Genomic DNA, 57,671 nt, shown 5'->3' on the forward strand with positions numbered 1-57,671 from the left:
CGTCAAGAGATTGCCAGACTCACAGGCTTAGCCCCTCTTCACTTTGAAAGCGGGAATTACAAGGGAGTGAGAAAAATATACGGTGGACGCGCTCGGCCACGAACAGCTCTCTACATGGCTGCGGTAGTAGCTTTGAGACATAACCCTGAACTAAAAAGCTTTGGAGCTAGACTTCGTGACGCGGGAAAAGCAGGTCGAGCCATCGTGATTGCTGTTGCTCGGAAACTTCTTATCCATCTCAATTCTTTGGTTAAAAAAGAAATTTACGGAATATAGTTGCTGGTATGTTGATCGCCCTTGGCGCTTGTTTGATTGTACAAAAAAGCCGATCACGTAGTTACGTGATCGGCTTTGAATTTTTTTTGAGCACCCTAGGTTTTCATTGTGCTGGAATTGAATATTTCCAACTGCCAACTGAATACTTGGGAGCGTAGCGGTGATTACATCATTCCGCCCATTCCGCCCATGCCGTGGTCGTGGCCGCCTGCAGCAGCTGCTTCTGGCTCTGGGATGTCGGTGATGAGTGCTTCTGTGGTGAGAAGGAGACCGGAGATAGAACACGCGTGCTGGAGAGCGGAGCGAGTTACTTTTGTTGGGTCAACAACACCAGCTTCGATGAGGTCTACGTATTCGCCTGTTGCTACGTTGTAGCCGATGTTGCCCTCAGCTTCGCGTACTTTATCGACGATGAGTGCGCCTTCGAGGCCTGCGTTTGCGGCGAGCTGACGAAGTGGTGACTCGATAGCACGAGCGACGATGCCCATGCCTGTCTTTTCATCTGCATTGGATGCAGCGTCACAGCAGTTGTCTTCGCAGCACTTAGCAAGTGCACGGATGAGAGCTGTGCCACCACCGGGAACGATGCCTTCTTCAACTGCAGCGCGAGTGGCGTGAAGGGCGTCGTCTACACGATCTTTCTTTTCCTTCATTTCAGTTTCGGTAGCAGCACCTACGTTGATGACTGCCACACCGCCTGCTAGCTTGGCAAGGCGCTCTTGGAGCTTCTCGCGGTCGTAGTCGGATGTGGTGTCAGCGATTTGCTTACGGATCTGAGCCACGCGACCGGAGATGTCTTCGGATGCGCCTTCACCTTCAACGATGGTGGTGCTGTCTTTGCCGATGGAGATGCGCTTAGCGGAGCCGAGGTCTTCGAGTTCTACAGCGTCGAGTTTGATGCCGAGTTCTTCAGTGATGACTTTACCACCGGTGAGGATGGCGATGTCTTCGAGCATTGCTTTGCGGCGGTCGCCGAAGCCTGGAGCTTTCACAGCAGCGATGTTGAGTGTGCCGCGGAGCTTGTTGACTACGAGAGTGGCGAGAGCTTCACCTTCTACGTCTTCAGCAATGATGAGAAGTGGGCGGCCAGTTTTGGCTGCTTTTTCTAGAAGTGGAAGCATGTCCTTGAGGTTGGAGATCTTCTTCTCGTGGATAAGGATGAGTGCGTTGTCGATGTTGCACTCCATGCTCTCCGGGTTGTTGACGAAGTATGGGGAAAGGTAGCCTTTGTCGAATTGCATACCTTCAACCACGTCGAGAGTGGTTTCGATACCTTTTGCTTCTTCTACGGTGATGGTGCCGTCTTTACCGACTTTGTCCATTGCTTCGGCGATGATGTTGCCGATTTCGGTGTCCCAGTTTGCTGAAACTGTAGCGACCTGAGCAATTTCTTTGGATTCGGACACTTGCTTTGAGATCTCAGCAAGCTTGGTGACGATGGCGTCAGATGCTTTGAGAATGCCGCGCTGTAGGCTGATTGGGTTGGCGCCAGCAGTAACGTTGCGGAGACCTTCTTTGTAGATTGATTCTGCAAGTACAGTTGCTGTGGTAGTGCCGTCACCAGCCACATCGTTTGTCTTGGAAGAAACTTCACGGATGAGCTGAGCACCCATGTTTTCGTATGGATCTTCGAGCTCGATTTCCTTAGCGACAGTGACACCGTCTTTGGTGATTGTTGGGGAACCGAACTTCTTGTCGAGGATCACGTTGCGACCTGCAGGCCCGAGTGTTGCTTTGACTGTCTTAGCAAGTTGTTCCACACCGCGGAGGAGGGATTGGCGCGCTTTTTCGTCGAATTGTAATTGTTTAGCCATGATGGATTAAATTTGTGATTTGTGATTTAAAATTTGTGATTGGAACTAGCCAATGATGCCAAGGATGTCGGCTTCGTTCATGATGAGGTAGTCATCACCTTCTGACTTCACTTCTGTGCCGCCATACTTGGAGATGAGGACTTTGTCGTTCACTGAAACTGCGAACTCAAAGGCTGAGCCATCTTCGTTTCTGCCGCCGGTACCAAGGGTGACAACGAGTGCTTCCTGTGGTTTTTCCTGAGCGGAGTCTACGAGTACGATACCGCCTGCAGATACTGTTTCGGTTTCTACACGCTTCAAAAGAACGCGCTGACCGAGTGGTTGGATGTTTGCCATAGTATTAGTTATATTGGTTTTGTTTTGTTGAAATGTGTTTCGGGCGAGTGGTGTATTAGAGCTTTCTCTTTAACGTTGTGTAACGTCTCTGATCTATCATGATACTGCACTCACATTGTCGAATTGAAGAAAGCCATTGATCAGAGTCCTGTTGCTTCTGACCAATGGCTGGTGATTGGTTTGTGGTCTTAGTCTACTACTTCAGCGTCGACGACTTTACCTTTTGCTGCTTTTGGTTCTTTTTTTTCTTCTGGCTCGGGAGCTGCTCCGCCCATGTCTGGCATTGGGCCACCTGCGCCACCTGCGCCACCTGCGCCACCTGCAGCTTGAGCTGCTTGAGCGAGTTGTTGGAGCATGGCTTCGAGGTCAGATTTGGCAGACTGGATTTTCTCGAGGTCGTCTTCTTTGAGGGCTTCTTTGAGAGCGTCTACTTTGCCTTGGATTTCGGTCTTGAGCTCAGCTGGCGCTTGGTCGCCCATTTCTTCGATCTGCTTCTCTACCTGGTGCACCATGGAGTCTGCTTCGTTTTTGGTCTGAATTGCTTCAGCGCGCTTGGCGTCTTCCTCTGCGTGCTCTTCAGCTTCGCGCTTGGCTTTTTCGATTTCTTCGTCGGAGAGACCACTGGAGCCTTCGATGGAGATCTTGTTTTCTTTGCCGGTCTTCTTGTCCTTAGCTGACACGTGCAGGATTCCGTTGGCGTCGATGTCGAAGGTCACTTCGATTTGTGGTACGCCACGTGGTGCTGGCTCGATATCGCCGAGGTGGAAGTTGCCGAGGATCTTGTTGTCGATGAACATCTTGCGCTCACCTTGACAGATGCGGATGTCAACACCTGGTTGGTTGTCAGCGGCTGTTGAGAATACCTGTGACTTCTTCGCTGGGATCGTGGTGTTACGCTCGATCATTGGAGTAGCGATCTGGCCTGCGGTCTCGATGGAGAGTGTGAGTGGCGCTACGTCGAGAAGGAGAACGTCCTGCACGTCGCCTTGAAGCACACCGCCTTGGATACCTGCACCAATCGCCACAACCTCATCTGGATTCACGCCTTGGTTTGGCTTCTTGCCTGCGAGTTCTTCAGCAGTTTCCACTACCTTTGGCATGCGAGTCATACCACCCACGAGAACGAGTTCGTCGACTTCGCTAGCGGAAACGCCAGCTTCCTTGAGACAGTCGAGTACTGGCTTTTTGGTGCGAGCGAAGAGGCTGTCTGTGAGCTGCTCAAGCTTAGCGCGAGTGAGGGTCTGCTGGATGTGTTTAGGGCCAGTTTCGTTCATGGTGATGAACGGAAGGCTGATGTCGTAGGTCTGTGCGGATGAGAGCGCGATTTTTGCTTTTTCCGCCTCTTCTTTGATGCGTTGGAGTGCATCAGCTTGTTTGCCAAGGTCGATGCCTTCTGCTGCTTTAAATTCGTCTACGATCCACTGGATGAGTGTGTTGTCCCAGTCGTCACCGCCAAGCTGTGTGTCGCCGTCGGTAGCGAGTACTTCGAAGACGCCGTCATCGATGTCGAGTACGGAGATATCGAAGGTGCCACCACCAAGGTCGTACACTGCGACTTTTTCTTCGCTCTTCTTGTCGATACCGTATGCGAGTGCCGCAGCGGTTGGTTCGTTGATGATACGACGTACTTTAAGCCCAGCAATTTCGCCAGCTGCTTTCGTGGCGGAGCGCTGAGAGTCGTTGAAGTATGCTGGTACCGTGATCACTGCTTCAGTGATTGTCTCTCCAAGCTTTGTCTCAGCATCGGACTTGAGCTTGCCAAGTACCATGGCAGCGATTTCCTGTGGTGAGTAGACTTTAGCTTCGCCTTCGATTTCTACCTGGATGTGGGCATCACCGTTGTCAGCTTTGACAACTTCGTAAGGCATTGCCTTGTCTGCGTCAGTGAGTTCCTCGTACTTACGTCCGATGAAACGTTTTGCTGAGAAGATGGTGTTTTTTGGGTTGGTTACCGCTTGGCGTTTTGCTGCCTGACCAACGAGGCGCTCACCACTTTTGGTGAATGCTACGATGGAAGGAGTGGTGCGTGCGCCTTCTGAGTTTTCGAGGACAGTAGCTTCGCCGCCGTCCATTACCGCCATGCATGAGTTGGTGGTTCCTAAGTCGATTCCTAGTATTTTAGCCATAATGTGAATTGTGTTTGAGTTGAATGAAATATGCCGTCGCGTCGACGGCTGTTTTGCTGTCATTGCCTATTGCAGTCTGGGTGCCAATTCCCGTTTACTAGGTTCTGTCCATTGATTTACAAAGGTTTGCATGTTTGGGTGGGTGTTTTGGGTGGGTGGATGTGTGACATGGTGTCTCTGCGCGGGTGTGTCAAATTGGCTCTAAGTGGCTGTGTTGTCGCACTACGAAGTGGGAGAACCGCGTCGATTCAAGAGACGAGATACCTTCTGATAGATATTTCGGATAAATGATCTTTTACCTTGCCAGCCCCCGTGCTTTGGCTAAATTGCCCCATAAGATTTGTCTGCAGGCAAATCCTACCTACCTACTTAGGATCTAGCGACCACATGGGAGTGCAATCGGTGCGACAACGTGTGAGCTAAGTCCCAAAACTCAATCATCCTACTAATGAAACTTAAGCACAAAAAACATGTCCGTAAGGGGTTCTCGCTCGTGGAACTTCTCGTGGTAATCGCAATTATTGCCAGTCTAGCGGCAATTTCTTTCGGCCCGATTACGGCTCGAATCAGAGAAGGTTATAAAATCCAAGCTGTTGGTAAGGGAAAGAACTTGCTGGTAGCGCTTCAATCTTTTGCGAAGGACAACGATGGGCTGTTTCCAAGTGAAAATACCGCACGTAAAGGTCAATCTGGCGACTCTGCAGAAGCATGTTTCACCCAGCTATTAGCGGGTTCTTATGTGGAAGAAGAGGCGATTTTCTGGAACAAGGAGAACGCTGAAGTTCTTGCTGAAACTGTTGAAGGTCCGGATGAGGACGGTGAGCTTACTGAAGGTGAGAACGTTTGGGGTTACGTGGCTGGCATGAGCACTTCATCACGCACCACGAGCCCAGTCATCTTCGACTCAGCAGTTGGACCAGGCCTCTTTAGTACTGGTGTTTGGAATGGTCGTGCAATCATTGCCAAGCTTGATTCATCAGTGAAAGATTACGAGATTACCGTTTCTAACTATGAAGAAGGTCTGCAAAATGACGATGGTTCCTACAAAGTGGGCAAAGTCATGGCTAAGAAGGGTAAAAAAGAGTATGACATCTTTGGCAAAGGAGCCCTTCCGCGCAGTGCTAAAGTCTTTGGTCCTGCAGGTCATAGTGCAGAACTGCCAAGCGAGTAAGCTAAACTTCTAGCTGAAAAATTTTAAAAGCTGACAGGCGATTGCGTCTGTCAGCTTTTTTTGTTGTGATGAATTTCTGACTAGAAATTGGATGATGTGAGAGTATGTTGCGCGCATGTCTTGGACCGTTGATGATGCACGTGACTTGTACGGCGTGAAGCGCTGGGGTAATGAGTACTTTGATATTAACGCCGATGGTGACGCTGTGGTGTTGCTGGAGGAAGATGGGGCTGTGCATGAGGTGTCACTTCAGAAAATTGTGGAGGGATTGAGGGAGCGTGGCTCTGAAATGCCTGTAATTTTACGTTTCAAGAGTTTGCTAGATGGTCAAATTAGGCGTCTCAATGAGGCATTTAATCAGGCAATTGAAGAGGCAAATTATGCGGGGAATTACCGAGGGGTCTACCCGATTAAGGTGAATCAGCAGCAGCAAATCATCGAAGAAATTACCAGTTTTGGTGAGCAATACCATTACGGACTGGAGGCTGGGTCGAAGCCTGAGCTTATCGCCGCACTGGCTTATATGCACGACAAGGAAGCGTATTTGGTCTGCAATGGGTACAAAGACGATGAGTTTGTTGACTTGGCGTTGATGGCAAATCAGATGGGGATGCGCGTGATTTTGGTGTTGGAGATGCCGGGTGAGCTGCCGGCGATTATAGCGCGCTCTAAGGCGCTGGGAATTCGTCCTGAATTGGGGATTCGTTTCCGCTTGTCAACCAAATCGGAAGGGCATTGGGCTGAGTCTGGTGGGGATCGATCTGTCTTTGGTTTAAATTCTCCACAGCTGATTGATGCCGTGGAGATTTTAAAGGAAGCCGACATGCTCGATTGCCTCAAACTCTTTCACTACCACCAAGGCTCGCAACTGCCAAATATTCGATCGATCCGGGAGTCGGCTACCGAGGCGGTGCGTGTCTTTGTGAGTCTCGCTCAGGAAGGTGCTCCGATGGAGATTCTGGACATGGGAGGCGGGTTGGCGATTGATTATGATGGTTCGCATACGAATGCCTCTTCGTCATGCAATTACAGCTTGAGTGAGTACACGACGAACTTGATCGAGGTGGTGAAAATGCATTGTGACGAGGCCGGGGTATCACATCCCACGCTGGTGACCGAGTCTGGCCGTGCCGTGAGTGCCTATTACTCTGTGTTGGTCTTTAATATTCTGGATACGACCCGATTTGCCTGCCCTGAGGAACCTGAGGCGCCGTCGGCTGATGCACATGACATGGTGCAGAATTTATGGCAAACGCGCCTGAATATCAACGAACGTGATCTTCAGGGGTGTTTTAATGATGCGATGTTTTACCGCGATCAAGTACGGGAGCTCTTTCGTCATGGTCTTGTGACCTTGCGTGAGAGAGCGAGTGCCGAAACCATCTATTGGCATATATGCACGCGGATTGCAGCTCACGCTGATCAGATGGATGAAGTGCCTGAGGACGTGCAGTCACTGCAGGCCAATCTAATCGATTTTTATTATGCGAATTTCTCAGTGTTTCAGTCTTTGCCTGACGCTTGGGCGATCGATCAACTTTTCCCGATTATGCCGATTCATAAGCTCGGGCAAAAGCCGACCAACCGTGCAATTTTAGCCGACATTACGTGTGATTGTGACGGAAAGATAGATCGTTTCATCGATGGTGAGGGAACGTCTCCTTATCTGAATGTGCACGATCGCCAACCAGGAGAGGAATACAATATAGGCGTCTTCCTCGTAGGTGCGTATCAGGAGACTTTGGGAGACCTTCATAACTTGTTGGGCGACCCTCATGTGGCATCTATTGGGATCAAGAATGGGAAGGTGACATACAATCATGAGCTGGAGGGGGACACTGTGGCGGATGTTTTGTCATATGTAGAATATGATCCTAAGGACTTGGAGAAGCGCTTCCGCCACTTTGCTGAGGAGGCCGTGACTGAGGGCTTGATTTCTGCGAAGCAACGTAAAGAGATTCTCAATGCCTATCGCGTAGGGCTCTCTGGGTACACGTACTACGAGGGTTGATTTTGTTGGGGATGAGCAGAGCTAACAGAAAATCTAAAAGGTAGTTTAAGTATTATCATTGTAGGGAACTAGTATCGAGTTAGTTTGTTATCTAACTCAAATGTTCCCCGTTAGATTATCTAGATTGAGTATTTCCCTCAAGCGTCCTGTATCTCGATCACCATGGATGGTGGTCTTGTTCACAGGCTCGCTGATGCTGGTGGCTTGCACGCCCACTGCACCCGAATCTCAGATGAGTCATGTGGGCGATTTAACTCCGCAGGGATGGTCTGCTACGAAGAGTGGCAAGGCTGGCCTAGATCGTGATTGGGTCTCGAGCTTTAAAGACAAGGAGCTGAAGCGCTTAGTGCATGAGGCTGTGGCCCTCAACCCCGATATGCGGGTGGCGGCTGAGCGAGTCTATCAGGCGCAGCGGCGTGCTTATGTGGCGGGTGCTGATGGTCGACCTTCTGTGGTAGCTGAGGTGCAAGGTGACCGTAGCAAGCGGCAGTTTGTTGGTTTACCATTTGGTGGGGCCACGACTCAGAACGGTCATTATGCGGATTTACGAGTGCAGTGGGAGTTGGATTTGTGGGGACGTATTCGTATGGGGCAATCGGCTGCACTTGCTGAGGCTGAATCATCAGGGTTTGATCAACAAGCATCAGAAGTGGCTTTAGCAGGTCAGGTGTGTAAAGCATGGTTTGCTCTCTGTGAGGGTAACGAGCAGTTAGCCATGGCGAGAGAGGTGGTTCGTATTCGGAAGTCATCCGTGGAGGCGATTGAAGATCGCTTTGCTAGTAATTTAGGTGGTGATGGAGCCACGGCTAGCCAGTTGCGACTGGCTCAAACAGATCTAGCAAGTGCTGGGGCCTCAGTGGCGCAGCGTGAGAGCGAAGTGAAGCTGGCGCAGAGCCGCCTAGAGGTGCTTTGTGGCAGATACCCTAGTGCCAACATTCAAGGGAAAGCAAAGTTGGCAAAAGTGCCTGCACCTCCGCCAAGTGGGATTCCATCGGATGTGTTGATGCGTCGGCCTGACTTGCTATCGGCTGAGCGGCGCTTTGCCGCAGCGATGGCTAGAGAGGAGGAGGCGCAGCGGGCGATGTTCCCGATGATTACGCTGACAGGTAGCACTGGAACGGCTAGTGACGCACTGGAGCAGCTTGTGAATAATAGCTTTAGTACGTGGTCGCTGGGGGCTGCAGTGACACAGAATATTTTTCAAGGTGGGCGCATTCGTGGTGAGCGAGACATTCGGAGTTCCAAGTATCGAGAGTCCATGGCTGAGCTAGAGAGCTCAGTGCTCAAGGCCTTTCAGGAGGTGGAAAACTCATTAATGTTAGATTATTGGTTGATGCGTCGCATGGTCAGCTTAGACAAGGCGTCTCGTCTGGCTGTGGAAGCAGCAAAAGCTGCGGATGAAGAGTATATTGATGGCACAGGCGATTTGCTGACCTTGTTGGCAGCACAGAGCAGAGCGGTTGAATTGACTTCACAGGTTGTGAGTTTAAAGCGCATTCAGCTCGATAACCGGGTGGATTTGCACTTGGCTCTGGGAGGAGAATTTAAGGTGAAACCATGAAGATAGAGAGAGTAGAGATTCGATGAAACGATTTTTAATCATGCTGGCAGTCTTTGCTGCGGGGCTATTTGTTTGGAAGCTTCTGGTGTCAAACCCTGTGCGAGTGGCTGCAGTGGAGAAGGTGGCAGTCTATCCGGCGGTTACTGTGCATCCTGCGGAACTTGGTGTGACGCAACTCAAGGTATTAGCTCATGGCCAGATTGAGCCTGTGACGCAGACGATGTTGGTCAGTGAGGTCGGAGGGGCTCTCATCGAGGTTTCTGAGAATCTCAAGGTGGGAGGTGTGTTCCGTAAGGGGGAGAGTATGTTAAGGATTGAGCCCATTCGCTATGAGCAGGCGCTAGAGCAGGCTGAGCTTAATGTGGCTGAGGCGGAGCTTCGCGTGATTCAAGAAATAACCAAGTCTGCGCAGGCAAAGCGTGATTGGGGTAAGCTTGGCCGAAAGGGAGAACCTAGCGAGCTCAGTATGCGTGTGCCTCAGGTGAAGGCGGCCGAAGCATTTTTAGAGGCTAGTGAGGTGGCGCTGAAGCAGGCTCAGTATGACCTGACGACTGCTGAGCTGAAGGCGCCCTATGACTGTATGGTGGTCGAATCTTCGGTGGATGACGGCGGTTATGTGACCAGGGGCAGCCAAGTGGCGAAGATCTATAGTATAGAGAACCGCCAGGTACGTTTGCCTGTGAAGTTGGAGTATTTTTCATTCCTCTCTGAGGCATTGATTGGCAATGAGGTGGAACTTGTGGCTGATGTGAGCGGGGGGGAGCATCGCTGGCTTGGAAAGGTTGCGCGCTATGAGCAGCTTGTGGATCGGAGCACGCATTCGATGATGTTGGTGGTGGAGTTAGAGAAAGAACCCAATGCTGATTTACCTCCTTTCGGGTTGTACGTGGATACGATGTTGGATTTGGGGTCCCTCGAGGATGTGGTCGAACTGCCAGCGACAGGGTTGCGAGCCAATGATAGTGTCTTCGTCGTGGGTGAGGGCAATAGACTTGAAGTTCTAGAGGTGGAGCTGGCTCATAGACAAGATGGCAAAGTGTATGTTCGTGCCGAGGGGCTAGATGGAGCTCAAGTGATAGTAAGTCCGATGGAATATGCGGTGGCGGGCATGCAGGTGGAAGTGACTCAAGCCAATGGAAAGGTGACTGAGTGATGGAGGGGGCCATTCGCTGGTTTAGCCGCAATCATGTGGCTGCAAACTTTCTCATGCTGATCATCGTCTTGGCCGGTGTGATGACTTGGTTTGGCTTGAAGAAGGAGGTTTTTCCGGAGACGAGCCTTGATGCGGTGACTGTGACTGTAGTTTACCCGAATGCCACTGCTGAGGAGGTGGAAGATGGGGTGATTTTGCCTATCGAAGATGCTGTAGCCGATGTGGACGGGATCAAGAGATACTCTGCCAGTGCTAGCGAGGGGATGGGGCAGGTTTTCGTGGAGGTGGAAACTGGCTATGACGTTCGGGATGTGATGAGCGATGTGAAGGGCAGAGTGGACGGAATAAGTATTTTTCCAGAGCAGATTGAACGGCCTGTGGTCGAAGAACTCATTTTAGCGACACAGGTGATGAGTGTCGCGGTGAGTGCCAACACTGATGAAAAATCGCTGAAGCAAATGGCGGCCCAGGTGCGTGATGGACTGTTGCGATATCAAGAGCCTGATGCGGATGGTGGTAGCCGTAAGTTAAGGCAAATGTTGCAAGGGAAAGCGGAGATTACAAAGGCCTCGCTTTCGAATGTGCGGCCTTATGAGTTGTCAATCGAGGTGCCGGAGCGTGCTCTACGTCGCTATGGGCTCGAGCTCGCAGACATTGCCAATGCTCTACGGGCTCAATCGGTGGATATTCCGATGGGTAGTATCAAGGAACGTGCAGGAGACTTGGTGCTGAGAGTTCAGGGCAAGCTTCGAGACGTGGAGGCGGTTCGTAGAGTGGAAGTGGTTAGCTCACGTAGTGGTGAGAAATTGACGCTTGGACAGATTGCGACGGTCGTGGATGGGTTTGGGGATGTGGACCTTTCGACACGCTTTGACGGGAGGACGGCGGTGATGGTGAATGTGTATCGCTCAGGTGATCAAGACACGACATTGCTCGCCTATGGTGTGAGAGATTATATCGAGCGCGTGGCGCCGACTGAGCTCCCTGAGGGGGTGTCTCTTGAAATTTGGAATGATCAGAGCGAAATGCTAGCGGGTCGTTTATCGTTGCTAGGTCGCAACGGGGCTTGGGGGCTGGGCTTGGTGTTTGTCGTGTTGGCATTATTTTTGCGCCCATCGCTTGCGGCCTTGGTTGCCTTGGGGATTCCAGTATCCTTTGCTGGAGGTGTCTGGATGATGCCCCAGCTGGGAGTCAGCGTGAATATGATCTCCTTGTTTGCCTTTATTTTGGTTTTGGGGATTGTGGTGGATGATGCGATTGTGGTGGGGGAGAATGTGTATCGACGCATTCGCGATGGTGAGGACCCGAAACTAGCCTCGTGGAAAGGAACGCACGAGGTAGGGGTTGTGGTCACCTTTGGAGTGCTGACAACCATGGCTGCTTTTACTCCGATGCTCGGGCTGAGTGGTGTGAGTGGTAAGATTTGGCCGAATATCCCATACGTGGTGATTCCGGTGCTCTTTTTCTCTTTGATTCAGTCTAAGCTGGTTTTGCCTGCGCACTTGGCCATGTTGAAAAAACGTCGCGCAAGCTCTGAGTATGGTTTGCTGAGCAAAGTGCAACATCGCGTGGCAGATGGCTTGGAGTGGGTGATTCAGCACGGCTACAAGCCTTTGTTGGAAAAAGTGCTACATGGCCGCTGGGTGGTGTGGTCTTGTTTTATCGCGATATTTATTATCGCAATCGGACTCGTTTCCAGTGGTCGTGTGCCCTTTGTGTTTATGCCAAAGGTTGAGGGTGATGTGGTTTCAGCGCAGTTGGAGATGCCTACGGGAATTGCCTTTGAGAGAACCAGCGAAGTGGTGGAGCAGATCGAAGCTGCAGCCATGCAAGTGGGGGCTGAATTGACTGGGGTGGAGGGTGAAAGCTTGATCAAGCACGCGCTTGTGAGTTCGGGGACTCAGCCGTTTCAGACTGGCTTTACACCATTGGATGCGAATGTGAGCAGCCACCTTGGTGAAGTGACTTTGGAATTGATTCCCTCTGGGGAACGTGAAGTGAGTGCCTCAGAGTTTATATCAGCGTGGCGCGATGCATTGGGGCAGATTCCCGGTGTGGTGAGTTTGAGTTTCAAGCAGGAAACCAATAGTGGTGGTAATGCGATTGATATTGAGATTACTGGTAGCTCGCTAAACGAACTGAAAGCTGCCGCGGATCACATCACGAGTGAACTGGAAAGCCGCCCTGGTACTACCGACATCTCTACCAATTGGCGATTAGGGAAGAATGAGTTGGTTTTTGACGGTGCTTCGTTGACGCCGCGTGGACGCGCGATGGGGTTTACTTTGGTAGAGGTTTCTAGGCAATTACGAGCGATGTTCTACGGCGAGGAAGTACAGCGCCTTCAGCGTGGACGGGATGAGGTGAAGGTGATGGTGCGCTACCCTGAAGCTGAGCGCCAGTCGATGGATGTGCTCGATGAGATTTCTTTGCGCTCACCGAGTGGCGAAAAGGTGCCGCTCTCCGAGGTTTTGGAAGGGCAGGAAAGTCGAGGGCTATCGACGATCAATCGCGTGGATGGACTGCGCGCTGTTGAGATTTCTGCAGATGTGGATAGCGAGTCTGGGGTGAATGCCAATAGCTTGGTCGCCTCGTTTAATGATGAGGTCTTGAATGGATTGAGCGAGAAGTTTCCAGGTGTGCAGTGGGGGTACCGTGGTGAGCAAGAGGATCAGAATACGAGCGTGAAGGAAATGGGGGTTCGCTTCATCTTTGCCTTGATTATGATTTATGTGCTGATGGCTATCCCGCTGAAGAGTTATCTGCAGCCGGTGATTGTGATGTCGGTGATCCCATTTGGTTTTGTAGGTGCTCTGGCTGGACACATTTTGCTTGGCCTGGATTTGAGCATCATGTCTCTCTGTGGGCTTGTGGCCCTTGCGGGAGTGGTGGTGAATGACTCGCTCGTGCTTGTGGAATATGTGAACCGACATCGCGACGAGCATCGTAGTGTATTTCGCGCTGCTTGGCATGCGGGAGCATCGCGCTTTAGACCGATTATCCTGACTTCACTTACGACGTTCGTAGGTTTGATGCCGATGCTTACGGAAACCGACATGCAAGCTAAATTTTTGATCCCTATGGCTGTTTCATTGGGCTTTGGAATCCTGTTTGCAACGTTGATTACCCTCTTGTTAGTGCCGAGTGTGTACCTGATGCTGGAGGACCTGAAGGCGCTATCTGCAAAGCTATTTACAGGGGAAAAGTGATTGTCGCGTGGGGCTGATTAAGAGCTCATTTGTTTTGAGTTTTTACTCGCGTAGTTCGCGATAGTCTCTTGCAGTCTTTCTTTATCGATTGGTTTGGTCATGTAGTCGTTCATGCCGGCATCGATACAGCTTTGTTTATCCGACTCGAAGGCGTTTGCAGTGAGAGCAATGATGGGTAAACGATGCCCTAGATCTCGTATTTTGACTGTTGCTTCGATGCCGCTCATATTGGGCATCTGCATATCCATGAGGACTAAGTCGAAGTTGGTTGATTCCACTAGGTCAATGGCAGTCTGTCCGCTCAAAGCAGTGGTGACGGTGTGTCCCATGCGGCTTAGGATCATCTTGCCGACTAGGATATTGGTGTTGTTGTCGTCTACCAAGAGGATGTGCATAGATACATTCTCTTCGGTCTCCGTATCTTCCTCGGCGCTTTGAGTTTCAAGGTCAGCATTGAGAATTTCCAGGAGGCTCTTCTTGAGCGATATTTTTCTGATCGGTTTGAATAAATAGCCCGAGAATCCGAGCTCCTTGATCTTGGAGATCGTACTAGAACGTAGATCCGAGGTTACTGCTATGAATTGGTAGTCATTGTCTAAGAGAGCTGCCTCTTCGTAGAGATCGAAGCCGTCTTTCCCTGGCATCATGAGGTCTGTGAGGACGACCTCGATGTCATGTTGCTTCAGTAATGTGATGGCTTCATCGACATCAGATGCTACATAATGCTCTAGGTCTTCGTCTTTAAAGTATCGGCTCATGATCATACGGGCAGACGCATTATCATCGACGATGAGGAACTTTTTGCTCTTAAGCGAAGTGATATCCAGTGCCAGTTCGCTGGATTTCTTGGCCGAGTAGTTCTTTTTGAATTTCAGTTGAAAGGAAAAGCAGGAGCCTTTCATAGGGGCGCTTTCAACGTGGATTTCTCCACCGAATGCTTCTATCAGCTTTTTCGAAATATTGAGACCTAGCCCGGTGCCTCCAAACTTTCTGGTGGTGGTGCCGTCGGCTTGTTTGAATGCATCGAAGATGGACGCAGCTTGTTCTTTAGTCATGCCGATTCCGGTATCATTGACTGAAAATTCTACGGTTTGAGTGATGTCGTCTTCATACGCCGACTTCATAGAGATCAAGATTTCTCCCTCTTCGGTAAATTTAGAGGCATTACTGACGAGATTCATGATGACTTGCTTGAGTCGAGTCGGATCGGTGCATAGTTGTGGGAAGACGTCTTGGCTGTCGATATTGAGCTCTACTGACTTTTTGGTGGTACTTGAGACCTGAGTTTCAACAACTTCGTAGACGAGGTCTTCGAGGTTGACAGGGATGGACTCGATTGTGAGCTCGTTGGATTCGATTTTGGCGAGATCGAGAATATCGTTCACCAATGCGAGAAGTGTCCTAGAGCTACTCTTGATAGAGCCCACCATATTGCGCTGTTCGCGGTTGAGCTCTTCTTCATGCATGATGTTGGTGAATCCAATGATTGAGTTCAATGGAGTGCGGATCTCGTGAGACATATTGGCGAGGAATTGGCTCTTTGCCTGGTTTGCTTGTTGGGCGACTCTAGTCGCCTCTCCAAGTTCCTGCATGACGTTGCTTTTCTCTATGTCGGACTTTTTAAGGTCGTCGACTACTTTGGCGAATGTGCCTACTTCATCTTTTCTGTTGAGTCCGGGTGTTGGTCTGGCTTCTCCAGACTCAAGGTACATTTGAGTGTCATCCATTAGAGCGATGAATGGCGTGAGAACTGTCTTGTAGAACAAGACACATATCCCGAGGCCCAAGGCGATCGAGGATATGAGCAAAGTGGTTGTCATTGAACTAGCTCTCGAGACATAAGAGAGTAAGCTTGCTTCATGGTCTTTAAGGAAGGTGTCTAGGTAGCTTTCAACTGCAAGGGTGTTGATGTGAAAGGCTGCATAGCTGTTGGTGAAATTGTTGTATGCTTGTTCGCGTGTGTTTTGATAATCGACGAGGTTTTGGTATTTCTTCTCTACCATCTGAGTGAGTGATTGAAGCCCATTGATGATGGATTCCCCTCCAACAATTTCTTTTTCAATCCGGGTAACAAGGACTTTTGCCGAGGTGAATGAGCTGAGGATTTCATTGAAGGTCTCGGTGGATCCTTCGTTGGCTGTCTCAGCAATTAGCAAATGACCATAGGCGAGCTGGTAGCTAGCATCTGATAATTGGCGTTGGATTGGGTCGCCAAGTGAGTTGTTTGCTAGGATGGCTTCACTGACTTCTACATAAAGAGGGTAGAACTTGGAATTGAACTCTAAATCGATTGGCTTGGTGTTGCTCAGTCGCAATCTCTCGACCGAATGCATAAAGTCCTCTGTGTTGAGGATGACTTTTTCAATTTGTTGGTTGGCGAGTTCTTCTGTATTCAAGGCTCTACTTTTGGAGAGCTCATGGAGTGTGTTTTTACTATGCTCCATGCTATTGAGTAAGGCCTCTACTTCATAATTCTCAGCATTGATATCTGTGTAGTAGTCTAAGTTGAGTGTTGCAAACATGTCTGCAGTCACTGACCGCAGAGTCTTCGTGGTCACACTCAATGGGATAAATGTTCCAATGGTCGATTCACCTTCTTTTTTTACGTCACTTAGAGCCGACTTAAAATAGACTGAAAATACAACTAGAGCAGATATTGATAAAACTAAACCAATAATGATGTTACGACTAATGCGATTAGTACGTCTGGGGGAGGGGGACACACGTATCATTGTTGCATATTGGGTTTAATTTCTAGGTTGTTCAATATTGAAATATCTCACACTTCATTAAAGTTGGCGTATTTTATATGACTTAAATGTAATGTGTTATGATGTTTTCGTCGCTTGTGGCCAACCGCTGTAAGGGATATGGAATGCTTACTCATTGGATTTACTTATTTTTTTCGTGGGCGCTTGTGTTCGTATCCAACGAGTAAATCCTTTAATTTTTCTAAAGCTTCATGTGTTAGGTCATACATGAGAGGTTTTCTTCCGTCGTAGAAAACGATTTCTCCACATCCATAACAAATTAATGCGTAATAGGTTTTGGGTCCTTTTTTCCAGGATACACAGTAGTCTGGGTGATAGGCACCGCAGGGTTTGAGCCCTCCGTATACAGTAATGCTCTTCTTGTCTGCTAGAACCTGGATGAGCGCCTCTGCGTTGTTTGCTGAGACGCTAGGGATGTAGAATGGAAATCCTGCGAACCTCACCACGTCATCACGCTGGAGTTCTTTTTTGAGCAGCTTCTTCTCATGGAGTTGGTGAGGAAGGCCTTCGTAAATTTGAAGATCATTAGTTAGGCGTAGCGTGCTACGGTATACTTTGGATCTAGCAAGGGGTGGAGGAGCAAACTCTTGAGCGAATGTGAAACAAGAGGAGAGAATGAGAATCAGGGCGGTGAATCGAAGGGAGGTCATTATCTAGCAGATTATAACGCAACAATGACAGATCCAAGCTGAATCTTAGAATAAATAAAAAATGTTCTATCTCATAGGCGTCTCAAGCTCAATGAGTGGGCCTGTGATGTGGCGTCCTGAGGATCACTGAAGCAATTGTAGCTTGGGCAACTAGAGTTGCGGAAGGGGGGGGAGTACAGAGCGTTTGACGTATTCCCAGGCTTCGAGTTCGGCGCAGCAGCGATAGCGAATTGGTCCTTGGTGGCTCTCGATAGGCACATGGTAGTGTCCAAAGACTGCGGTACGGGTTTGCGAGGCTTCGACGAGCTGTGCCACGGTTTCTCTCTCTCGCACAGCGTCAGCTTTGAGTGTTTGATCTACTTTGCCGTAGTGTTCGAATGTCTCGGCATCTCGCTCTGGTCCAGGTTCCGCATTGATCGAGCCGCAGTGTGTGATCAGGATGTCAGCTCTACCATAGGATTCCACGAATTGTTCGACATGCTTCACTGAGTTGAGGTTCATGCCTTCGCCGTTCCACCAGTTGAGTCCATCGACGCGACCTGGATGGCTACGGTCGAGAGATATTGCCCCACCGACCATGATGACGTGGATGTTGTCCACTTTCATGCGGTGGATATCATTCGGAATTCGAATGGAATGAAGAGCCGAGTTCCATTCATGACGATGATTGTGCCAAATGGCTGGGTCATCGTGATTGCCACGCAAGAGCCAGATGGTCTGGCTCTTGCTTGTGGCGGTGGCATCTACTTCTGCAAGGCAGCTAGGGTCATTGGCGTCAGTGAATCCCAAGCCAATGTCCCCCACACATACGATGGTGGTGTGGTCTGGTATGTCAGCGATGACTTGATTGAGTCGATCGAACTTACCGTGTATGTCTCCGATGCAGTAGAGAGCCATTTCTTAAATAGCTAAATAACCCTGTGGATTATGCACGTTCAGCAATGAGGTTCTCAAGCTTGACGATATCAGCGGAGAAGGCGCGGATGCCTTCAGCGGTCTTCTCGGTAGCCATGGCGTCTTCATTGTACATGAAACGGAAGGCTTTCTCGTCGAGGCTGATTTTTTCGAGCTCAGAAGCATTGGCATTTTCTGGCGTGAGCTTACATTCAACTGAGCCTGCAGCATCTTGTAGTTCTTGCAGAAGGTTCGGGCTAATGGTGAGGAGGTCAGAGCCTGCGAGTTCGATGATTTGGGAGGTGTTACGGAATGAAGCACCCATGACTTCGGTCTTGTAACCAAACTTTTTGTAGTAGTTGTAGATCTGAGTCACTGACTGAACACCTGGATCCTCAGCACCTGTGTACTCGACACCGTTCTTTGCTTTGTACCAATCGTAGATACGACCAACAAATGGTGAGATGAGTTGGACGTTTGCCTCTGCACAAGCCACTGCTTGAGCCATTGAGAATAGGAGTGTGAGGTTGCAGCGGATGCCTTCTTTCTCGAGTTCCTCAGCAGCTTTAATGCCTTCCCAAGTGGAAGCGATTTTAATGAGGACGCGCTCGCGGCTGATGCCTTCTGCTTCGTATGCTGCGATGAGTTCTTTTGCTTTGGCGACGGTGCCTGCTGTGTCGAACGAAAGGCGTGCGTCAACTTCTGTGGAAACACGGCCAGGTACGACTTTGAGGATCTCGAGTCCAAAGAGAATGAGGAGACGGTCGATGATGGCCTCAATCTTTGTTCCACCTGTGAGAGTGGAGTCTGCGAATTCTGCTACAGCCTTGTCAACGATTGCTGAGTATTCAGCTTGTTGGGCTGCTTTGAGAATGAGGGACGGGTTCGTGGTGGCGTCCTGTGGGGTGTATTCCGCAATGGACTGAAAGTCGCCGGTGTCGGCAACGATTGTAGTGTGCTCCTTGAGTGAGCTGAGTTTGTTAGACATCGTGGTGTATGTTTGGTTGAGTGATCTCAAATTTCAGAGAAGACAGGCTTAGCTTGCTTCGTCGAGAGATGCAAGTGCAGCTTCAATATGTGGATTGACACTTTGGTCAACTGTTTCTTGGGCCACACGAATGGCGTTTTTCATAGCGAGGCCAGAGGAGCCGCCGTGAGCGATGATACAAACGCCATTGACTCCCAAGAGTGGGCTCCCGCCATAGGATTCATAGGATGAGCGCTGCTTCACTGCTTTGAAAACTCCGCGTGACATGGCCGCGCCGAGTGTGCGAAGTGGGGTGCGCTTGAATTCGATTTTCATCCACTTGGACATCGCTTTTGCCGTTGCTTCGCAAGACTTGAGGATGATGTTGCCCGTGAAGCCGTCACAGAGGGCGACATCGAGCTTTGTGTCGAATAGGTCGTGCCCCTCGACATTGCCTTTGAAAGAGAATGGGCATTTCCCAGCAGCTTCAAGTTGTTTGAGTAGAGCAAAGGTTTCCTTTGTTAGGCTGTTTCCCTTTTCGTCTTCCTCGCCATTAGACATGAGGCCTACCACGGGGTCCTTGACGCCCATGACGTGGTTGGAGTAGATGGCGCCCATTACGGCGTAGGTGACGAGGTGGCGCGCTGTGGCTTCTGGATTGGCCCCAGCGTCCAGCAAGTTACAGACTCCGTATTCATTTGGGATGGGGGAGGCGATGCCGGCTCGCTCGACACCTTTTAGGGTGCGGAGTTTGAGTGTGGCTGTAGCGACTGCTGCGCCAGTGTTGCCAGCGCTGACCACGGCGTCAGCTTCGCCTTTTTTCACTAGCTCTGTGGCGATGGCGATGGAGGAATGTTTTTTACTTCTGAGGGTCTTGGCTCCAGATTCGTGCATTTCCACTACTTCCTTAGCGTGGACGATCTGGATGCGTGCATCGGTGAGCTTGTGCTCTGCGCAGGCCTTCTTTAGTGTTTCTTCGTCTCCGACGAGAAAGAGGGTTTCGATAGAAGGATATTCAGCAAGAGCATCTTTGGCTCCTATGATATTGATGGACGGGGCGTTGTCGCCGCCCATAGCATCTAGTGCGATTTTCATAGATGGGAATATCTATATCTAAACACAAAAAACGCGCGATGAAAAAATGTCACCGCAGCGTTTTTAAAGTATTTGATCAATGGACTCATAAAGTGTGAGTCCGAATGATATATTTATTAGAGTGCGTCTACTTCGAGAACCTGACGGCCATTGTAGTTACCACATGATGGGCACGCAATGTGGCCTGGAACGCGGCTGCCGCACTCAGAACAGGTTTGGAGTTTTGGTGCACGCCAACGGTTTGCGCCACGACGCATTTTCTGCTTCATTTTTGATGTTCTACGCTTTGGAACTGCCATAATCTTGTGTCTTGTTTAGACGGTTAGTGGTTAATCTTTAAATTCGTTAAGGTCGTCGAGCGCACTCCAGCGAGTGTCATTAGGCGCCTGGGGCGCAGGGTCTACACCAGAAGTGGTGTCTTTGTCTACTGCTAAATAGCGTTTATCGATAATACACTCTTGTGGTTCGTCGGCTTCGTCGCACCGAGGGTAGTCTGGGAAGGCTGTCAAAACCTCTTCCCGTAAGGGATCTGTGAGGTTTGCTTGGGCTTCTTCGATTTCAAAAGAGTCTGCAAATTCTTCTATAGAAATTGTTTTGATAAATTGTTTGTTTGTCCTCACGCAGGTGAACTCGAATGGCGATGAGAGGTATCCTCGCACAAGGAGTTCGTTTTCGAATCGTTGAACATGGAGGTCGTAGTAGAGTGGACCAGTAGGTTGAGCGTCATGTGCAGGGAGTTTGTAGAGCTCTTGGTCTAGCTCGCCTTCAAATTGTTTCCCCTCTTCAGGGAGGTTGTTGAGGTCGATCGTAAGGTGCTTTTGCATAGTGTTACTGCGGTTTGTTGACGGAGGCTTAGCTTATTTGTGAGCCGGGTCATAGAAAATTTTAATGTCTGCCTTATTGGTCCCTAGAAGTTCTTGTGCGCGGATCAGAGCATCGCGTGTGGAAAGGTTGGGGTTGCTTGGTGAATAAATGAAGACGTTGGTTTCGCCAAGTGAGCGATCGCAGTCTTTCTGCACTGTTTCTAACACTCCGGAATGCTTAAGAACTTTGTAGACTTCCCTGCTGGCACCTGAGATAAGGATGAAGCGCCCTTCAGCATGCATGTGTTTCACCAGCCCTTCGAGTGCCATCACAGATGTTGCGTCAAGATGGCGTGCGTTCTTGAGGCGTAAGATGATGACTTTGAGGTTAGGGTCGGAGGCGGTGCGTTGGACTTGGGTGCTAAATAGTTCAGCGGCTCCGAAGAAGAGGTCGCCTTCGACGTGTACGATTGAGATTGCAGGGAGCGGGCGTTCTTTCTTTTTATCTAGTTCGCGTAAGTTGCCTTCGTCACTCATCTCGTATTCGATCAGGTGTGGCTTGGAGGCTCTGCGTAGGAAGAGTGTGATGGATAGTGCCACGCCGGCGAAGATTGCGTAATCTAGCCGTGTGATGAGCGTTGCGGTAAAGGTGGTAAGAATGACCAATGCGTCGTCACTTGTGGAGCGTAGGCAGATTTTGATGTTGTGCCAATTGATGAGTGAGATGGCGATGCCGATGACGAGACCGGCTAGGGCGGATTTGGGGATGTTCTCAACAATGGGTAGCTTGATGAGTAGCCAGAAGCCCGCCAAGCACATCATGGCTGAATAGATGGATGCGAAACGCGATTTGGCACCAGAGTCAAAGTTTAGTGCCGATCGGGTCAGAGACGCTGATGCTGGCATGGGAGCTAGGAGGGAAGCGAAGATGTTGGACATACCAACAGAAAACATGTCTTGGTTGACATTGGGGCGCTCACCGACACGTGAGCCTAAAGATTTGCCCATAACGGTGTTTTCCAACGACGCTAGAAATGTGACTGCGATGGCGACGCCGAAGAGAGAGGACAGGGTGTCGAAGTCAAACAGTGGCAAGGAGGGGGTGAATGCGAAGTTCTGGAATGCGGAAAAGGTGTCGATGTTTTCGAATAGCCTAGGTTGAGCGATCGCTAGCAATTTTGTGAGAACGCTGACGATGGTTAAGGTGATCGCGAAGTTGGGTAACACGGAGAAGCGCTTCTGGAGGACCAGGTATGCGCTCAGTGCAATGCCGCCTATAAGAATGGGTTGCCATTGGTAGTGATCCCAAAATTCCACGGTGTATTTGAGGATGGAGAAGAATGTTTTTGCAGACACCTCGCTCATTGGTTCAGCGATTCCCACTAGGTGTTTGGCTTGATTGGCTATGATTAGGATAGCGGCACCAGTGATGTAGCCTACTAGTACGCTACGGCTGACGTATTGCAGCAGGTCTGCTAGTTTGAGGTAGGCTCCCGCGATTGAAAAGAAACCGACCATGAAGACCAATAGAGGCATCATGAGAAGTTTGCTCTGCTGGTCAATTTCTGGGTGAGAGATGAAGAAACTGAAGACCATGAAGGCAGTGGCATTCGTGGGGCCTAGTATGGTGAAGCGCGAGCTAGAGAAGAGGGGGGCGATGATCCCAGCAATGATCGAGCAAACGATGCCGTAGTATATCGGGAGTTCGGCGATGGCGGCATAGGCCATGCCTTGTGGCAGCGTTAATAAGGTGACGTTGAGTGCGGCTTTGAGGTCGCAGGCTACCGTGCGGGGTTTGAGCTCATGGAACGAGTGCCTGATGGGAAAGAGGTCTAAAGCGTTTTCCCTAAAAAAATCGACGATCTTATTTTTTAGATTTCGGATCGGATGAGTGTGTTTAGCCATTGCGGTGGGAATTTAACGCTTCCGGTAGAACAGAAAGCAGCCAATGAGTAATGCCAGTAAATTGGGAGCCCAATAAAGAAGTGTGGCAATATCACGCGAATCCACTTTAGTCTGGTTTGCGAAAATGTGGAAGAGGAAGTAGCCCAGGCCTACGGCTAAGGCTAGGATGAAGCCGCTGGAGCTTTCTCTTCTTTTTGATGTCATGCCTAATGGTATTCCGATGACGGCGAAGGCTAAGCAGGCTAGTGAGTATGAGCGGCGGTGGATGATTTCGCGCTCGAAATCGTATCGGATCTCAGGAGAGAGTTGCTGGTTCTTTGCCAAGAATGCGTGAATTTCTTCGTTACTCATCGCCGTGGGTTTCAGTGTGCGCTCCTCATCAATGTTGAAGTCGAAGATCACTGGGTTAATCGCTTCCACCTTAATCGGTGTGTGGAGGCCATTATCGTTAATGGATTCAAGTGTGGCTTCTTGGAGTTTGAGTTGAAGTTGGCCTAGTTCGATGTCGACGGCGAGCTCGGCTCGCTGTGCAAAGGTGTATTGCTTTTCTGCATACTCGGTGGAAGGGTCTCCGATTTCATGGATATGCACACCGTATAGGATGTCGCCTTCTCGTCTTTGTACATAGATACGCTTGTCCGCTAGTTGAGTTTGAACCACGCCGGGATCGAGAAATTTATTTGGGTTTTCTTTCACCGCAGCTACGAGCAAGGATTGGACTTTTTCCTTCGCTTTAGGAGCAATTTCGATGTTGAGCCAATAACAAAATGCTGAGAGCACCGCAGCGCTTAGAAAGACGGGGATGGCAATGCGGGGTAGGCTTTGACCCGCCATGCGCATGCTGAGTATTTCATTGTCTGTAGATAGTCTGCCGAAGACGATCATGATGGCAGCTAAGAAGCTGAATGGTACTGTAAATATCAGGGAAAACGGGAAGATGCTAAAAATGAATTCTAGAACGAATTGGGCAGATGGCTGTTGCCCAACAAAAAGTGGTCGCGCTTCTTTAAAAATATTACCAAGTAAAAAGACTCCGCTCAGAATCATTACTGAGGAGAGTGTGGTGCTGAGAATTTGCTTCCCGATGTAGCGGTCAAACGTGAGCATCTGTTGACACTTTCTACATAGGTTGAGGGAGTGTCGAGTATAGCTTTTTTGTTTTTTGAACAATTTATGAGAGCTCGCTACAAATGGCTTGAGCGCAGATTTAAGTGTCGTTAGGTTTATGTTAATGAAAGGGATCTCAGTGGAAATGCTTCTAAGTGCGTACTGTCAGGGAGTTTTTCCGATGGCCGATCAGGGCGAGATTTTGTGGTTCGAGCCAGTGATGAGGGGGGTGATTCCTCTAGATGAACGATTTCATGTGCCTAAGAACCTTAGAAAACTTGTCAGACAGGGGAGGTATGAGCTCCGTGTGGATTTTGATTTTGAGGGGGTGATGCGCGCCTGTGCTGACCGTCAGGAGACTTGGATCGATGAATGTATTATTGATAGTTATTCAGAGCTTTATGCTATGGGGTTGGCTCATTCCTACGAATGTTGGGATGATGATGGCCTGCAAGGGGGGCTTTATGGAGTGTCTATTGGTCGAGCCTTTTTCGGTGAAAGCATGTTCAGTAGGAAGGTGAATGCCAGTAAAGTAGCACTGGTGCATTTGGTGAAGAATTTGCAACGACAAGGTATCGAGTTGCTTGATACACAATGGATGACCGACCACCTCAGGCAGTTTGGTGGGTACGAGGTTTCGCGAGAAGAGTATCGAGATATGCTAGAAAATGCCTTGGATGATGTGAAACCTTGAAATCATAGAAACTAGAGAATTCTAAAGAAATGGCTTTACAACATGGTGAGGTCACGTATTTTGCGCCTCCCAAAACGAAAGTTTCTCATCCTATGAAAGTTTTATCATCACTCGCCTCAATGAAGCGTCGCCACGAAGATTGCCAAGTGGTTAAGCGTAAAGGTACACTTTACGTTATCTGCAAGACGAATCCTAAGTTCAAGGCCCGTCAAGGCACAACTCGTGCTACTAAGCTCTCCAAAAAGGGCATCAAGTAAGACAAGGCATTTCGCCCTCTGTCATACAGAAATATTTAAGAAGTCATCCAGCATTGCTTGGTTGGCTTCTTTTGTTTGTTAGAATGCGTAAAAACATCTTGCCAATAGATCAGGAATCTATAGTGTATGGACTATGTTACGCAGATAGAGATGGTTGCATAACTTCATTGGTTGGTGGATAGCTCAATGTAGAGTCGCTGGCTAAATGTAAATTAACTCAAAAACTACCTATGAAAAAGACACTCAAATTTACTTGCATGGCCGCGATGCTTCTTGCGCCAATCGCGGTCCAAGCTCAAGGTCAGGGATCCTCAGCTGCTAATGCTGCATCCGCTGTTAAGGCTGCCAATGGTAACAACGCAGCGATCGTTGCTGCTGTGAAAAGTGCGGTTAAAGATGATAAGGCCAACGCTGCCGCCATCGTCGGAGCAGCCGTTAAAGCTCTTGGCAAAAACCCATCACCGGCACTCGTGGCTAACATTGTGAATGTTGCTGCAAAGCAGGCTGGAGCAGGCGCTTCTCAGGCTAGCCTTATTGGTATGTCTGCGAAGAATGCTGCAGGGAACTCAATTCCAGTGGTCACTGCCGTGAATCAAGTCATCTTGGCTTTGGTGACAGCTAATCCCCTCGATATTGCCGGTGGGGGTAACAAAGGTATTGGTGGTAACGGTGTGAACAATGTGGTGAATCAAAACAACCAATCAGACGGTAAGAAGCCACGTTCGACTCGCGACTAGTTCCCTTGAATAATCTTTCTAGAATAACTACAAAACATACATGAAATTCACAAAATTCTGCCTTGTTAGTGCTCTTGCAACTGGATCATTGGCTGCACAAGGTGTATTCGACGTCTCCCCCAACGATGGGTTGGTAGAGGATATTCCACTCGAGTTTAGTGCTACGGTGAACCTTGGTTGGGATGACAATGTGACGCCGTCAGTTCCAAGTAATCGCGGTGATTCCCTCGGTTACACCTCGATCAATGTTGGAGCGAACTACTTGAGCTTCGGCCCTCAGACGAATATTGATTTCAACCTCAAATTGGGTCTTCTTCATTACTTTGATAATGTGGAAAGTTCAGGTGTGAAGGATACTTACAATGACACAAAAGGCATCCTCAACATCAAGCACAACGTCAGCGAGCGCCTGTACGTCCAGACTCGTAACTACATTTTCTACGGTTTAGAGCCAGATTACACACACGGTGTGGTGAATGATCGTTCCAATGATGATTATTTCCTGTTCTCAACTGACAACTCATTGGGTTACAAGTGGAATGCGCGCTTGGCGACTGTCACTGGCATTAGTTTCCGTACTTTGAACTATGACAATGAAATTGATCAGGTGAATGACCGCCAAAGCGTGGGCGTGTATCAACAGTTCCGTTATGTTGCAGGCCCGCAAAGCGTTGCGACATTCGATTACAGATACCTCGCTACAGATGTGAATGGTGGTTTAGACTCACAGAGTCACAAGTTGTTGGTCGGTGTGGAGCACCGTGTTTCTGAATCAGGTGTGTTCGTTGGTAAGGTGGGTGCTCAGTTCCGTAAAGTGGACACACGCTCGAGTCAGACTGACCCAACATTTGAATTGGCATACATCCAGCGTGTGAATGAAGTGTTCCGTGTTCGACTCAATGCTGCATATGACGTCAACGATTACGGTACTTCTTCATCAGGTGCCAATTTTGAGAATAACCAGGCATTCCGTTTTGCTTCTGCAGGTGATTACCACCTATCACAGGATCTTTACTTCACTGGTGGTGTGAACTTTGTGACGAATGATTACTACGGTGGTCGTCCTGATGATGATTCACAGGTTCTCAACTTCCACATTGGTGCAACTTATTCCATATTGGACAACTTGAATGCCAATGTGACATACAACTACACCAAGTCCTATGACGATGGCGACACACTTAACCGTGAGTATGACCGTAGTCGAGTGCAGGCTGGATTGACTTACATTTTCTAAGATCAGTAGTCTGTTAAAACTTAATTTTCAAAGCCTGCTCTGAAATCAGTCAGAGCAGGCTTTTTTACTTTGCAAGTGTGATAGGTAGCGTTTAATAAACCTATTAACTAAGCACTCGAGCAACGTCCCTATGGGGCGAAGATATCATGCAAAATAACACCCAATTCAATTCCTCTGAGGCCGCGCTGCACGTCAATGACTACCTGCAGATCATCAAAAATCGATTCGGAATCATCGTGCTCAGCTTTCTGTTGGTGGTGTTCACAGCGGCAGTTGTGACTTATGTCATGCCGAAGAAGTATGAAGCTACTGCAGTGGTGAAGATCAACCCACTGGGGTCAAAACATCAAATGATGAATAACCCTGGGTATTCTACGATGATGACGCGCCAGTTCTTCGGTACGCAATTTAAGATTATTGAATCAGAAGAGAATTTGAAGCGTGCTGCGGAGATGACTCAGTTGCCTCAGAAATTACAACTTTCGATGGCTGAAACTGTGATGGTGCTGAAAGGCGGTCTCTCGACTCGTCAGGAGCGAGGCACTGATTTGATCGAAGTTTCTTTAAGAATGCGTAAGGAGCATCGACCATACTTGAAAGACGCCACAGAGGCAGTGGCCAATGCATATGCCGAGATTCGAATCGGACATGAACAGCGCCGCCGTGCACAAACGAGACAAGAACTGGATAAAAAGATCCAAAAGAGAGAAGATGTAGTGGAAGATTACAGAAATCGCCTTCTTCAATTCTCGAACCGGACGGGAATTATTTACTTTGACCGCTTCAATAAAGGTGGAACCACGGATCTGGTACGTCAGGATGTGAACAAAGAAAGCTTTTTGTATGATGAGGCGGTGAAAGACCGTGACGAGTTGGAACTTCAAGTGCGTAACCTTGTGGGCTTAGATGATGAATCGCTGATTTCTCATGTAGCCGGTCTTAATCGTCCTGAGAGTGCGGTGTTGACCCGCACCTATGAACAATATCAGGAAGCTCAGAGGGAAAAGGCTGGAGCCTTGGCAGAAGGGCTTGGAGCTAATCACCCTAAGGTGAAGCAATACGAAGCGCAGATTACTATCCTGAAAGAAGATCTATCACAAAAAGTGATAAAGGTGCGCGAAGTTCTCAAAGTGTTACTGGCTGAAGCTGAGGCTAAAGTGGCTCGCTTAAAGCAATCTAACGAACGGTCGAAGGACGATGCCCGTAATACGGCTGAGGACTATACTCTCTTCACCACGTATCAGAATGAATACGAAGATGCGGTTGAGACGCTGAATAGTCTTAGGAATAGTCAAGACCTTGAAGAGATTCAGGAGAATATGTCCATTGACCCTATTGAGTTTTATGGATACCCAAAAGAGCCTGAGCTAGCTGATTACGTTTCTCCTAATTGGATTTTGAACATGGCATTGGGCTCTGTGGCGGGGCTCATCTTTGGAGTAGGAATCGCCTTTGCTCTTGAGCTGATGGATAACTCGATTCGCAGTATGGAAGATGTGGAGAGGTACCTTCAGGTGCCCGTGCTTGCTGTGGTACCTTCTGGAGTGGGGAGTTTGCTGAATATGGCAGGTGGGACGCCAGATGCTGAGGCATACCGAATTTTAAGAACGAACATTGAATTTAACCGTCCCAATCAAAGTGATAATGCTATCACGGTTGTTTCAGGTGGTGCTGGTGAAGGGAAATCTACCACGCTCGTCAATCTGGCCTACATTTGTGCTCAGGGGGGCTACTCAACATTAATGATTGATGCTGACCTTCGTCGCCCTCGTCTCCACACATTCTTCGATATGCCAAATACTGTGGGTCTGACGAACTATCTCAGTAGTAATGTCGCGCTGGAAGACTTGGTTATCCAAACTTCAACCGAGAATCTCTACTTCTTGCCATCAGGCGTGCTTCCTGCTGATGCTGCTGGTATTCTTAATTCAAGAAAGATGTCTGAGCTTATTCAAGACGTTAAAGGACGCTTTGATTTGGTTCTCGTCGATTCTCCGCCAATTATTGGTGTGAGTGACGCTTCCGTAATTAGTGCCGAAGTGGACTTAACTTTGATTGTCGTGCAGCACCGTAAGTTGCCTAAAGAGATCTTGGTCCGTGTGAAGAAGGCTGTTGAGAGTGTGGGGGGGACTGTATTGGGTGTTGTTCTTAACAACGTCGATGTTCGTAGTGATAGCCAATACCAGTATTACACAAGTTATTATACTTACTATACCCCTGATACTAAAAAGCCTTCGAAGCCTAAGGTGGTAGCAGCTAGTGAAAATGTGAATGAGGCTGCTGACGTATACTAATACTAGATGTTGATTTGAATATGATGACGAAAAATAATTTCCTAGCTAAAGTCCTTCTTCTATTGATTGGGTTTTCTCTTTCAGTATCAGCAGGCTATGTGAATAAGGGGGAGAAGTTGACAATCACAATCAAAGGAGTGCCAACTTCTGAACAGCAAGCAATCAATGGTGAGTATGTGGTCGGGGATTCTGGATTGCTCTACATGCCAATGCTAACCAAGGGGGTCAGTGCATCTGGTGGCTCTAGTTCTTCTCTAGCTCGCAGAATCGAGAAGGCATACCGTGATGCTGAGATTTATAATAATCCGCGTATTACGATTATTACTGCTCGTGACGTCATCAAAGGAATCAATGATCAGAAGCAGTCTAATAGATTTATCACAGTCGCTGGACATGTGAAGCGCCCAGGGCCCGTTCAGTTCACTGACGGGATGACAATTTATGCCGCTGTTGCTGCTGCCGGTGATGCTTCAACCTTCGGTGCAATGAACCGTGTTGAGCTGCTTCGTAGCGGCCGTAAAAGTCGATTGGATCTAAAGCAAACGAATAATCGTACTTTGAAGGCTAAGCCTGGTGACGTGATCACTGTTCCACAGAAGAACGCCTTCGGTCGTTAGGTAATATTTTTGCAATCTACTACAAAATAACTAGAGAATTGTATTTGTTAGGTTGCTTGTGTTTCAGGTAGTCTAACTACATGAAATTCCTCCTATTAATTGTAACGGTCATTAACATCTCCTGTGCATCGTTAGTCGCGAGTGAACTTGTTGAGCTAACAAACTATAGCGGTAAAAGTATCGCATGCTCTATTCTTCGGGCGGATAGCGAAGAAGTGAAAATAAAGGTAAAGGGAAAAGTCTATGTTTTACCTTTAGATAGCCTCGATTTGGCCTCGAGAGATAAGGTGAAAGCTTGGATCGACTCTGGAGCGGGGCTATCAAAGAAATTGGCTCTAAGGGTCCAATCTGGTAAGACTGAGCGTGTTTCTAAGCGTGAAGGGTATGATGATAGAGATCTTCGATTAAAGCCTTTCGCAACAATATTGAATGACGACCGTAAACTTCCGACCTCTGAGCTGAACGCTACGTTTATTTTGATAGGTAAGCCAGTTCTTGATGGCAGCCTGTATTATGTTTTCTCGCGAGACTATCGGAATTTAGGTGCGATCAAAGAGGGTGGGCAGGTGAAGGTTAATTTCTCGCCTGTTTCTGCTGAATTTGATGACAGGGGTTATGCGCAGTACGGGCACAAGTATGCTGGTTATGCCATGGTCGTTAGGGATAAAAATGATGCCGTCGTGGCAGCTAAGTCTGTACCTTCAAATCTGATCAAAGAGGGGGTTGAGGCGATATTAAAGATGAGGCAGGGTCAATACTACACGAAAAACCTGACTCGTGTCACTGGGGTTGATTACTAAATGAGTGAACGAAAAAACAGCCCAGCCTCTCGATAAGAAGCTGAGCTGTTTGAAAGTGAAGTTAATCGCTGGATTACCTAGAGTTGTTCGCGTTGGCGTGCTGATGCTTTGAGTCGGAGGGCATTCAGAGCGATGAAACCGGATGCATCATTCTGGTTGTATGCTTCCTCTTTTCCTTCGCCAGCGCCCTCCATGGATGCAACGTCTTCATCGTAGAGTGATAGTGGAGAACGTCGGCCAGCCTGGAGGCAGTTACCTTTGTATAGTTTTAGTCGGACTTCGCCTGTTACAGTGCGCTGGGTTGACGTGATGAGGTCTTGAAGAGCTTCACGTTCAGGAGCGTACCAGAAACCATTGTAGATTAGCTGTGCGTATTTAGGAATGAGGCTATCACGAAGGGCTTGAGCTTCACGGTCGAGTGTCAGGGTCTCGAGGTCTTGGTGCGCAGCTAGGAGGATGGTGCCACCTGGTGTTTCATACACTCCGCGTGACTTCATGCCTACAAAGCGGTTTTCAACGAGATCCACACGTCCGATTCCATGCTTGCCGCCAAGGAAGTTGAGCGCGCGCATCACTCCATATGGATTCAATAGTGTGTAGCCATCTTGAATACCTTGGGCATCGACATCGTCGAAACCATCAATGATGGCGTCGAGTTTGTCATATTTGAGGCCAATCACATTACCTTTTTCAAAGAGGAATTGCACGTATTCTGGAGTGTCTGGAGCCTCTTCTGGTGATACGGAAAGCACATACATGTCTTTATCGTCTTCACCAGTCGCGTCATGCCAGGTGTCTTCCATTGCGCCGGCTTCAAATGAGATGTGAAGGAGGTTGCGATCCATGGAGTATGGTTTCTTCATGGAGGCTTTCACGGGGATATTGTTTGCCTCTGCGTATTCAATCATTTCAGCACGGCCGGGGAATTGAGCACGAAACTCGTCATCACGCCACGGTGCGATACACTGGAGGTGTGGAGCAAGAGCGGCTACTGAGAGCTCAAAACGCACTTGGTCGTTTCCTTTGCCAGTTGCGCCATGAGCGATTGCGTCTGCGCCTTCTTTGATTGCGACATCCACCATGCCTTTGGAGATGCAGGGACGAGCAATGGAAGTGCCGAGCAAGTAACGACCTTCATATAGGGCGTTGCCTTGGAACATTGGGAAGATGAAGTCAGAGGCAAACTCTTCCTTGAGATCTCCGATATAACATTTGGAGGCGCCAGTCGCCAGAGCCTTCGCTTCGAGGCCATCTAGCTCTTCAGCTTGGCCGACGTCGGCGCAATAAGCAATGATTTCAGCATTATACTTATCCTTCAACCACTTCAGTAGAACTGAGGTGTCGAGGCCACCGGAATAGGCTACAACGATTTTCATAATGATTTAAATTGGTGTGCGTGCATTGGGTTGAAGCCCAACGTGCTCAGATTTCGCAGAAAACTAAGCAGGTAATTTAGCTCTGGGCAAGTGCAATAGCGAAGGCGTAGGGATCCGTAACGGGGAGTCCTCTACATTACCAAAGCTGCTGAGGGTATTCTCCGTTTTCTACCAGTGTTTTCAGGCTGGAAACGCAGCTATCTTTGTCATCAGGGTAGGTGACTCCGAACCATGAACTGCTTGTCTCTAGTACGGTGCATTCCGCACGACCTGATTGGATCATTTCATCGATGACTGTGGGGATGTAGCATTCGGACTTTAGCTCGTTTCCTCGTTCCTCCAGAAAGCGATCGAAATGAGCTTGGAGATCAGAGATGAGGCTGGGTGGAAAGCCCCAGAAATTCATCGATACGATCGAAGATTTTGGTAGAGGTATTCTTTCTCCCTGTAAATTTTCGCCACGGCAAACCCCATCATCTTCGGCGGAGATTTCAAGGTGTTCTTCGACGGTGATCAGCAGCTTGTCTTTGAGCGAGCAGATCCCGCGGTTCACATTACCGTGCTCGGAGAGAGTGTTCTCAAGACTGTAGCCAACCATTGAGCATTGGGCAATTTCCTCACTGGTGCTTGGCTTGGACGCGAAGTGCTTAGCCATTTGCTTGAAGGCATCTTGGCCATAGAAGTCATCGGCATTGATGACTGCGAAAGGAGATTCCTGAATGCGTTGGCGGGCAGCCAAGACGGCATGCGTTGTGCCCCATGGTTTTACCCTGTCGGTAGGAGCGCTGAAGCCGCTAGGTAGGTCATCGAGCTTTTGGTAAGCGTATTCCACCTTTATTTGTTTGCGGAATTTATCTCCTATTTGCTGCTTGAATAGATCAGAAAAGTCTTCGCGGATAATGAAGATGACTCGATCAAATCCTGCCCTAATGGCATCGAATACTGAGTAATCTAATACGGTCTCACCATTTGGCCCCATGGGGTCCATTTGCTTGAGGCCGCCATATCGGCTGCCCATTCCGGCTGCAAGTACTACGAGTGTTGGTTTATTCATGGGATGGATGCTTTTCGTGATAGCCAAATGAAACTATAGTAAAGGCTAGTCAGGGCGACGCTATCAACAAGCCCAGGTTTGTGAAATGTTTTTTGAGTGGTAGATCGCGAAGGAATCCGAGAATCCTGTTGCTAGAATCAACTCTGTGGCTATAGAGTTTTCTCGTGAGCGAAGCATTCGACCCAATCATTCAGCATGGTGCCCCCACTCAGGAGTATGTACGTCGCGTGATGTATGCCATGCTAAGGGGGCGTATCATGGAAACTAAGCTGAGTAATCTCTACAAGGCTGGTAAGATTGTGGGTGGTGTGTATCTGGGCAAAGGCCAAGAGGCTGTGTCTGCATCGTTGGGGGCGGCTTTGCGTATGGGCCACGACGTTTTTGCTCCATTGATTCGTGATCAAGCTGGGCGAATGGCTTTTGGTGAGGCATCGCTTGATGCTACCCGAACTTACCTTGGCTCAGCCCAAGGGCCAATGCGCGGGCGCGATGGTAATATTCACCGTGGCCGACCTGATGAAGGCCTCTATGCGATGATTAGCCACCTGGGGGCCGCGGTTTCTCAGGTAGGTGGGGCTCTATTGGCTAAACGTATTCAAGGGACGCTGGGAGACAGTGTGGGGGCAACATGTGTCGGTGACGGTGCGACCTCGACTGGAGCATTCCATGAAGGTCTCAATTTCGTAGCTGTTGAGCGATTGCCGATGGTTGTGATCATTGCGGACAACCAATATGCTTATTCTACGCCTAATGAACGGCAGTACGCTTGTGAGGATCTGGTGGACCGCGCGAAGGGGTATGGCGTGGCTGGACACTCAGTGGATGGTACTAATGTCCTAGAGTGTGCCAGAGTGATCGGCGGTGCTGTCGCTGCCGCTAGATCTGGTGAAGGGCCGCAATTGGTGGTTGCCAAGTTGCTAAGGCTTGGAGGTCATGGAGAGCACGATGATGGCTCGTATGTGGAGCCTGAGTTGCGACAGGGCCATTTGGGGCGTGATTGTATCGAAGTTGGTAAAGAGCTTCTTATCCAGAATGGTCTTTTGACTGCAGAGCAGTATGATGCTTGGGTGCAAGAAATTAGTGAGGAATGCCAGGAGGCGGTTGCCGTAGCCCAACGCGAGGAGGGGCCAAACCCCTACAGTGAGGATTGGAGCGCAACATCTAGCCTTAGTCTGAGAGGATTGAAGTAACAAATTTATGAGTCAGTCGGTAACATACATTGACGCTATCCGCGAAGCTCAAGAGAGAGCAATGGAGGAGAACCCTAAGGTGTTTCTCTACGGACAGGATATCGGCAAGTTTGGTGGAGCATTCAAGGCTACAAAAGGCTTGCAAGAGCGGTGGCCTGAACGAGTGATTGATGCACCAATCAGCGAGGATGCCATGATTGGTATGGCTGTGGGAGCTGCATTGGAGGGGATGCGACCTATCGTGGAAATGCAGTTTGCCGATTTTGGTTCGGTGGCCTTCAACCAGATCGTGAACCAAGCGTCGACGCATTATTACAGAACGGGTGTTCCTGTACCCCTAGTGGTGCGCATGCCTTCAGGAGGGACCCCAGGTTCAGGTCCGTTCCACAGTCAAAGTGTTGAGAGCATTTATAGCCACTACCCTGGGTCAGTGGTGGTGACACCAGCTACGGTTGCTGATGCGTATTCGATGCTATTGCAAGCCGTGGAATTGGATGATCCAGTGATCTACTGCGAGCACAAGTTTTTGTATCGCTGGCTCAAGAGTGAAAATTATGAAGGTGATGACCTTCCGATTGGTAAAGCGCGTATCACACGCAGTGGCAAGCACGCCACTGTGGTGACATATAGTGCGATGGTGCACGAAGCGGTGCGAGCAGCCGATATTCTTCAACAAGAAGGTGGCTGGGAAATTGAAGTGGTGGATTTGCGTTCCGTAAAGCCTTTGGATACGGATACCGTGATCGCTTCTGTGGCTCGTACCGGTCGCTTACTCGCACTTGGTGAGTCTTTTCCATGGGGTGGGGTGACAGCTGAGGTGGTTTCTCGCGTTTGCGCGGATGCTTTTCACCTTCTTGATGCTCCCCCGATGCGCGTGAACGCCAAAAATACTCCGGTGCCATATCACCCGAAACTGTGGGCTATGCATCGCCCAACACCTGAGTCGATCTGTGTCGCACTGAGGAATCTACTAGCCTACTAACATTTTCATAATTATGCCTGAAGTACCCATAGTGATGCCGCAGCTCGGTGAGTCGATAGCTGAAGCGACGATTGTTCAGTTTAACGTTTCAGTAGGTGATACGGTGGATGCCGAACAGGACCTGATTGAGGTCGAGACCAATAAAGCGACCATGAGTGTGCCAACCTTGTGTGGAGGTGTGCTTAAAGAACTGCACGCAGAAGAAGGGCAAAGTTATGCAGTGGGCAGTGTTCTTGGAGTCATTGAGGTGACTGAAGAGGAGCTGAAGCGCACTGGCGTCGACACTATCGAGCAAGCGCAGATTGCTTCTGCGCCATCTTCTTCAGAAGAGTCTTACCAAGCTCAGTCGGAAGAAGAGCAAAACTTACATTTCAAGACCGAAGGTGGAGGCTACTTTGAGCCCAAGACTGTCGAGCCCAACGTGCAGGGGCTGCCTGTACCGATGGGTAAAAAAGGGGCGCACTATATTTCTCCTCGTATGCGTGCTCGGATGAACGAGCTGGGCCTTCAGGCGGCAGATATTTCTGCCATTACTGGTAGTGGTACTGGAGGGCGCGTGACAGTAGCGGATCTTGAGCAATTTTTGGATTACATTAGTGCATGGCCGTCGTCCAAGGCCTCTCCGATGCGCTTGGCTGTGGCTGACGCTATGCGCCGATCGTGGTCCCGGCCGCTGGCGACTGTAGGGCGACCTATCGTGATGGATAAGTTACTCAGTTATCGAGCTGCTCAGAACCCTAAACCCGGCCTAACTCTCTACTTGCTACGAGCATTTGCCTTGGCGTTAGCTGAGCACCCAGAGGCTGCAGGTTACTTGATCGGTGGGAGTATCGTGCATCCTAGAGCATTTGATATTGGAGTGGCTGTGCAAGTGACGGATGGTGTCATGGTGCCAGTGTTACGCAATGTGGATACCAAATCGGTACGAGAGCTTGCAGCGGACTATGCTGAGCTAGTGGATCTCGCCCGTGCCAAAAAACTCACTCGTGAGCATACGCAGGGTGGCATCGCAACCGTTACGAATTTCGGCACATTTGGCCTGACCTGGGGCACACCGATTCCTCTCCCCAATGAGACCTTGATTTTAGGGATGAGTGCAGGTGTGAAAAAGCCCGTGTGGTCTGATGAGGTGGGTGCCTTTGTCCCTTTCACCGAGGCCGGATTAGACCTCACTTTTGACCACAGGGTCATTGACGGAGGTGACGCTGGAAGGGTGTTGAATCGTGTGGCTGAGCTCTTAGCCTCACCTCAGCACTTGTAAATTCTTCTGGTATTACCCCAGAATCTTTACTATAAATCCGATATGCACTGGTAAAAGGAATCTTTAGATTCCCTTTTGCGTGGTGTATGCTAATCGCCACCGTACCATTTATGCAGGAAACTAAGAAATCAGCCTCCCCCGCAGGATCTGAGTTGAGTAAGCCATTGCTTCAGCGACTTACAGATTACATGAAGGGGAAGCTAAGTTCCCGCATCTATGTCGAAGATCTGGCTTCGGAGTCTAACATGTCGACATTCCACTTCGCGAGAAGCTTCAAGAAGACGACCGGGCACTCCCCCCACAAGTACTTGACTACCATGCGTGTTGAGCAGGCTATTCAGTTACTTCCAAATTATGATATGTCGTTGGCCGACGTTGCCTCTGAAAGTGGGTTTTCAGATCAAGCGCACTTCACCCGTGTGTTCAAAAAGCAAACTGGCATGACGCCTGCAGCGCATCGACGGAAGTTGAAAAAAGAAGCTGCTGAATCCAAGGGAACCTAGGAGCAATAGCCCCTAAGCTACGTTTCCTGTTATTCGCGGTTTTGTGTGTCGATTGTGATCGTGACTGGGCCGTCATTGATCAGCTGTACTTGCATGTCTGCACCAAATTCGCCACTCCCGCATTCTTTTCCCATTTGTTGGGATAAGCAGCTGAGGAATTGCTCATAGAGAGGAATGGCCATAGCGGGTTTTGCGGCTTTGATGAAGGAGGGCCGATTGCCCTTTTTGGTTTGAGCATGTAGCGTGAACTGAGAAACGACTAGAGAATCTCCGTTGATATCTAGCAATGAGAGGTTCATGAGTCCTTGTTCATCGGCAAAGATGCGCATCTTGCAGATCTTGTTGACTAGCCACTCGATGTCAGACGGAGCGTCGCGCTCTTCAATGCCGAGTAGAACCATGACTCCTTGGCCGATAGAACTTTTTATTTGTTGGTCGATCGAGACACTAGCTGAAGTAACACGTTGGATGACTGCTCTCATAAATGGAACTTATGGTTTAGGGGGCGGCTCAGGAACTGTCAAAAGCCTTTTGTAGATCTATTGCATAGTTGTCCTTTAACGATAATGAGCGATACTGAGTTCGTTAAGCGGGGGCCTATGACTCGTTTTTGCAGGCCTATGAGATTGTTGGAACAAGACGAGCATCAAGTGGACTTGGGTGGGATGCTCAAGGGCCTTTCTTTGAGTCGGCAGATCATCGCCTTGAGCTTGTGGCCGTTTCTACAGAACATGCTAGGCACATTGGTAAGTGTGGCGGACCGAGTGATTGCTGGAAGCACGATGAGTGAGAGTGCTTTGCCCGAAGTGTTTGATGCGATGGGTTTGATCGTATACGTGGCATGGTTGATGATGATCGTGATGGGCGCTGTAGCAACGGGTGCCCAGGCGTTGGTGTCTCGGGCATTTGGGGCGCAAGACGAAGGCTTAGCCAACAAAGCAAGTGGGCAGTCTTTAATTTTAGGAGTCATTGCAGGGGGGCTCTCTGGCACTGTGGTTTGGGCTCTCGCTCCTGTGATGGCATCTGTATTTGGTTTGGATGACGCTTCAACAGATTACGCTGTCACGTATTTGAGGGTGTTGGTGTGGTCGACTCCCTTCTCAGCGATCATCTTTGTAGCTAATGCTTGCCTGAGAGCTGGTGGTGACACGAAGACTCCGTTTGTCATTATGCTTGTGGTGAATCTCGTGAATGTATTCAGCAGTGTGTGTTTGATGCGTGGTTGGTTATTGGCCAGTGAGTATGGGATTCTGGGGCTGGCCTGGGGGTCACTCATTGGATGGGCTGCGGGAGCAATGATGATCTTGTATTATTTGTTTGCTAGACGGGTAACGAAGCGTGTTCTAGCAATTACTAGGCATGATCTCGTGTGGGATTGGTATGTTGGAAGGCGCATTGTGCGGGTAGGTCTTCCTCAATGTTTTGAGATTATAGGGATGTGGAGTATCCACATTTTTGGAGTTTGGGTGATCGCGAATCAAATCAAAGGCGACGGAGTCCTCGGGGCACATGGGCTGGTGGTGATGGTAGAATCCTTGAGCTTCATGCCAGGTTTTGCTCTGGGCTCAGCCGCTGCGACATTGGCCGGGCAGTATCTGGGTGCCGGCTCTAAATTGGGTGCTTTAAGAGCTGTCCGTGTGTGTTGGGTCACAGGTGTTTGCGTGATGGGAGCAAGTGGCTTACTAATTGTGCTTTTTGCTGAGCCCTTGGTGCAGTTGATGTCGCCTGGGGAGGGGGCGCAAAATAAGATGGCAGTAGAAGTACTGCGCTATGTTGGGTGGGTTCAGCCATTTTTTGCGACAGCCATGGTTCTGAAGATGGCGATGCGCGGCGCCGGGGCGACAGCTATCGTGATGATTGGATCATTTAGCACGATGTTGGTATTCAGGGTGGGGGCTGTGTATGTGGCATCCACCTATTATCCAGAATCTTTGAGTTTATTGCAGGTCTGGTGGATTATGATACTTGATCTGGTAGCCCAAGCGCTTTTGTTCGCCGCAATATATCGGAGGCGTGCTTGGCTTGATGCTGTGGTGTGAGCCTTGCTTGCTTATTCAGCATCTGCTGGCACGTAACAGGCTCGGTATAATTGGCGTTTGCCGCCCTGCATGTGACTATAGTTACTGTACCAAATTTTACCGTCTCCTTTTGTTTGCAGGTAAAAGTTGAGTGAACCTTCATGGTCTACGGTCGCGTCTAGAATTTTCAGTTCTAGTGTGTCTTCAGTTTGGTTGACGATTTCGACTGAGGCCGCTATTTCTGGGTTGTCACCGAAGTAAAACGTTTCCCCATCATAGTGGAAGTAAATGTCCTTTTGGTGCTTTTTGACGAAGTGAGCTCTACTATCGAGGCTGAGTTGTTTCTGGCTGTTTAGCCAATCTCCAGTGCTTTTCGAGTCTAGCTTGAAATGTCCAATGAACTCGTTGCCTATGGATGGATCTGATTCTTTAGCGACTTTTTTTAACGGGTCACTGGTCATGGTGGCGACTTCTGGGTTTTGCATTTCTACCCAAAACGTTCCCCCAAAGTATATAGCGACCGCTAATACGGTGATGATGATGATGCGCATTGCACTTATATTGTTTGTCTTGCGGGGAATTTAAAAGCTGACAGCAAAAAATACTCCACCATGGAAGCTATCTTTGCCTGTGTCGTTGTTATCTAGCAGGGTGGAGTTCCCAATGTAGGGGGTGAGCGAAATAGAATTATTGATATTGTAGGTGTATTCTAGTGTGGCAAAGAAATCGTTTAGGCCATTACGGCTGTAGTAGTCACTCACGGCGCTAAGTCCTAGCTTGAGGTCTAGATAGGATGATGAACCAAGCGGTATAAGGTAGTTGCCTGCTAGGTCACTATACCAGCCTTTTGCGCCTGTATCGTAGCTCCCTCGGAGGGTGAATGTGATGGAATCATTGAACCCCCAACCGGCTAGGAGTTCCGCATTCACCCCGCTTTCAAATAATGAATTTTGGTAATCGCGGTAGCTCAATGAGGCGCCTATTTGAAATTTCTGTATTTGATGGTGAAGCCCAGCCATGAGGCCGGATTCCGTAAAGTCGCCATCCCCAGTAGCTGAGTTGTACCAAGCCGCCGCTTGAATGCTTGAGTGGTTCGACAGCGCGTAGAGGCTGCTGAGTTGGAATTCAAGTGTGTCGTCGGCTAGGCTAAATCCGCGATAGCGGTAATCACTACGGTATTGGGCTAGAGCCTCGATTCCATAGGGAACCTCATTGAGCTTGATTTCTTCTTCGCCAATCGCTGAGACGTTGCCGCTTAACAGAGCTAATAGAAGGGTGAATGTTGTGCGGTTCAAAAAAGGCATCATGGTGAGGCAGGAAAGTGTGCCTAATCCATTAGCAGACGGCTTGAGCCTCTGTCAAATGGCATATTTTAGTAGGATTGTATCGATTAGAAAATTTGGAACTAACCATTGCACTCTGAATCGATGGAACTATGGTCTACCCGTTCCCCATTCCAGTTGTGAGAGTATCTATCTATCAATTATTTGTTCGCCACTTCAGCAATCATAAGAAGTCATCTGTGTATGATGGTTCGATTGCTGAAAATGGCTGCGGCACCTTTGACGGAGTTACGACGAGAGCCTTGGAAGGGATCGTTGAGATGGGGTATACTCATGTCTGGCTTACAGGAGTGTTAGAGCAAATAAGTGCAACTAGTTATCTTGGGATTCCTGGAGATAATGAAGTGCTTCTCAAGGGTAAGGCTGGAAGCCCCTATGCGATCAGAGACTACTTTGATGTGAGTGCTGATTATGCCACTGACCCAGAGTACCGATTGGAGGAGTTCGCCGACTTGCTAGAACGCTGTCATCAGCTAGGTCTCACGGTATTGATTGATTTTGTGCCAAACCATGTTGCTCGTAGCTACTGCAGTGATGTGAAACCTGAGTTGAATTTCGGAAATGAAGATGAGTGTGATCGTTTCTTTGCTTGGAATAATAACTTCTTTTATCTGGAAGGGGAAGGGACCATCGAGTTGCCCACGGGAGCATACCCGCATGAAACTCACGGTAGAGTGACTGGGAATAATGCCGCTACTTGGTCACCGGGCTTGAGCGACTGGTACGAGACGGTGAAGTTGAACTATGGACATGACTACACCAAGGGGCGAGATACCTCGGAGCTTCCTGACGCCAATGCAGAGCTGGATGATGTGCCTGATACGTGGGTCAAGATGGACGCGATCCTCGCGCACTGGCAGGAGCTAGGAGTTGGAGGTTTTAGGTGTGATATGGCGCACATGGTCCCGATGGAGTTTTGGGCTTGGGCTATCCGCAGGGCGCGCCTACGAGATCCTTCCTGTTATATCTTGGGCGAGGCGTATGATGGTGATCCAGCTAAAATGACATCGAGCAATGTACTGGATGCTTTGATTGAGGCCGGTTTTGATAGTGTTTACGATGGGGACAGTTATGAACTTATCAAATCCGTGGTGGAGCAGGGCCGGCCGGCTACGGACCTAGATGAATTGCTGTGGTCGCCGAATCGTCTAGATTTCATGTTACGTTATGCTGAGAACCATGATGAAGTTCGCTTGGGTTCCAGTCATCACTGGCGCGGACAGGGTGGAATCTTGAATCGGGCCGTGACCGCATTTTTGACAGGAGTGGGGCGGGCCCCATTCATGCTGTATAATGGACAAGAAGTAGGTGAAGTCGGAGATGGCGCCGAAGGATTTGCCCAAGACGACGGAAGAAGTAGTATTTTTGATTATGGGCACCTTCCTGCATTGAGCAAATGGACGAATGAAGGCGCTTTTGATGGTGGCGGGCTGAGTGAAGACCAACGCAGCCTACGTGAGTGGTATGCGGAATGGGGACAGTTAATGAGAGAGCCAGCCTTCACGTCGGGCGGAGTCTATGGATTAAATACGGCTAATTTTGCAAACGAGACATTCCGTGCTGAAAACGAAGAAATTGCACATCACGTCTATGCTTTTATTCGACATGAGCGGGCCAGTGGGGAGGCTTTTCTTGTGGTGATCAATTTTCACCCTGAGAAGCAAGTGGAATCGCTTGAGCTCATTCTACCTGAGGGTGCTTCAGCTTGGTGCGGCGCAGATCTCGCTCCGAAGCTATTGCTTGGCTCGATTGGGCCGGGAGGGGTCGCTGTATTTTCCCTTGATCTTTAGATCAGAAGAGAAGAGCTTTTCGGCGTTACATACTATCAACACACATAAATAGGAAATGCTACTTAGCCCTCTAAAAATGGCACACGAAATTGTGCGTCAAACAGTGCAACCCGGAGATACCGTGATCGACGGAACCTTGGGGAATGGTCATGACGCATTATTTCTAGCTCAATTGGTTGGCTCGAATGGGCTCGTCGTTGGTTTTGACGTGCAGAAAGAAGCGATTGTCGCCTCGCAGTCCCGAATGTACCAAAACGGAATTCATAAGCGTGCTTATCAATTCTATCACGCAGGGCATCAGCATATGTTAGAATATGCTAAAGGTCCGATAGCGGCGATCATGTTTAATCTAGGCTACCTGCCATTGGGTGATAAGTCGGTGATTACCCAGGCGGAAACCACGCTGATAGCCTTACAGAGAAGTCTTCGGATTTTGCGGCATAAGGGGGTGCTAACTGTGATGTGCTACCCTGGTCACCCTGGTGGTGCCGAAGAGGTACATTCTATAGAAAAATGGGTTAAACAGCTTCCTCGCGAATACTTTAGAGTGATGTCCTATACGCCAATGAATGCTCCTAACATGCCAGCATTCATGATCGCAATTGAAAAAAATTAGTGAGTAAGTTTGGTTAGGTTTCGACTTTAATTATTCTAACTGACAGATTCAGAGTGACATCGGTGCACATTTTGCTAGGTTCCCCGCGAAATGAAATTTCACGTATTTAAAAAGAATTCATCGTTGTTTGTTTGCGCTGTTAGTAGCGCATTATTAGTTGGCTCTGTGCAAGCTGAAGACGAAGTTGTCGAGGCTGCGCCATCATGGGAAAGTTCCGTAGACTTTGGTCTGAGTGCGGCCCAAGGAAATACCGAGAATCTTCTATTTCGTTTTGGTCTCAAGACTGAAAAGAAAGACGATATCGATGCTTATTTGGCTGAATTGAGTTATAAGTATGGTGAGGAAAGCGGGACGGCTAACGAGGACGAAATCATAGGTAAAGCAAAGTGGAACCATATTTTAGAGGGGAAAAACTACTTTGGTTTAGGTTTAGAGGGACGTAGAGACACCTTCGCAGACATCAATTACCGAGTTTCCTTGAATGCCACATACGGATACTACTTCATCGACACGGACCGCACAGTTCTCACTGCAGAGGCTGGTCTGGGGGTCACCACAGAAGATTTAGGTCAGGGTGCTGATACATACTTGAACGGTTTGATCGAGCAGAGCTGGAAGCATAAAATCAGCGATTTTGCCAATGTGTACGAGACTCTAAGCTACTCTCCTCGCTTGGATAATTTGTCTGATTACCGATTAGAGTTAGAAGCTGGTCTAGAGACAAAAATCACTCAAACGATCACACTCAAGTTGGGACTAGAAAATCGATACGCAAGTGTGCCTGCTACAGATAAGAAGAAAAATGACCTAAAGGTCTTCTCTAGCTTGTCGTATAAGTTTTAATTTGTACGTCTATTCCATCGCGTCATGATGGCTGTGGCCATGATGACGCAGATGATGGAAATCATGGCGAGCACAAGCTTGCACCAGAACAGAGAGGGGAGTTTCTGGTTGAACCAAAACTTCCATTCAGCAAGGAATATGGAGCGGTCCTGGGCAGCGTGCATATCCACACGGTGCATTTCAGCTCTCCTTACAAGTAGTTCAGCACGTGTGTTCTGGAAAAAGGACTGCACCGGTTTAGTTTCATCTTCAGCACCTTGGTAGATATTGATAGCTTCTAGCTCTCTCATGCTACCGTACAGCGATGCTCTGGCAATCGCGTGCGCTAGGATTGCAGCATCATCTTGGTTTGTAGCTTCAGCAGCATAGAGGCGCGTGAGGCCTGCAGTGAGAATCTTGATGCGTTCAGCTTCGAAGCCACTTAGGGGGGAGGCATCGGAAGAGTCATCATTGGACATGGGCTTTTGTTTGAGCCTTTCAATTTCTTTTTGGATGTTGCGCCTTTCCCGTTCGAAGGGGTTTTCAGTCGCTTGGGACAAGATAATGCCCTCGAAAGAATAGCGCAGTGGCATGAAGATGGCGGGTACAGGCTCAGCTCCGTCATTTCGTGCTGCGTCGCCACCGATGAATAGGCCTCGGTTCATTTCCCCGAATGGCACGAGAGCTCCGGCCAAGAGTAGTTGGGGGACGAGGAGTAAGGGGATTGAGGAAAGTGCGGCACGTTCACTTTTGACGATGGTCGAAATAAGGAGCGCCATGGCTGTACCCGTCATGGCGGTGAGGCTGGTCCACAGCCAATGCGAGAGCCACATTTCTTTGATCTCGAGCATGAAGTGGCCAAGTGAGACAAAAATGGCGCATTGAATGATGGCGAGCAGGCTGAGAGTTGTGAACTTTGCGGCAATGTATAGGCCAGTTCCGTAGCGGGTGTTTCTTTCACGTCTCAGTACTGGCATGTCACGTAGAATTTCCGTGGCACTATTGGTGAGGCCCAAAAACATGGCAACGGTAACAGCTAGGAAGAGGTAGGTAACAATGTGTAGTCCAGTAGAGAACTCATAGCTTCCTTCGGCTGAAGCTCGCAAGGTGAGGGCGATCAAAAGCGATAGAAGCGGGGCTTCCAGAATGGTGGAGTAGAAGGTGCCTTTATTTCTGACCTTTGCAACTGCAGCTCGCTTGAGGTGGGTGATGAACAGGATAAATTGATCTCTGATTCTACGCGGGCGAGGCACTGGAATCGGCATGTTGTCATCAGCACGCGGCATGTCGCCGAGCTGTGTTTGGACCTCTTCGTTACCAACTGCAACCTTTTGGATAAGACGGTGGTTTTCATGTCTTTCTTGCCAAAAGCTAGGAGGGAAACGTCTAGTAAACGACTGGGATTCATGCGTGCCAATCGTACTGAGTAGCGGTGTTTCTAGTACATCGAATACAAAGTCGGCATTTTGGTTTCCACCTTGATGGCGGTGGTGGTTGGGGATGTGGAGTTCGTTGCTAGCCTGCGCAAAGTAACGGTTCATGCCGCTGGGGCTCCCGAAATAAGCTACTTTTCCTCCTTTATCGAGCAGCAATACCTTATCGAAGAGAGCGAGAACTGAGGCGCCGGGGCGGTGCAAGGAAGCGAGCACGATTTTATCACGTGCTAGAGCTCTGAGCGTCTCTGTCACGTGCTCGGAGTCCTTCGATGATAAGCCAGAGATTGGTTCATCAAAGAGGAAGATTTCTGCGGCAGATCCTAGGTCAAGCCCGAGGTTTAGTCTGCCTCGCTCCCCTCCAGAAATTGTTTTGTCGCCAGCTGAGCCAACTTTACGTTCAGCTAGCGGGCTGAGGGCTAGCTCAGCAAGAATGCTTTCGGTACGGCGCTCATGTTCTGAGATGTCAAGGTGGGGGCGGCGAATGGCGCTTGCATGGATCAGGTGCTCACGCACGGTAAGGTGTGGATTGAGCGCCTCTTCTTGTGGCATCATTGTGATGAATGGAGCAAGGCGGCTTCTGTGTTGGTAGAGGGAAATACCATTGAATCGGACGTGGCCACGGTCTGGCTTGAGGTGGCCTGCGATTGTTGCAAGTAATGTGGATTTACCGCAACCTGAAGGCCCCATAATGCAGAGCATTTCGCCGCGCATCACCTTGAAATTGATGCTATCTAGAGCTGTAGAGTTCTTGTTGAAACGGTGGCTGATCCCATCCAGATGGAGTTCTTGAATGACGGTTCTTTCCTCATCAATAATTCCCTCAGAAAAGCGGCAGCGGATCGCTTGGCTGGCACTCAGTCGGATCAGTGCGCCATCGGCGATTTGAGCTCCCGATTTTACTGGGTGGTTGTTAATGAGTAAGGTGCGCTCCGACTCAATGATTTCGAGTTCACCAATTGAGGTGATGGGGTCGTAGCTGATGCGTATGGTGATTTTTCCTGCTAGGTTGGGAGAGATTAGCAAGTCTCCTTTGCCGATGGCGAGTGGGTCATTGGATACGATGCAGGTTTGTTTGCCAGGGCTTAGTTTAAAGCGACCGCCTGCTACAATTGCCTTCTGCCGAATGTCTTCAAGGGTGACGACAGATCCATTTGAGAGGGTGATGGAGTCGTGGAGCTGGAGTTCGATGGGTTTACTCTCTGAGATAAAGATCCCTTTTGCTTGGATGCCATTGTTGCGAATCCCGTGTACTTTAGCAGTAGTGCCGAAATCGATGCGCACGCTGGATAGTCGAGTACGAACACGTTCTGCCACCAATCCTGAATCTGCCTCGTGAAGAAAAATAGCTCGAGGTTGCTTTGTTTTCTCATAGTTCAGGAAGAAGTTGAGATCGGTGAAGTTGAGTGTCCAGTTGGGTAGAATGATCCGCTGGTGTGAGCGCATCCGCACTTTGTGTCCAGGAGGAAGGTTCACTCCGCTGAGCCATAGAGCTTGGCCGCCAGTGTTTCGAATGATGATCACCTCGCCACTCTGGTAGAGTCGGAAGGCATAATTATCATTTGAGGCGGGGAGAATGATCTCAGCATGTTCACTGGTCGAACAGATGAGGCGCGTGAAAGGGAGAGTTTCAGTACCTTCATAACCTTCGCTGAGTTCATGATGGACTAGATCACCAAGAGCTTTTTGTCCAAGGGCGTCGAAGAATTCGTGGAATACTTTGAGCCCTGTTTCTTTGTTGCTGGAGGCATCGATCAGAACATACAGTTGGAGCGCGAGTTGCGGGTAATAATCTGCATCTAGTAGATAGGTGATGTCTGCGATGAGGCTCGTAGGAGCCTTGGGAGAATTTAGGGCTTTCTCAAGCCTGTGCGAGAGCCAGTAATGATCAGCTTCGGGGAAGGCATTGCGCAGGAAATCTAAGGCGACTTCAGATTCGGATGGGTCGACTTTACGGTCTAATGCGACGAAGGCTGCAAAGACCTCTATGATTGGAATCGCAAGAGGTGTCTTGGGTTTGAGCGGCTTGCGGACCCATGCCTTCAGGCGGGAAGATGATGGGGTCAACTTCGCTTTCTCTGGTCGCTTTCTGGCATTGCTGGAAGGCATACTTAATTGATAAGCTGTTTGAATAGGCATTAGAAGAAAAGCTTTGAGAAAAAAGGATTTCTTTTTTCCGAACCCGCAGTATCTTTCACCAGACCTAGATCTACCTAGCGTGAGGGCCAAACTCGTACACTTTTAGAAGAATCAGATGTCAGAAGAACAACCACCTCAAGAAGACCCCAAGCAGAATCCACCGCGTAACGGCCAGCCAAGTCCTCCAAAAGGGCCTAATTGGCGAGTGATGGTTCTTTTCTCTATTGCTCTTGGAGTTCTGGTACTTGCGTATTTTAGTACCAACGAACCAAAAGGTAAGGAAATCGATTTTGGGCAATTCCGCCGTGCATTAGAGAGTGAGAAGATTCTCCTGAATCCAATGGCGATCCCTGCTGTGTATGAAGCCGGTGATCAAGCTCAAAAGGCTCAAGCTCTCAAGGATTTGAAGCTAACCGCTGATAGTGGGCTGAAGTTCGTGACCAAAGACTCTACAACTTCGGGTCAGGTGAAAGGTTTCCTCGATGTTGCCGAATACCGTGACATGAGTGATAAACCGAAGCTTCAGAGGTTTCGCGTGGCTATTGATACTAGTCTCGATGAAAGCTTTGTCAGTGACCTGCGTGACCAGTACACTTTACCATTGGTGGCAGTTGACCAACTTCCCACTTCCAACGATGCTGAAGTAGCCACGCTGAAGCAATTGAGGAAGTGGTTGGCCATGAGCGAAGTGGTGAGCTCTGGGGAGCATTATTTGGTTCTCTTCAAGCAAGCAAATACTAGCGACGCTTTTCTCGAGGGGGTGCGTGAGGTGTACCCAGTGAAGCAAGGTGTTAGCCCTGATTACAAACCATTCACAGTATCGGTGAACCTTTTTGCCATTAGTGAAGCGGAGCGTAAACTGCTAGAGTCTGCTCGTACCTCTGCAGAGAGCAACACGATGGGTTTTGTGTTGATGCAGGTATTGCCGATTCTCTTAGTAGTCGGGCTGCTCTTTTTCTTGTTCCGCTTCCAAATGAAGAATGCAGGTAAGGGAGCAATGAACTTTGGGAAATCAAAAGCAAAGCTCCTTTCCATGGGTAAAGGTAAAGTGACCTTTAAAGATGTTGCTGGGATCCATGAGGCAAAAGAAGAACTCTATGAAATCGTAGATTTCCTCAAGGCCCCTAAGAAATTTGAGAAGCTTGGGGCGAATATTCCAAAAGGTGTGCTTATGGTAGGCCCTCCTGGAACCGGTAAGACTTTGTTGGCTCGTGCAATTGCAGGTGAAGCTGAGGTACCGTTTTTCTCCATCAGTGGATCTGACTTTGTAGAAATGTTTGTTGGGGTGGGTGCTAGCCGTGTGCGGGATATGTTCGAACAAGGGAAAAAGAATGCACCATGTATCGTATTTGTCGATGAAATCGACGCCGTGGGTCGCCACCGTGGCCAAGGTATGGGGGGAGGCAATGACGAGCGTGAACAAACCCTGAACGCTCTCTTGGTTGAGATGGACGGTTTCGACGCTCGTTCCGGCGTGATTATCATCGCTGCTACCAATAGACCAGATGTTCTAGACCCTGCGCTGTTGCGCCCAGGGCGCTTCGATCGTCAGGTGCGAGTCTCTCTCCCGGATGTGATTGGTCGTGAGCAAATCCTTAAAGTGCATGCGAAGAAGGTCAAGATGTCTGCGGATACGGACCTCAGCTTAGTAGCGCGCGGTACTCCTGGGTTTTCTGGTGCGGAGCTGGCAAATTTGATTAACGAGGCAGCCTTATTGGCCGCTCGTACTGGAAAGAACGAGATCGGAATTGCAGAGCTCGAAGAGGCTCGTGATAAGGTGCGCTGGGGCCGTGAAAGGCGATCACTAGCGCTCTCGGACAAGGAGAAAGAAAATACAGCGTATCACGAAGCCGGACACGCAATTCTCAACATCCTTTGTGAGCACACCGATGACCTCCACAAGGTGACAATCATCCCTCGTGGACCATCGCTTGGCATGGCCATGTTCCTGCCTAAAGAGGATAAATTTAGTTACCGTCGTGCGGAATTGATCGATCAACTATGCGTGGCTATGGGTGGGCGTGTTGCAGAGGAGATTACCTTTGGCAACCCAACAAATGGTGCCATGGGAGACATCCGTCAGGCCACGAGCATTGCACGAAAAATGGTATGCGAATGGGGAATGAGTGACGATCTAGGTATGGTGGAATATGGTAGTGACAATCAGGCTGAGATGTTCATTCCCGGTGATTCAAAGTCCTATTCTGAAGAAACTGCGAGGAAGATCGATTTTGAAATCAAGAATTTGATCGATTCTGCTTATGATCGTGCCACTCAGCTACTGACTGAGAAAAAGCAGACACTTGCGATTGTTGCGCAGGCATTGCTTGAGTATGAAACTCTCAATGGTCAGCAGATTCAGGACTTGATTGAAAAAGGCTACATGGAGAACCCGCCAAGTGAACCAAGCCCTCCCGAGCCACCACTGGCCCCTGCTGAAGATACGGTGGCTAAGGTGAAAGGCGAGGAATCTAAAGACGACGATGAACCACTTGCTGGTGAAGTGGTAGGAGCTCCAGCTTAGTAATTCTAGTGAATTGATTTAGAAACTAAAATGCACGGCTAAATGCCGTGCATTTTTTATGTTTGATGGGCAATACTCTATTTCAACTTATGTATTCAAGCTGGCAATATATCACTCTATCATGGACTCTCGTGAGATTGTAGCAGTGAATCTAACCATTCAGGTGAATTGCCGCTCAGGAGATTACTTAAAAAATCTAGTTGGGTGGCAAATAGGAAGTCGTCTGGGCTTCTGTGTGATGAGGCATAGAAAAATAGAGCAAAGCCAAGTAGTTGCAAGATGACTGCTTGCGTTCCTTTTTGTGGTGAGACAATCGCATAAATGATATCAGTGAATACTGGGAGAATGAGCGATGTGAGGACCCAACGTGTGTCGTCAGCCATCATGCGCATGCGGCTGAAGATCATGCCGCAGATCACTAAGCCCAGAGCCGCTGCTGAGAATGTCATTTGCCACATCTCTGGGAATAAGTAGAGGAATGCACCTACGCATATCCCCAAACCAATTAAGGTAATGATTTCGATTGGAGAATCAGGCTTCTCTATCATTTCGACCTTCACCTTTGCGGCTTTGATTGCAGCTTTTTGGGCTCTGATGCGTTGTGAGTTACGGAGTGCAACCTTCTTTTTCTTGGGTGGTCGAGGTGGTTTGACCACGGCTTCTTGAAATTCCTCTTTAAATTCAGGAATTTCTTTAGCTGGAGTCCATTGGCCAATACGCTGCTGGTAGATTTGGTCGTGTTCTTTGATGTAACCATCGGCAATGAGTTCACAGACTTTACTGAAGGGAACTGGTCCCTTTCTGTTGCCGTCGATGGAAAAATACCACATGTTTTGCGGGCGCTGTTGTTCCACTCTATCGGCTAACGGGGTGCTTTCCGCAGCCATTGGGGCCGTGGCGGGTCCGCCCTTCTTGGATCGATTAAACTCAGCCTCTTGTTGCTTGGATAGTTTGATACTTGTTTTTGTATGAGAGGATGCGGCATCAAGTGTCGACTCGGTGAGGTTTTGATCCATGTTAACCTCGGCGTAGTGCTTGAGAGCATCGATGCCTTCGATAGAGAGTAGCTGTCTGAGGGAATCCTGGCACTTGGCGAATCGTTCACTCGGCTCTTGGCTCAGGTGAGTTTCGACCCATTGACAAAGTGCCTCAGGTAACTCTGGTGCTACTTCTTTGAGTGGGATGAAAGCGTTTCTCATGTGAGCGGCCATGATCAATACGGAGGAGTCTCCATCGAAGGGGTATTTGCCTGTTAGCATGTAATAAAATAGGCAGCCTAGGGAGTAGAGATCACTTTGAGCTGATGGAATTTGATTATCCAATACCTCAGGAGCCATGCAATGAATAGAGCCTACCACTGAGTGATTGTTGAGTTCTTGCTCAGAGACGTCTTTATCAGAGTTTTTGAAGGACATCCCGAAATCTAGGACCGTGGCGTGGTAGTTTTCATTGTCCAGTTTTGATAGTAGGATATTGGCAGGCTTGAGATCGCAATGAAGAACGCCGTGGCTATGGGATGACTCCATTGCGCTCAGCAGTTGGGTGCTAATGTAACAAAAACTTTCAAGGCTCAGGGGTTTTGATCCAACTACTTTATCGAGGCTTTCACCTTCGATAAACTCCATAATAATGTCCCCGCCTTTGTCGCTCTCGATCACGTCAAAAACAGAAACAATGCTAGGGTGTTTGAGCCCAGCTAGGATTTTTGCCTCACTCAGGAGCTGATTACTTAATTTATGGCAGGCTCCGTCGTTATTGAGGTCGAGGCGTTTCAGGGCAACATCACGGTCGAGTTTCGTGTCGTGTGCAAGGTAGACTGAGCCGAAACCTCCGGAACCTAGTTTTCTGATGATTTGATGTCGCTCACTCATGATTGTGTTCGTGATTAGCTCGTTGAGTTATTGGTCAATCGGGGGGAGCAATGGGTTGTTACTAAAGTCGAAGGGAAGCTCACCGTTATCCTGTGAGGGAGTTCGAGGCTCTGTGCGAAGCGGCCTGAAGCTTGCACTGTGTGTGTCTAGGCGGAATTGAATCGCATTGACTTCACGATTCAATTCGGACTGTTGTCTCAGCATCATAGATTGCTGTTGCTTGAGTTGGTTTAGTTGCTGGGCGACAGTGTCGTTGGAGTCGGGTGAAGATGGCTTTACGAATGATGGAGCATCCTGAGCGTTCTTGGAATCAGGGGTAAAAGCCAAGGTGTCAGTACCATCAGCCTCCTGAAGTACCGCTACTACAGGAAGAGTACCTTCTTCAGCCTTCTGGATGAGCTGCTCAATCTCCAGGTGGTGTTTGATTCCCACTCCGAGACTAATTCCAGTCAAGCTGGCACAGATACTGGCTAAAAGAACGTTCATGGATGATTACTTTGGAAGAGTTTCGACCAGGGCGTTGAGTTTTTGAATGCTGGATGCGATGGCATCTACCGCCTGGCCCAGCTGCGTGTTTGTTTTGGTGAGTTGCGCGGAGATGCTTTGAGTTTGTTTGTATCCTTCATCAATTCTGTAGCCCGGTTCTGAGACTTGAATGACTTTGTTAGATTCTTCAGGTACTAGAACATAGGGGATCACCTCAAGTGGAAGAGAGTCGTGCTGTGTGGTCTGAACTTCTAGTTGATATGACTGGCTAGAGTGGGCTGGAATATAACGCCAGCCGATCGGAGGGTTCTGCAGCGGTTTAGGTGACCATGGGCTCAATATTTTAATCGTCGTAGGGTCACCAGAGAAGGAAACCTGTTTTTTGATTTTAACTCGAACGACCACGGCATCATCTTGAGGTATCTCAGTGTCAGTAAAATCTGAGCTTTCTTCCTCTAGTTGAGGGGCTTCAGTTGCAGATCCTTCTGGGATCGCGGTATCCTCGACCTCCGTGGTATCAGAAATGCGATCATCATCTGAGGGTTCAGTTGATGTAGGCTGGTCTTCTGATGATAAATTGGGGATTGGAGGGAATGGAGATTCGTTCTCAGTTTGGGAATCAGCCTCTTGCGCTGATTGATCGTCGAGTTCGAGTTCGAGTTCGAGTTCGAGTTCGAGATCCTGTGCAGAAGCATGGAAAGCAAGAAGGAGGCTCACCCCAATGGGTGCGTATGTGTTGAGCGTTTTCATTACTTTGAGACTTTGATGGTGTTCTTACTCTTTCCTTCGAGGAGGCTAGCGTGATTAATCGTTGAATGAGGAAGGGATGGGCTATCGGCACGGAGAGCTTCAATAGGTTGTGAGTCCATGAGTAATTTATCCCAGGCGCGCTGGATGTTCTGGCCATCTGTGTGTAACTTCTTAACTTGAGCGTGGTAGATTTTTAGAGCTCGTAGGATACGGCCAGCCTCATTTGCCTCCGCTGGAGAAAATCGAAGACCTCTTGTTTGGTAGATGACAGGCACTTCTAGAATGACTCGTTCATTGCCTTGGTCGGATTGGACCAGGAGCACGTGCTGAATAGCATCATTGGTTTCTTCGAAGCCGACCAGTCGCTCGGTAGAGCTGTCTGAGGGAACGGGAACAGAGTTTTTTCCGGAACTTGGGTCTACAGGCTGGATGGATGGTAGCTCCGCATCCATTCCTGGGAGAGAGGGGGCATCCACGAGGCTGGAAGCCATACTGCTGGCCTCAGGAGCTTGTGGCGTTGAAGTACCTCCTTCGGTAATCACGCTATCAGATGGAGCAGATGTGGCTGCTTGCACAATTTCAGTGGGCTTGGTCACATAGAGCCAACAGAAAAAGACTGCTGCCAAGGTGCTGAAAATGAGCAGAAACTTATAGGTGAGTGAGACATCTCCTCCGGATGAACTGGATTGAGCATTCATGTACGTTGACTTTGTATTCTGATCTAGTGGAACTCTAGCTTTTTTATTCACCTTTTTCGATCTTCTCAGCAACCGTCACCAAGACTGTGTTTGAGAGTGGAGGAAACTCAGTGATGATGAGTGATGCGTTGCTTAATGCAATTTGCTTCGTTGTTTGGGCAGTGATCATCCGTGCCTGAAGTCCAGGTTGGATCGAGAGGTTGCCGAAGCTATCTAAGTCTGAGACGCCATCATCCCGGTAGATAGTGAAAAGTTGGTATGCGTCATCGATCGCAGAATGGTAAATCTTGAGTTCTTGGTTGTTGCTGAAAACCTTGAATGTAAGGCCTGTTGGAGTGCTCTCAATTGATTCAGTAGGCGTGATTTTCAGCAGACGAACCACCTCAAAATCTCCAATAAAATCAAAGTGCTCCACCACGTCATGGTCAGGCACTACTATGGCTACCGAAGGTTCCTGTGCTCTAGCCAGCTGATTCAAGGTGCACAAAAAAACTGCCACCATGAAATGCAAGAGGCAAAGAACATGGGGGCAGCGTCTAGAGATTTGGATCATTTGTGGGTTTCAGCTCATTTGCCCGCATCCCATTGCCCATCGTCTGTGGAGCCTGATGGGTCAGTGTACCCGGTGATGATCGGGGGACTCACATTGACTGTGATGGCGTAAACGACTCCGTCCAGTCCAGTAACGGTCGGCATCACCCCCCCGAAAGAATCTGGTAGGTATGGAATGATATCGGCGTTTGTAATAGTTCCTACATTAGTGGTTGGATTGTCCGCTAAGAAGAGTCTCTGAGCTTGGTACACACCTTTGAGTGTCTCCCCTGCTTCTATGCCTTCTTGCCAATCTCTATAAGCAGTAACACTTATCAATACTGTGGAAAGCATGACGAGTATGATCGATATAACGACTGTAAGTTCGATTAGCGTAAGTCCATTTTTTGGGAAGGTAGGTTTGTATAGTTTTTTCATTTTCTCGATTCTATGACTTCTTTGAGGGTGCTTTTGAAGTGGATGAATAAATCTGATTCAGTCAGCAAGGATCTATTCTGTATCGTTACTATGATTAATACTAAAATAACTGTTTTCCAGATAACCCTGTACGTGAAGCTGGAGTTCTTTTTGTACAATATACCATTGTACCAGTGAGACCCCTCGACTAGTGAAGTTTTGTATGTAAAGCCTTGAGCATTTAGTAGTCTAATAAAACGTTCAGCGATTGTTTTATTTTTGATTATCACTAAGTATTCATATTGGCCTGATTTTTTATTGAGAACTTTGACGCCTCTTGGGATTTTGTCAGGTACGCGAACGAGCCTTATGTGATGTTCAAATATAAATTGCTCCAAGAGCCAGCGGTCTAATTTTGTTTGATACATCGATCTCGGTTCACATTGCAGAATTCATCATTTCTGGTCCCGCCAGGAAAATAGGCATGAAGACACTCATAAATACCAACGCTACCATGCTGACTGCTCCAAACATAACGAAAAAACTAAGGAGATTAGAGAAATTTTCCATACTCTCCTGACATTCTTCTTCATACATTTCTGTTAGCATGGCCAATTGGTCACCCATTGATGCAGATTTTTCACCAATTGATAGCATGTGTACAATCTGGTCATCAACTGAAGTAAACTTGCTAAAGGCAATAGCTAATGGAACGCCTGAACTTTCATATTGCTCAGCAGCTCTTAAAAGCTCATCATGAAACGGTGTCCCTTTTACTGAGGCTGCCGCAGTTTTGATAGCTTTTGCCATATTGATACCATTACCATGTAGCAGCTTGATTACACCCAAAAAAGTGGCTTGCCTTAGCCCTTGGACAAGTTTTCTTAGAACTCGCCACTTGGACATGGCTAAATTCATCACTAAGTCGCGTAGTTTTTTTGATATTATAAATGCCAACACTATTGAGATGAGTATGGTCAGTGCGAGCGGGTACCACTGGATAGTGAAGTCACTTAGAGTAAAGAAGAATTTCACGGGGCCTTTTGGTTCATAGTTGCCACCTCCAACCATTCCTCTAATCTGAGGGACGATACTGATCTGACAGTAGATGAAAGCCATGATTAATACGGGAAAAACAATACTTGGTATTACAACGATTTTTCTGATTTTCTTGGAAAAAAAAGCTGCGGTTTCGGCTCTAGTTGCAAGGTCCCTAAAGGCGGAATCCAATTCCCCAGAATCCATTCCAGCTTTGATTAGGCCCAATGTCATGTCATCGAAGTGCTTACTTCTTTTGAATGCATCATAAACAGAGATACCACCATGAATATCATCATGGATTTTTAGGAGAGTACCAGCCATGTTTTTGTCTGGTAAACCCTCAGCATAATACTTAAGCGCATCAGCTGTGTTGATCTGAGCTTTCATCATCGAGGCTAAACCTCGGTAAAGTTTGATAGAATCTTTGGTTTTGAAACGCTTCGGTTTATTAGGAAATAGCTGTATTTCCTTATTCATTGCCGTTTTTGGCTTCTCTTCTTTAATCGGGGCGTTCTGTCGATTAGGTGATGGGATTGAGCTCATATATGAGTGAGTATACTTTATCTTGATCCTTAATGGTCATCTGAAGACATATCAATAACCTTGGAGACTGCATCTAGATCAGTCTTTCCAGACTTCAGTAGTTTGAGACCACTACGTCGAAGGTTGGGAAGAATTCCTTCTGCTTCAATTTGTATTTCGAGATCGTATGGAGAAATTTCGCCTTTTGAAAGTTGATCGGAGATTTTAGGAGTTATTGGTATAATTTCTACAATCGCGGTACGACCAGCATATCCTGAACTATTGCATTCTTGGCAGCCGTCTTGGTTTCTTTCATAGATTACCTGAGTAGTCCAGCTATCGTCGAGGTTGTAGGTCTTCCTGTCATACTCTGACACACCTTCAAGTTCAACCTTGCAGTATGGGCAGAGCACTTTGAGTAGGCGTTGGGCACAGGCAGCCTTGAGTGTTTGTGCGATCTTCCAGCGTTCAATGCCAAGCTGCTCGAAGCGCTCAATAATCTGAGATGCGCGGGCCGTGTGTACGGTAGTCAGCACTTTGTGACCAGTAACTGCAGCTTCAATTGCCAGTTCTGCGGATTCGATGTCACGCACCTCACCCATAAGTATAATATCTGGATCTGAGCGCATAAACGAAGAAACCATGGGTTTAAATTCGTCTGCACTTCTAAGGTCACAATGCGTGATGCCAGGCACTTCATCTTCAACAGGGTTTTCTAGTGTGAGAATATTAACTTCAGGACGGTTCAATTCACGAAGCATTGCATTCAAGGTGGTCGATTTACCTGAACCTGTCGGCCCAGACATTACGATAATACCTGCAGGCACCTTCATCACCTTCCGCATGGCAAAGAGGGTTTCGTCATCAAAGGCCAGTGTTCCTTTTCCTAGGGTCACATTCAGGTTGCCTTTGTCAAGTAGACGCATGGTAATGTGGTAGCCACGGTATGTTCTGTGGCGCTCGTATCGAATATCAATAGGGCGATGAAAGTAACTGATGGTGAAACGCCCAGAAATACCAATGGCTGTACTTCTAATTTCGGGCGGTAGGCCCATGAGGTTTAATAGAAATGCATCAATACGATCCTTCAGCTTCATCGGAAGCTCCACTCTAGGAGCAATGTCTCCATTGATACGGAATGCGTAATAGAAACTCTCTTTTTCGACTTTGAAGTGTATATCAGAGGTGCGCTTTTTAACCGCATCAGACATGATCTGTGCAGTAAGCGCTGCCATGGGTTCGTCGTATTCGGTGTTTGTTACATCGAAGTCCTTTTTGAATTCTTCAAAATCTTCTACTTCGATTGATTCCAGTTGTTCCTGATTCGGCCCAGCTGAAGCCGAAGCATTTTCAATGGTACGGCTGATCTCAGACTTGATCGTAACAATACGTACAATTTCATGGCCGGGAAAGCGTGAGGCTAAGTACTCATCAGCTTGAGATTGCCAAGGGTCCACTACGGCAATCAATAAAGTCTGGTGATGTATGCAGAGAGGTGTGAAGTTTCCTCTAGTGAGGGTAGACGGGTCACATTTATCAAGTAATTCAGAGTCACAAAATTCAGCTACTTTTGGGAAAAACGCCAGACCATTCATTTTGGCTAAGCAAGCCATGAAAACTGATTTTGTTACCCTGTTTTGAACTTGATCGTGAGTGATTTCAGCAAAAGCTTGGTCATGCTCACCTAGCGCTTGCATGATTTGTTTACTGATGAGGTCATTGAATTGGAACCCGTCAAAATCAATCATCGTTCAAAGTGCTTTTCATTGAGTTTTTTCCATGCATCGTAACCAATTCGGACACAAGTGATGAATGGGGA

At 48.6% G+C, this 57,671-nt stretch carries 49 protein-coding genes (1 of these 49 running past the window's edge); 22 read left to right on the forward strand and 27 right to left on the reverse strand.

The genetic code is table 11. The annotated features are described in order from the left end of the window. Positions 1-276 (forward strand): transposase (locus tag F454_RS14945; protein WP_033367897.1); only part of this gene is annotated, 276 nt, incomplete at its 5' end. Between the two features lie 164 nt (positions 277-440). Here F454_RS14945 and groL read toward each other — a convergent pair. The 3 genes from groL to dnaK form a co-directional block, all read right to left on the reverse strand. Next, positions 441-2,093, reverse strand: coding sequence for a chaperonin GroEL (gene groL, locus F454_RS0110790; RefSeq protein WP_026292851.1), 1,653 nt, complete (start codon positions 2,091-2,093; stop codon positions 441-443). Positions 2,094-2,135: 42 nt separating this feature from the next. Further along, positions 2,136-2,426: a co-chaperone GroES gene (locus F454_RS0110795; RefSeq protein ID WP_018970673.1), complete on the reverse strand. Its 291-nt coding sequence runs from the start codon at positions 2,424-2,426 to the stop codon at positions 2,136-2,138. A gap of 188 nt (positions 2,427-2,614) precedes the next feature. Continuing rightward, positions 2,615-4,552, reverse strand: a complete 1,938-nt coding sequence (gene dnaK, locus F454_RS0110800) for a molecular chaperone DnaK (RefSeq protein WP_026292852.1) — start codon at positions 4,550-4,552, stop codon at positions 2,615-2,617. A gap of 448 nt (positions 4,553-5,000) precedes the next feature. Between dnaK and F454_RS14950 the strand changes: the two genes are divergently transcribed. The 5 genes from F454_RS14950 (at position 5,001) to F454_RS0110825 (ending at position 13,657) form a co-directional block, all read left to right on the forward strand. Continuing rightward, positions 5,001-5,723, forward strand: a complete 723-nt coding sequence (locus F454_RS14950) for a type II secretion system protein (RefSeq protein ID WP_018970675.1) — start codon at positions 5,001-5,003, stop codon at positions 5,721-5,723. Between the two features lie 115 nt (positions 5,724-5,838). Next, on the forward strand, positions 5,839-7,734 hold the full coding sequence (gene speA, locus F454_RS0110810; RefSeq protein ID WP_018970676.1) for a biosynthetic arginine decarboxylase: 1,896 nt from the start codon (positions 5,839-5,841) through the stop codon (positions 7,732-7,734). 241 nt (positions 7,735-7,975) lie between these two features. Continuing rightward, on the forward strand, positions 7,976-9,295 hold the full coding sequence (locus tag F454_RS0110815; RefSeq protein ID WP_205619036.1) for an efflux transporter outer membrane subunit: 1,320 nt from the start codon (positions 7,976-7,978) through the stop codon (positions 9,293-9,295). 22 nt (positions 9,296-9,317) lie between these two features. Then, positions 9,318-10,448 carry an efflux RND transporter periplasmic adaptor subunit gene (locus tag F454_RS0110820; protein WP_083912978.1) on the forward strand — a complete coding sequence of 377 codons (1,131 nt, stop codon included), beginning with the start codon at positions 9,318-9,320 and terminating at the stop codon, positions 10,446-10,448. Continuing rightward, positions 10,448-13,657, forward strand: coding sequence for an efflux RND transporter permease subunit (locus F454_RS0110825; protein WP_018970679.1), 3,210 nt, complete (start codon positions 10,448-10,450; stop codon positions 13,655-13,657). Before F454_RS0110820 ends, F454_RS0110825 begins: the two co-directional genes overlap by 1 nt. Positions 13,658-13,674: 17 nt before the next feature. On the opposite strand, the gene F454_RS0110830 is transcribed toward F454_RS0110825, so the two are convergent. The 9 genes from F454_RS0110830 to F454_RS0110870 all read right to left on the reverse strand — a co-directional run bounded on the left by F454_RS0110830 (position 13,675) and on the right by F454_RS0110870 (position 23,849). Beyond that, positions 13,675-16,179: a response regulator gene (locus tag F454_RS0110830; RefSeq protein ID WP_018970680.1), complete on the reverse strand. Its 2,505-nt coding sequence runs from the start codon at positions 16,177-16,179 to the stop codon at positions 13,675-13,677. A 374-nt stretch (positions 16,180-16,553) separates the two neighbouring features. Continuing rightward, complete coding sequence (locus F454_RS0110835) at positions 16,554-17,078, reverse strand: hypothetical protein (RefSeq protein ID WP_018970681.1); 525 nt, start codon at positions 17,076-17,078, stop codon at positions 16,554-16,556. Positions 17,079-17,228: 150 nt separating this feature from the next. Next, positions 17,229-17,975, reverse strand: a complete 747-nt coding sequence (locus F454_RS0110840) for a metallophosphoesterase (protein ID WP_018970682.1) — start codon at positions 17,973-17,975, stop codon at positions 17,229-17,231. Positions 17,976-18,003: 28 nt separating this feature from the next. Next, on the reverse strand, positions 18,004-18,960 hold the full coding sequence (gene tal, locus F454_RS0110845) for a transaldolase (RefSeq protein ID WP_018970683.1): 957 nt from the start codon (positions 18,958-18,960) through the stop codon (positions 18,004-18,006). Between the two features lie 48 nt (positions 18,961-19,008). Beyond that, on the reverse strand, positions 19,009-20,034 hold the full coding sequence (plsX, locus tag F454_RS0110850) for a phosphate acyltransferase PlsX (RefSeq protein ID WP_018970684.1): 1,026 nt from the start codon (positions 20,032-20,034) through the stop codon (positions 19,009-19,011). A gap of 116 nt (positions 20,035-20,150) precedes the next feature. Beyond that, entirely contained in the window at positions 20,151-20,333 is a 183-nt protein-coding gene (rpmF, locus tag F454_RS0110855; RefSeq protein ID WP_026292853.1) for a 50S ribosomal protein L32, read from the reverse strand. A gap of 30 nt (positions 20,334-20,363) precedes the next feature. After that, positions 20,364-20,858, reverse strand: a complete 495-nt coding sequence (locus F454_RS0110860; protein ID WP_018970686.1) for a YceD family protein — start codon at positions 20,856-20,858, stop codon at positions 20,364-20,366. A gap of 33 nt (positions 20,859-20,891) precedes the next feature. After that, the gene (locus F454_RS0110865; protein WP_018970687.1) at positions 20,892-22,742 is read right to left on the reverse strand and encodes a SulP family inorganic anion transporter; all 1,851 of its coding nucleotides are present in this window, start codon (positions 22,740-22,742) and stop codon (positions 20,892-20,894) included. 12 nt (positions 22,743-22,754) lie between these two features. Next, entirely contained in the window at positions 22,755-23,849 is a 1,095-nt protein-coding gene (locus F454_RS0110870; RefSeq protein WP_018970688.1) for an LptF/LptG family permease, read from the reverse strand. A 118-nt stretch (positions 23,850-23,967) separates the two neighbouring features. On the opposite strand from F454_RS0110870, the gene aat reads away from it, so the two are divergent. The 7 genes from aat to F454_RS0110905 all read left to right on the forward strand — a co-directional run bounded on the left by aat (position 23,968) and on the right by F454_RS0110905 (position 30,485). Further along, on the forward strand, positions 23,968-24,543 hold the full coding sequence (gene aat / locus F454_RS0110875; RefSeq protein ID WP_018970689.1) for a leucyl/phenylalanyl-tRNA--protein transferase: 576 nt from the start codon (positions 23,968-23,970) through the stop codon (positions 24,541-24,543). Positions 24,544-24,635: 92 nt separating this feature from the next. Next, positions 24,636-24,800: a type B 50S ribosomal protein L36 gene (gene ykgO, locus F454_RS14955; protein ID WP_083912993.1), complete on the forward strand. Its 165-nt coding sequence runs from the start codon at positions 24,636-24,638 to the stop codon at positions 24,798-24,800. Between the two features lie 230 nt (positions 24,801-25,030). Then, complete coding sequence (locus F454_RS0110885; protein ID WP_018970691.1) at positions 25,031-25,537, forward strand: hypothetical protein; 507 nt, start codon at positions 25,031-25,033, stop codon at positions 25,535-25,537. Positions 25,538-25,577: 40 nt separating this feature from the next. Further along, positions 25,578-26,774, forward strand: coding sequence for a porin family protein (locus tag F454_RS0110890; RefSeq protein WP_018970692.1), 1,197 nt, complete (start codon positions 25,578-25,580; stop codon positions 26,772-26,774). A gap of 146 nt (positions 26,775-26,920) precedes the next feature. Further along, on the forward strand, positions 26,921-29,068 hold the full coding sequence (locus tag F454_RS0110895; protein ID WP_018970693.1) for a GumC family protein: 2,148 nt from the start codon (positions 26,921-26,923) through the stop codon (positions 29,066-29,068). Between the two features lie 20 nt (positions 29,069-29,088). After that, positions 29,089-29,685, forward strand: a complete 597-nt coding sequence (locus F454_RS0110900; RefSeq protein WP_083912982.1) for an SLBB domain-containing protein — start codon at positions 29,089-29,091, stop codon at positions 29,683-29,685. Between the two features lie 80 nt (positions 29,686-29,765). Further along, positions 29,766-30,485: a hypothetical protein gene (locus F454_RS0110905; protein WP_018970695.1), complete on the forward strand. Its 720-nt coding sequence runs from the start codon at positions 29,766-29,768 to the stop codon at positions 30,483-30,485. A 77-nt stretch (positions 30,486-30,562) separates the two neighbouring features. Here F454_RS0110905 and F454_RS0110910 read toward each other — a convergent pair whose 3' ends face one another. Beyond that, the gene (locus F454_RS0110910) at positions 30,563-31,861 is read right to left on the reverse strand and encodes an argininosuccinate synthase (protein WP_018970696.1); all 1,299 of its coding nucleotides are present in this window, start codon (positions 31,859-31,861) and stop codon (positions 30,563-30,565) included. Between the two features lie 136 nt (positions 31,862-31,997). Next, entirely contained in the window at positions 31,998-32,915 is a 918-nt protein-coding gene (locus F454_RS0110915) for a nucleotidyltransferase family protein (protein ID WP_083912984.1), read from the reverse strand. 164 nt (positions 32,916-33,079) lie between these two features. On the opposite strand from F454_RS0110915, the gene F454_RS0110920 reads away from it, so the two are divergent. The 4 genes from F454_RS0110920 to F454_RS14960 all read left to right on the forward strand — a co-directional run bounded on the left by F454_RS0110920 (position 33,080) and on the right by F454_RS14960 (position 36,851). Continuing rightward, positions 33,080-34,105 (forward strand): thiamine pyrophosphate-dependent dehydrogenase E1 component subunit alpha, encoded by a 1,026-nt coding sequence (locus F454_RS0110920; RefSeq protein WP_018970698.1) that lies wholly within the window; start codon positions 33,080-33,082, stop codon positions 34,103-34,105. Between the two features lie 7 nt (positions 34,106-34,112). Next, positions 34,113-35,087: an alpha-ketoacid dehydrogenase subunit beta gene (locus F454_RS0110925; protein WP_033367899.1), complete on the forward strand. Its 975-nt coding sequence runs from the start codon at positions 34,113-34,115 to the stop codon at positions 35,085-35,087. Positions 35,088-35,100: 13 nt separating this feature from the next. Continuing rightward, positions 35,101-36,348, forward strand: coding sequence for a dihydrolipoamide acetyltransferase family protein (locus F454_RS0110930; protein ID WP_026292857.1), 1,248 nt, complete (start codon positions 35,101-35,103; stop codon positions 36,346-36,348). Between the two features lie 110 nt (positions 36,349-36,458). Continuing rightward, positions 36,459-36,851 (forward strand): helix-turn-helix domain-containing protein, encoded by a 393-nt coding sequence (locus F454_RS14960; RefSeq protein ID WP_169334379.1) that lies wholly within the window; start codon positions 36,459-36,461, stop codon positions 36,849-36,851. A gap of 29 nt (positions 36,852-36,880) precedes the next feature. On the opposite strand, the gene dtd is transcribed toward F454_RS14960, so the two are convergent. Then, complete coding sequence (dtd, locus tag F454_RS0110940; RefSeq protein WP_018970702.1) at positions 36,881-37,333, reverse strand: D-aminoacyl-tRNA deacylase; 453 nt, start codon at positions 37,331-37,333, stop codon at positions 36,881-36,883. A gap of 138 nt (positions 37,334-37,471) precedes the next feature. Between dtd and F454_RS0110945 the strand changes: the two genes are divergently transcribed. After that, positions 37,472-38,890, forward strand: coding sequence for an MATE family efflux transporter (locus tag F454_RS0110945; protein WP_169334380.1), 1,419 nt, complete (start codon positions 37,472-37,474; stop codon positions 38,888-38,890). An 11-nt stretch (positions 38,891-38,901) separates the two neighbouring features. Here F454_RS0110945 and F454_RS0110950 read toward each other — a convergent pair whose 3' ends face one another. Both F454_RS0110950 and F454_RS0110955 read right to left on the reverse strand, forming a co-directional pair. After that, positions 38,902-39,420: a hypothetical protein gene (locus tag F454_RS0110950; RefSeq protein ID WP_018970704.1), complete on the reverse strand. Its 519-nt coding sequence runs from the start codon at positions 39,418-39,420 to the stop codon at positions 38,902-38,904. A 30-nt stretch (positions 39,421-39,450) separates the two neighbouring features. Then, complete coding sequence (locus tag F454_RS0110955) at positions 39,451-40,176, reverse strand: hypothetical protein (protein ID WP_018970705.1); 726 nt, start codon at positions 40,174-40,176, stop codon at positions 39,451-39,453. Positions 40,177-40,331: 155 nt separating this feature from the next. Between F454_RS0110955 and F454_RS14965 the strand changes: the two genes are divergently transcribed. The 3 genes from F454_RS14965 to F454_RS0110970 all read left to right on the forward strand — a co-directional run bounded on the left by F454_RS14965 (position 40,332) and on the right by F454_RS0110970 (position 43,461). Beyond that, complete coding sequence (locus F454_RS14965) at positions 40,332-42,002, forward strand: alpha-amylase family glycosyl hydrolase (protein WP_169334381.1); 1,671 nt, start codon at positions 40,332-40,334, stop codon at positions 42,000-42,002. 76 nt (positions 42,003-42,078) lie between these two features. Then, the gene (mnmM, locus tag F454_RS0110965) at positions 42,079-42,618 is read left to right on the forward strand and encodes a tRNA 5-(aminomethyl)-2-thiouridylate-methyltransferase MnmM (protein WP_169334382.1); all 540 of its coding nucleotides are present in this window, start codon (positions 42,079-42,081) and stop codon (positions 42,616-42,618) included. Positions 42,619-42,708: 90 nt separating this feature from the next. After that, positions 42,709-43,461 (forward strand): DUF481 domain-containing protein, encoded by a 753-nt coding sequence (locus tag F454_RS0110970; RefSeq protein ID WP_018970708.1) that lies wholly within the window; start codon positions 42,709-42,711, stop codon positions 43,459-43,461. Here F454_RS0110970 and F454_RS0110975 read toward each other — a convergent pair. Then, entirely contained in the window at positions 43,458-46,982 is a 3,525-nt protein-coding gene (locus tag F454_RS0110975; protein WP_018970709.1) for an ATP-binding cassette domain-containing protein, read from the reverse strand. The genes F454_RS0110970 and F454_RS0110975 overlap by 4 nt on opposite strands. Positions 46,983-47,127: 145 nt before the next feature. Between F454_RS0110975 and ftsH the strand changes: the two genes are divergently transcribed. Continuing rightward, positions 47,128-49,536 carry an ATP-dependent zinc metalloprotease FtsH gene (gene ftsH / locus F454_RS0110980; RefSeq protein ID WP_018970710.1) on the forward strand — a complete coding sequence of 803 codons (2,409 nt, stop codon included), beginning with the start codon at positions 47,128-47,130 and terminating at the stop codon, positions 49,534-49,536. Positions 49,537-49,655: 119 nt separating this feature from the next. Here the strand turns inward: ftsH and F454_RS0110985 are convergent, their stop codons facing one another. From F454_RS0110985 to F454_RS0111030, 9 genes are all read right to left on the reverse strand, one after another. Continuing rightward, positions 49,656-51,407: a protein kinase domain-containing protein gene (locus tag F454_RS0110985; protein WP_018970711.1), complete on the reverse strand. Its 1,752-nt coding sequence runs from the start codon at positions 51,405-51,407 to the stop codon at positions 49,656-49,658. A gap of 27 nt (positions 51,408-51,434) precedes the next feature. Further along, complete coding sequence (locus F454_RS0110990; RefSeq protein WP_018970712.1) at positions 51,435-51,893, reverse strand: hypothetical protein; 459 nt, start codon at positions 51,891-51,893, stop codon at positions 51,435-51,437. 6 nt (positions 51,894-51,899) lie between these two features. Further along, positions 51,900-52,643: a hypothetical protein gene (locus F454_RS0110995; protein ID WP_018970713.1), complete on the reverse strand. Its 744-nt coding sequence runs from the start codon at positions 52,641-52,643 to the stop codon at positions 51,900-51,902. After that, complete coding sequence (locus F454_RS0111000) at positions 52,643-53,341, reverse strand: hypothetical protein (protein WP_018970714.1); 699 nt, start codon at positions 53,339-53,341, stop codon at positions 52,643-52,645. Before F454_RS0111000 ends, F454_RS0110995 begins: the two co-directional genes overlap by 1 nt. 43 nt (positions 53,342-53,384) lie before the next feature. Beyond that, complete coding sequence (locus F454_RS0111005) at positions 53,385-53,774, reverse strand: hypothetical protein (RefSeq protein WP_156817251.1); 390 nt, start codon at positions 53,772-53,774, stop codon at positions 53,385-53,387. A 134-nt stretch (positions 53,775-53,908) separates the two neighbouring features. Continuing rightward, positions 53,909-54,310: a type II secretion system protein gene (locus F454_RS0111010; protein ID WP_018970716.1), complete on the reverse strand. Its 402-nt coding sequence runs from the start codon at positions 54,308-54,310 to the stop codon at positions 53,909-53,911. 417 nt (positions 54,311-54,727) lie between these two features. Then, positions 54,728-55,873 carry a type II secretion system F family protein gene (locus F454_RS0111020; protein WP_018970718.1) on the reverse strand — a complete coding sequence of 382 codons (1,146 nt, stop codon included), beginning with the start codon at positions 55,871-55,873 and terminating at the stop codon, positions 54,728-54,730. Positions 55,874-55,902: 29 nt separating this feature from the next. Next, positions 55,903-57,600 (reverse strand): GspE/PulE family protein, encoded by a 1,698-nt coding sequence (locus tag F454_RS0111025; protein WP_018970719.1) that lies wholly within the window; start codon positions 57,598-57,600, stop codon positions 55,903-55,905. Beyond that, positions 57,597-57,671, reverse strand: the end of a protein-coding gene (locus F454_RS0111030) for a hypothetical protein (protein ID WP_156817252.1). The gene runs 423 nt beyond the window's last position; only the last 75 of its 498 coding nucleotides appear in the window; the start codon falls outside the window, past its right edge; its stop codon occupies positions 57,597-57,599. Before F454_RS0111030 ends, F454_RS0111025 begins: the two co-directional genes overlap by 4 nt.

Source organism: Rubritalea marina DSM 17716, from assembly GCF_000378105.1.
GTDB classification, from domain to species: domain Bacteria; phylum Verrucomicrobiota; class Verrucomicrobiia; order Verrucomicrobiales; family Akkermansiaceae; genus Rubritalea; species Rubritalea marina.

Coding starts and splice junctions, on each gene's coding strand:
- F454_RS0110930 (WP_026292857.1), top strand. CDS start 35,101: ATGCCTGAAGTACCCATAGTGATGCCGCAGCTCGGTGAGTCGATAGCT.
- dtd (WP_018970702.1), bottom strand. CDS start 37,333: ATGAGAGCAGTCATCCAACGTGTTACTTCAGCTAGTGTCTCGATCGAC.
- F454_RS0110955 (WP_018970705.1), bottom strand. CDS start 40,176: ATGATGCCTTTTTTGAACCGCACAACATTCACCCTTCTATTAGCTCTG.
- aat (WP_018970689.1), top strand. CDS start 23,968: ATGTTAATGAAAGGGATCTCAGTGGAAATGCTTCTAAGTGCGTACTGT.
- F454_RS0110975 (WP_018970709.1), bottom strand. CDS start 46,982: ATGCCTTCCAGCAATGCCAGAAAGCGACCAGAGAAAGCGAAGTTGACC.
- F454_RS0110990 (WP_018970712.1), bottom strand. CDS start 51,893: ATGAACGTTCTTTTAGCCAGTATCTGTGCCAGCTTGACTGGAATTAGT.
- mnmM (WP_169334382.1), top strand. CDS start 42,079: ATGGCACACGAAATTGTGCGTCAAACAGTGCAACCCGGAGATACCGTG.
- F454_RS0110890 (WP_018970692.1), top strand. CDS start 25,578: ATGAAATTCACAAAATTCTGCCTTGTTAGTGCTCTTGCAACTGGATCA.
- ftsH (WP_018970710.1), top strand. CDS start 47,128: ATGTCAGAAGAACAACCACCTCAAGAAGACCCCAAGCAGAATCCACCG.
- F454_RS0110830 (WP_018970680.1), bottom strand. CDS start 16,179: ATGTTTGCAACACTCAACTTAGACTACTACACAGATATCAATGCTGAG.
- F454_RS0110825 (WP_018970679.1), top strand. CDS start 10,448: ATGGAGGGGGCCATTCGCTGGTTTAGCCGCAATCATGTGGCTGCAAAC.
- F454_RS0110970 (WP_018970708.1), top strand. CDS start 42,709: ATGAAATTTCACGTATTTAAAAAGAATTCATCGTTGTTTGTTTGCGCT.
- F454_RS0110925 (WP_033367899.1), top strand. CDS start 34,113: ATGAGTCAGTCGGTAACATACATTGACGCTATCCGCGAAGCTCAAGAG.
- F454_RS0110865 (WP_018970687.1), bottom strand. CDS start 22,742: ATGGCTAAACACACTCATCCGATCCGAAATCTAAAAAATAAGATCGTC.
- F454_RS0110985 (WP_018970711.1), bottom strand. CDS start 51,407: ATGAGTGAGCGACATCAAATCATCAGAAAACTAGGTTCCGGAGGTTTC.
- F454_RS14960 (WP_169334379.1), top strand. CDS start 36,459: ATGCAGGAAACTAAGAAATCAGCCTCCCCCGCAGGATCTGAGTTGAGT.
- F454_RS0110840 (WP_018970682.1), bottom strand. CDS start 17,975: ATGGCTCTCTACTGCATCGGAGACATACACGGTAAGTTCGATCGACTC.
- F454_RS0111025 (WP_018970719.1), bottom strand. CDS start 57,600: ATGATTGATTTTGACGGGTTCCAATTCAATGACCTCATCAGTAAACAA.
- F454_RS0110870 (WP_018970688.1), bottom strand. CDS start 23,849: ATGCTCACGTTTGACCGCTACATCGGGAAGCAAATTCTCAGCACCACA.
- F454_RS0110910 (WP_018970696.1), bottom strand. CDS start 31,861: ATGAAAATCGTTGTAGCCTATTCCGGTGGCCTCGACACCTCAGTTCTA.
- rpmF (WP_026292853.1), bottom strand. CDS start 20,333: ATGGCAGTTCCAAAGCGTAGAACATCAAAAATGAAGCAGAAAATGCGT.
- F454_RS0111000 (WP_018970714.1), bottom strand. CDS start 53,341: ATGAATGCTCAATCCAGTTCATCCGGAGGAGATGTCTCACTCACCTAT.
- F454_RS0111020 (WP_018970718.1), bottom strand. CDS start 55,873: ATGAGCTCAATCCCATCACCTAATCGACAGAACGCCCCGATTAAAGAA.
- F454_RS0110795 (WP_018970673.1), bottom strand. CDS start 2,426: ATGGCAAACATCCAACCACTCGGTCAGCGCGTTCTTTTGAAGCGTGTA.
- F454_RS0110915 (WP_083912984.1), bottom strand. CDS start 32,915: ATGAATAAACCAACACTCGTAGTACTTGCAGCCGGAATGGGCAGCCGA.
- F454_RS0110950 (WP_018970704.1), bottom strand. CDS start 39,420: ATGCGCATCATCATCATCACCGTATTAGCGGTCGCTATATACTTTGGG.
- tal (WP_018970683.1), bottom strand. CDS start 18,960: ATGTCTAACAAACTCAGCTCACTCAAGGAGCACACTACAATCGTTGCC.
- ykgO (WP_083912993.1), top strand. CDS start 24,636: ATGAAAGTTTTATCATCACTCGCCTCAATGAAGCGTCGCCACGAAGAT.
- F454_RS0110885 (WP_018970691.1), top strand. CDS start 25,031: ATGAAAAAGACACTCAAATTTACTTGCATGGCCGCGATGCTTCTTGCG.
- plsX (WP_018970684.1), bottom strand. CDS start 20,034: ATGAAAATCGCACTAGATGCTATGGGCGGCGACAACGCCCCGTCCATC.
- speA (WP_018970676.1), top strand. CDS start 5,839: ATGTCTTGGACCGTTGATGATGCACGTGACTTGTACGGCGTGAAGCGC.
- dnaK (WP_026292852.1), bottom strand. CDS start 4,552: ATGGCTAAAATACTAGGAATCGACTTAGGAACCACCAACTCATGCATG.
- F454_RS0110860 (WP_018970686.1), bottom strand. CDS start 20,858: ATGCAAAAGCACCTTACGATCGACCTCAACAACCTCCCTGAAGAGGGG.
- F454_RS0111010 (WP_018970716.1), bottom strand. CDS start 54,310: ATGAAAAAACTATACAAACCTACCTTCCCAAAAAATGGACTTACGCTA.
- F454_RS0110895 (WP_018970693.1), top strand. CDS start 26,921: ATGCAAAATAACACCCAATTCAATTCCTCTGAGGCCGCGCTGCACGTC.
- F454_RS0110905 (WP_018970695.1), top strand. CDS start 29,766: ATGAAATTCCTCCTATTAATTGTAACGGTCATTAACATCTCCTGTGCA.
- F454_RS0110945 (WP_169334380.1), top strand. CDS start 37,472: ATGAGATTGTTGGAACAAGACGAGCATCAAGTGGACTTGGGTGGGATG.
- F454_RS0110820 (WP_083912978.1), top strand. CDS start 9,318: ATGAAACGATTTTTAATCATGCTGGCAGTCTTTGCTGCGGGGCTATTT.
- F454_RS14950 (WP_018970675.1), top strand. CDS start 5,001: ATGAAACTTAAGCACAAAAAACATGTCCGTAAGGGGTTCTCGCTCGTG.
- F454_RS0110995 (WP_018970713.1), bottom strand. CDS start 52,643: ATGAAAACGCTCAACACATACGCACCCATTGGGGTGAGCCTCCTTCTT.
- F454_RS0110900 (WP_083912982.1), top strand. CDS start 29,089: ATGATGACGAAAAATAATTTCCTAGCTAAAGTCCTTCTTCTATTGATT.
- F454_RS0110835 (WP_018970681.1), bottom strand. CDS start 17,078: ATGACCTCCCTTCGATTCACCGCCCTGATTCTCATTCTCTCCTCTTGT.